The 55,155-nt window shown below is 72.3% G+C and carries 54 protein-coding genes (2 of these 54 running past the window's edge); 28 read left to right on the forward strand and 26 right to left on the reverse strand.

The genetic code is table 11. The annotated features are described in order from the left end of the window. On the forward strand, positions 1-1,079 hold the 3' portion of the coding sequence (locus ACQPW6_RS21000; protein ID WP_433891202.1) for an N-acetylmuramoyl-L-alanine amidase. 733 nt of this gene lie to the left of the window's left edge; 1,079 of the gene's 1,812 nt are visible here — the last part of the coding sequence; its start codon lies off the left edge, out of view; its stop codon occupies positions 1,077-1,079. 105 nt (positions 1,080-1,184) lie between these two features. On the opposite strand, the gene ACQPW6_RS21005 is transcribed toward ACQPW6_RS21000, so the two are convergent. After that, positions 1,185-2,774 carry a flavin monoamine oxidase family protein gene (locus tag ACQPW6_RS21005; RefSeq protein WP_433891203.1) on the reverse strand — a complete coding sequence of 530 codons (1,590 nt, stop codon included), beginning with the start codon at positions 2,772-2,774 and terminating at the stop codon, positions 1,185-1,187. A gap of 561 nt (positions 2,775-3,335) precedes the next feature. Between ACQPW6_RS21005 and ACQPW6_RS21010 the strand changes: the two genes are divergently transcribed. The 3 genes from ACQPW6_RS21010 (at position 3,336) to ACQPW6_RS21020 (ending at position 7,504) form a co-directional block, all read left to right on the forward strand. Further along, complete coding sequence (locus ACQPW6_RS21010; protein WP_433891204.1) at positions 3,336-6,494, forward strand: discoidin domain-containing protein; 3,159 nt, start codon at positions 3,336-3,338, stop codon at positions 6,492-6,494. A 294-nt stretch (positions 6,495-6,788) separates the two neighbouring features. Then, positions 6,789-7,175, forward strand: a complete 387-nt coding sequence (locus tag ACQPW6_RS21015; RefSeq protein ID WP_433891205.1) for a type II toxin-antitoxin system RelE/ParE family toxin — start codon at positions 6,789-6,791, stop codon at positions 7,173-7,175. Further along, on the forward strand, positions 7,172-7,504 hold the full coding sequence (locus tag ACQPW6_RS21020; protein ID WP_433891206.1) for a helix-turn-helix domain-containing protein: 333 nt from the start codon (positions 7,172-7,174) through the stop codon (positions 7,502-7,504). Before ACQPW6_RS21015 ends, ACQPW6_RS21020 begins: the two co-directional genes overlap by 4 nt. Positions 7,505-7,609: 105 nt before the next feature. On the opposite strand, the gene ACQPW6_RS21025 is transcribed toward ACQPW6_RS21020, so the two are convergent. Then, positions 7,610-7,825, reverse strand: coding sequence for a DUF397 domain-containing protein (locus ACQPW6_RS21025; RefSeq protein ID WP_433891207.1), 216 nt, complete (start codon positions 7,823-7,825; stop codon positions 7,610-7,612). Then, entirely contained in the window at positions 7,822-8,655 is an 834-nt protein-coding gene (locus ACQPW6_RS21030) for a helix-turn-helix domain-containing protein (RefSeq protein ID WP_433891208.1), read from the reverse strand. The genes ACQPW6_RS21025 and ACQPW6_RS21030 overlap by 4 nt, the downstream gene beginning before the upstream one ends. 171 nt (positions 8,656-8,826) lie before the next feature. On the opposite strand from ACQPW6_RS21030, the gene ACQPW6_RS21035 reads away from it, so the two are divergent. Continuing rightward, a complete protein-coding gene (locus ACQPW6_RS21035; protein WP_433894608.1) occupies positions 8,827-9,219 on the forward strand; it encodes an ATP-binding protein in 393 nt (130 codons plus the stop codon). 74 nt (positions 9,220-9,293) lie between these two features. After that, complete coding sequence (locus ACQPW6_RS21040) at positions 9,294-9,944, forward strand: hypothetical protein (protein ID WP_433891209.1); 651 nt, start codon at positions 9,294-9,296, stop codon at positions 9,942-9,944. A gap of 19 nt (positions 9,945-9,963) precedes the next feature. Here the strand turns inward: ACQPW6_RS21040 and ACQPW6_RS21045 are convergent, their stop codons facing one another. The 3 genes from ACQPW6_RS21045 to ACQPW6_RS21055 form a co-directional block, all read right to left on the reverse strand. Continuing rightward, positions 9,964-11,202: an RNA polymerase sigma factor gene (locus ACQPW6_RS21045; RefSeq protein WP_433891210.1), complete on the reverse strand. Its 1,239-nt coding sequence runs from the start codon at positions 11,200-11,202 to the stop codon at positions 9,964-9,966. A 13-nt stretch (positions 11,203-11,215) separates the two neighbouring features. After that, entirely contained in the window at positions 11,216-11,617 is a 402-nt protein-coding gene (locus ACQPW6_RS21050) for a YciI family protein (protein ID WP_433891211.1), read from the reverse strand. Between the two features lie 228 nt (positions 11,618-11,845). Continuing rightward, a complete protein-coding gene (locus tag ACQPW6_RS21055; protein ID WP_433891212.1) occupies positions 11,846-12,235 on the reverse strand; it encodes a VOC family protein in 390 nt (129 codons plus the stop codon). A gap of 23 nt (positions 12,236-12,258) precedes the next feature. Between ACQPW6_RS21055 and ACQPW6_RS21060 the strand changes: the two genes are divergently transcribed. The 6 genes from ACQPW6_RS21060 to ACQPW6_RS21085 all read left to right on the forward strand — a co-directional run bounded on the left by ACQPW6_RS21060 (position 12,259) and on the right by ACQPW6_RS21085 (position 17,206). Further along, positions 12,259-12,801, forward strand: coding sequence for a hypothetical protein (locus ACQPW6_RS21060; RefSeq protein ID WP_433891213.1), 543 nt, complete (start codon positions 12,259-12,261; stop codon positions 12,799-12,801). 157 nt (positions 12,802-12,958) lie between these two features. After that, entirely contained in the window at positions 12,959-13,372 is a 414-nt protein-coding gene (locus ACQPW6_RS21065; protein ID WP_433891214.1) for a hypothetical protein, read from the forward strand. 231 nt (positions 13,373-13,603) lie between these two features. Beyond that, entirely contained in the window at positions 13,604-14,086 is a 483-nt protein-coding gene (locus ACQPW6_RS21070) for a peroxiredoxin family protein (RefSeq protein WP_433891215.1), read from the forward strand. 14 nt (positions 14,087-14,100) lie between these two features. After that, on the forward strand, positions 14,101-14,901 hold the full coding sequence (locus tag ACQPW6_RS21075) for an SDR family NAD(P)-dependent oxidoreductase (protein ID WP_433891216.1): 801 nt from the start codon (positions 14,101-14,103) through the stop codon (positions 14,899-14,901). Between the two features lie 6 nt (positions 14,902-14,907). Then, complete coding sequence (locus ACQPW6_RS21080; protein ID WP_433891217.1) at positions 14,908-15,690, forward strand: RNA polymerase sigma factor; 783 nt, start codon at positions 14,908-14,910, stop codon at positions 15,688-15,690. Between the two features lie 439 nt (positions 15,691-16,129). Continuing rightward, entirely contained in the window at positions 16,130-17,206 is a 1,077-nt protein-coding gene (locus ACQPW6_RS21085) for a LacI family DNA-binding transcriptional regulator (protein WP_433891218.1), read from the forward strand. Here ACQPW6_RS21085 and ACQPW6_RS21090 read toward each other — a convergent pair. From ACQPW6_RS21090 to ACQPW6_RS21105, 4 genes are all read right to left on the reverse strand, one after another. Beyond that, complete coding sequence (locus ACQPW6_RS21090) at positions 17,193-19,376, reverse strand: discoidin domain-containing protein (protein WP_433891219.1); 2,184 nt, start codon at positions 19,374-19,376, stop codon at positions 17,193-17,195. The two genes, ACQPW6_RS21085 and ACQPW6_RS21090, sit on opposite strands and share 14 nt — an antisense overlap. 115 nt (positions 19,377-19,491) lie before the next feature. Next, on the reverse strand, positions 19,492-20,337 hold the full coding sequence (locus ACQPW6_RS21095) for a DUF1996 domain-containing protein (protein ID WP_433891220.1): 846 nt from the start codon (positions 20,335-20,337) through the stop codon (positions 19,492-19,494). A gap of 389 nt (positions 20,338-20,726) precedes the next feature. Further along, on the reverse strand, positions 20,727-21,551 hold the full coding sequence (locus ACQPW6_RS21100; protein WP_433891221.1) for a hypothetical protein: 825 nt from the start codon (positions 21,549-21,551) through the stop codon (positions 20,727-20,729). Positions 21,552-21,746: 195 nt separating this feature from the next. Beyond that, entirely contained in the window at positions 21,747-22,895 is a 1,149-nt protein-coding gene (locus ACQPW6_RS21105; RefSeq protein ID WP_433891222.1) for a lactonase family protein, read from the reverse strand. A gap of 282 nt (positions 22,896-23,177) precedes the next feature. Here ACQPW6_RS21105 and ACQPW6_RS21110 point away from each other — a divergent pair, with 282 nt between their 5' ends. Continuing rightward, on the forward strand, positions 23,178-23,822 hold the full coding sequence (locus tag ACQPW6_RS21110) for a dihydrofolate reductase family protein (RefSeq protein WP_433891223.1): 645 nt from the start codon (positions 23,178-23,180) through the stop codon (positions 23,820-23,822). Positions 23,823-23,860: 38 nt separating this feature from the next. On the opposite strand, the gene ACQPW6_RS21115 is transcribed toward ACQPW6_RS21110, so the two are convergent. Further along, positions 23,861-24,364 (reverse strand): hypothetical protein, encoded by a 504-nt coding sequence (locus tag ACQPW6_RS21115; protein WP_433891224.1) that lies wholly within the window; start codon positions 24,362-24,364, stop codon positions 23,861-23,863. A 224-nt stretch (positions 24,365-24,588) separates the two neighbouring features. On the opposite strand from ACQPW6_RS21115, the gene ACQPW6_RS21120 reads away from it, so the two are divergent. Next, positions 24,589-25,209 carry a dihydrofolate reductase family protein gene (locus ACQPW6_RS21120; protein WP_433891225.1) on the forward strand — a complete coding sequence of 207 codons (621 nt, stop codon included), beginning with the start codon at positions 24,589-24,591 and terminating at the stop codon, positions 25,207-25,209. Positions 25,210-25,279: 70 nt separating this feature from the next. Further along, positions 25,280-25,840 (forward strand): pyridoxamine 5'-phosphate oxidase family protein, encoded by a 561-nt coding sequence (locus ACQPW6_RS21125; protein WP_433891226.1) that lies wholly within the window; start codon positions 25,280-25,282, stop codon positions 25,838-25,840. Positions 25,841-25,899: 59 nt separating this feature from the next. On the opposite strand, the gene ACQPW6_RS21130 is transcribed toward ACQPW6_RS21125, so the two are convergent. Further along, positions 25,900-26,364, reverse strand: coding sequence for an NUDIX domain-containing protein (locus ACQPW6_RS21130; RefSeq protein WP_433891227.1), 465 nt, complete (start codon positions 26,362-26,364; stop codon positions 25,900-25,902). Positions 26,365-26,455: 91 nt separating this feature from the next. On the opposite strand from ACQPW6_RS21130, the gene ACQPW6_RS21135 reads away from it, so the two are divergent. Next, the gene (locus tag ACQPW6_RS21135) at positions 26,456-27,433 is read left to right on the forward strand and encodes a helix-turn-helix domain-containing protein (RefSeq protein WP_433891228.1); all 978 of its coding nucleotides are present in this window, start codon (positions 26,456-26,458) and stop codon (positions 27,431-27,433) included. On the opposite strand, the gene ACQPW6_RS21140 is transcribed toward ACQPW6_RS21135, so the two are convergent. Next, positions 27,359-28,624, reverse strand: coding sequence for an MFS transporter (locus ACQPW6_RS21140; RefSeq protein WP_433891229.1), 1,266 nt, complete (start codon positions 28,622-28,624; stop codon positions 27,359-27,361). The two genes, ACQPW6_RS21135 and ACQPW6_RS21140, sit on opposite strands and share 75 nt — an antisense overlap. 295 nt (positions 28,625-28,919) lie before the next feature. Between ACQPW6_RS21140 and ACQPW6_RS21145 the strand changes: the two genes are divergently transcribed. Continuing rightward, the gene (locus ACQPW6_RS21145; protein WP_433894609.1) at positions 28,920-30,119 is read left to right on the forward strand and encodes a lactonase family protein; all 1,200 of its coding nucleotides are present in this window, start codon (positions 28,920-28,922) and stop codon (positions 30,117-30,119) included. 29 nt (positions 30,120-30,148) lie between these two features. Here the strand turns inward: ACQPW6_RS21145 and ACQPW6_RS21150 are convergent, their stop codons facing one another. Further along, positions 30,149-31,501, reverse strand: coding sequence for a UDP-N-acetylmuramoyl-tripeptide--D-alanyl-D-alanine ligase (locus ACQPW6_RS21150; protein ID WP_433891230.1), 1,353 nt, complete (start codon positions 31,499-31,501; stop codon positions 30,149-30,151). 206 nt (positions 31,502-31,707) lie between these two features. On the opposite strand from ACQPW6_RS21150, the gene ACQPW6_RS21155 reads away from it, so the two are divergent. From ACQPW6_RS21155 to ACQPW6_RS21170, 4 genes are read left to right on the forward strand one after another with little or no spacing between them, the layout of a single operon-like run. Continuing rightward, complete coding sequence (locus tag ACQPW6_RS21155) at positions 31,708-32,721, forward strand: D-isomer specific 2-hydroxyacid dehydrogenase family protein (RefSeq protein WP_433894610.1); 1,014 nt, start codon at positions 31,708-31,710, stop codon at positions 32,719-32,721. After that, the gene (gene vanA, locus ACQPW6_RS21160; RefSeq protein ID WP_433891231.1) at positions 32,714-33,754 is read left to right on the forward strand and encodes a D-alanine--(R)-lactate ligase; all 1,041 of its coding nucleotides are present in this window, start codon (positions 32,714-32,716) and stop codon (positions 33,752-33,754) included. The genes ACQPW6_RS21155 and vanA overlap by 8 nt, the downstream gene beginning before the upstream one ends. Next, on the forward strand, positions 33,751-34,359 hold the full coding sequence (vanX, locus tag ACQPW6_RS21165; protein ID WP_433891232.1) for a D-Ala-D-Ala dipeptidase VanX: 609 nt from the start codon (positions 33,751-33,753) through the stop codon (positions 34,357-34,359). Before vanA ends, vanX begins: the two co-directional genes overlap by 4 nt. Beyond that, a complete protein-coding gene (locus ACQPW6_RS21170) occupies positions 34,359-35,405 on the forward strand; it encodes an endonuclease/exonuclease/phosphatase family protein (protein WP_433891233.1) in 1,047 nt (348 codons plus the stop codon). The genes vanX and ACQPW6_RS21170 overlap by 1 nt, the downstream gene beginning before the upstream one ends. A gap of 89 nt (positions 35,406-35,494) precedes the next feature. Here the strand turns inward: ACQPW6_RS21170 and ACQPW6_RS21175 are convergent, their stop codons facing one another. Together ACQPW6_RS21175 and ACQPW6_RS21180 are read right to left on the reverse strand one after the other, a co-directional pair. Further along, positions 35,495-36,592 (reverse strand): sensor histidine kinase, encoded by a 1,098-nt coding sequence (locus ACQPW6_RS21175; RefSeq protein WP_433891234.1) that lies wholly within the window; start codon positions 36,590-36,592, stop codon positions 35,495-35,497. Next, the gene (locus ACQPW6_RS21180) at positions 36,567-37,322 is read right to left on the reverse strand and encodes a response regulator transcription factor (protein ID WP_433891235.1); all 756 of its coding nucleotides are present in this window, start codon (positions 37,320-37,322) and stop codon (positions 36,567-36,569) included. The genes ACQPW6_RS21175 and ACQPW6_RS21180 overlap by 26 nt, the downstream gene beginning before the upstream one ends. A gap of 88 nt (positions 37,323-37,410) precedes the next feature. Between ACQPW6_RS21180 and ACQPW6_RS21185 the strand changes: the two genes are divergently transcribed. Further along, positions 37,411-38,658 (forward strand): lipid II:glycine glycyltransferase FemX, encoded by a 1,248-nt coding sequence (locus tag ACQPW6_RS21185; RefSeq protein WP_433891236.1) that lies wholly within the window; start codon positions 37,411-37,413, stop codon positions 38,656-38,658. Positions 38,659-38,690: 32 nt separating this feature from the next. Here ACQPW6_RS21185 and ACQPW6_RS21190 read toward each other — a convergent pair whose 3' ends face one another. After that, the gene (locus ACQPW6_RS21190) at positions 38,691-39,305 is read right to left on the reverse strand and encodes a TetR/AcrR family transcriptional regulator (protein ID WP_433891237.1); all 615 of its coding nucleotides are present in this window, start codon (positions 39,303-39,305) and stop codon (positions 38,691-38,693) included. 216 nt (positions 39,306-39,521) lie between these two features. On the opposite strand from ACQPW6_RS21190, the gene ACQPW6_RS21195 reads away from it, so the two are divergent. After that, on the forward strand, positions 39,522-40,547 hold the full coding sequence (locus tag ACQPW6_RS21195; RefSeq protein WP_433891238.1) for an aldo/keto reductase: 1,026 nt from the start codon (positions 39,522-39,524) through the stop codon (positions 40,545-40,547). A gap of 19 nt (positions 40,548-40,566) precedes the next feature. On the opposite strand, the gene ACQPW6_RS21200 is transcribed toward ACQPW6_RS21195, so the two are convergent. The 6 genes from ACQPW6_RS21200 to ACQPW6_RS21225 all read right to left on the reverse strand — a co-directional run bounded on the left by ACQPW6_RS21200 (position 40,567) and on the right by ACQPW6_RS21225 (position 47,322). Then, entirely contained in the window at positions 40,567-41,493 is a 927-nt protein-coding gene (locus ACQPW6_RS21200) for a hypothetical protein (protein ID WP_433891239.1), read from the reverse strand. A 210-nt stretch (positions 41,494-41,703) separates the two neighbouring features. Continuing rightward, complete coding sequence (locus tag ACQPW6_RS21205) at positions 41,704-42,330, reverse strand: LuxR C-terminal-related transcriptional regulator (protein ID WP_433891240.1); 627 nt, start codon at positions 42,328-42,330, stop codon at positions 41,704-41,706. 127 nt (positions 42,331-42,457) lie between these two features. Further along, a complete protein-coding gene (locus ACQPW6_RS21210; protein WP_433891241.1) occupies positions 42,458-43,933 on the reverse strand; it encodes a hypothetical protein in 1,476 nt (491 codons plus the stop codon). Between the two features lie 61 nt (positions 43,934-43,994). Continuing rightward, the gene (locus ACQPW6_RS21215) at positions 43,995-44,816 is read right to left on the reverse strand and encodes a hypothetical protein (protein WP_433891242.1); all 822 of its coding nucleotides are present in this window, start codon (positions 44,814-44,816) and stop codon (positions 43,995-43,997) included. 276 nt (positions 44,817-45,092) lie between these two features. Further along, positions 45,093-46,142, reverse strand: coding sequence for a hypothetical protein (locus tag ACQPW6_RS21220; protein ID WP_433891243.1), 1,050 nt, complete (start codon positions 46,140-46,142; stop codon positions 45,093-45,095). Between the two features lie 160 nt (positions 46,143-46,302). Continuing rightward, complete coding sequence (locus ACQPW6_RS21225; protein ID WP_433891244.1) at positions 46,303-47,322, reverse strand: aldo/keto reductase; 1,020 nt, start codon at positions 47,320-47,322, stop codon at positions 46,303-46,305. 183 nt (positions 47,323-47,505) lie between these two features. Between ACQPW6_RS21225 and ACQPW6_RS21230 the strand changes: the two genes are divergently transcribed. From ACQPW6_RS21230 to ACQPW6_RS21250, 5 genes are all read left to right on the forward strand, one after another. Further along, positions 47,506-48,171, forward strand: coding sequence for a Type 1 glutamine amidotransferase-like domain-containing protein (locus tag ACQPW6_RS21230; protein ID WP_433891245.1), 666 nt, complete (start codon positions 47,506-47,508; stop codon positions 48,169-48,171). 200 nt (positions 48,172-48,371) lie between these two features. Next, positions 48,372-49,391: a metal ABC transporter solute-binding protein, Zn/Mn family gene (locus ACQPW6_RS21235; protein ID WP_433891246.1), complete on the forward strand. Its 1,020-nt coding sequence runs from the start codon at positions 48,372-48,374 to the stop codon at positions 49,389-49,391. Next, positions 49,388-50,284, forward strand: a complete 897-nt coding sequence (locus tag ACQPW6_RS21240; protein ID WP_433891247.1) for a metal ABC transporter ATP-binding protein — start codon at positions 49,388-49,390, stop codon at positions 50,282-50,284. Before ACQPW6_RS21235 ends, ACQPW6_RS21240 begins: the two co-directional genes overlap by 4 nt. 5 nt (positions 50,285-50,289) lie before the next feature. Further along, the gene (locus ACQPW6_RS21245; RefSeq protein ID WP_433891248.1) at positions 50,290-51,216 is read left to right on the forward strand and encodes a metal ABC transporter permease; all 927 of its coding nucleotides are present in this window, start codon (positions 50,290-50,292) and stop codon (positions 51,214-51,216) included. Next, the gene (locus ACQPW6_RS21250; RefSeq protein WP_433891249.1) at positions 51,213-52,175 is read left to right on the forward strand and encodes a metal ABC transporter permease; all 963 of its coding nucleotides are present in this window, start codon (positions 51,213-51,215) and stop codon (positions 52,173-52,175) included. Before ACQPW6_RS21245 ends, ACQPW6_RS21250 begins: the two co-directional genes overlap by 4 nt. 147 nt (positions 52,176-52,322) lie before the next feature. Here the strand turns inward: ACQPW6_RS21250 and ACQPW6_RS21255 are convergent, their stop codons facing one another. The 3 genes from ACQPW6_RS21255 to ACQPW6_RS21265 form a co-directional block, all read right to left on the reverse strand. Continuing rightward, positions 52,323-53,291, reverse strand: coding sequence for an SGNH/GDSL hydrolase family protein (locus tag ACQPW6_RS21255; RefSeq protein ID WP_433891250.1), 969 nt, complete (start codon positions 53,289-53,291; stop codon positions 52,323-52,325). Between the two features lie 201 nt (positions 53,292-53,492). Next, positions 53,493-53,789, reverse strand: coding sequence for a putative quinol monooxygenase (locus ACQPW6_RS21260; RefSeq protein ID WP_433891251.1), 297 nt, complete (start codon positions 53,787-53,789; stop codon positions 53,493-53,495). Between the two features lie 107 nt (positions 53,790-53,896). Beyond that, on the reverse strand, positions 53,897-55,155 hold the end of the coding sequence (locus ACQPW6_RS21265; protein WP_433891252.1) for an AAA family ATPase. Its footprint extends 1,981 nt past the window's final position; only the last 1,259 of its 3,240 coding nucleotides appear in the window; its start codon lies off the right edge, out of view; the stop codon is at positions 53,897-53,899.

The following is a 55,155-nucleotide window of genomic DNA, read 5'->3' on the forward strand; positions in this document are numbered from 1 at the left end:
ACCAGTCCGCCATCGACACCTTCCAGACCCCCGGGGGACTCACCGCCGCGAACTACGTGATGCGGGCCTCGGACGGCGCGCTGACCCAGTCGGTGGCCGCCAAGGACCTGGCCTTCCACGCCGGCAACTACGGCTTCAACATGCACTCGATCGGCATCGAGCACGAGGGCTACGCGGCGCACGGCGCCACCTGGTACACCCAGGCGCAGTACGAGAACACCGCCGTGCTGGTCAAGTACCTCGCGAAGAAGTACCACATCAAGCTCGACCGCGAGCACATCATCGGCCACGACAACGTGCCGGGGCCGGTCGACTCGCTGGTCGCCGGCATGCACTGGGACCCGGGACCGTACTGGGACTGGAACCTGTTCATGGCCATGGTGGGCGCGCCGACCGACCACGGCGGGCACGGCGTCGGCCCGGTCGGCACCGCCGTGACGATCGCACCGGCCTTCCGGTCCAACGAGCAGACGGTGAACGTCTGTCCGGCCGACGACCCGACCGGCGCGACCCCGGCCTGCACCGACCAGACGCAGCCGTCGAACTTCCTCTACGTGCGCACCGCGCCCAGCGCCACCGCGCCGCTGGCGAACGACCCGTACGTCCACACCGACGGCTCGCCCGGCACGGACGAGATCAACGACTGGAGCGCCACGGTCTCTTCGGGCCAGCAGTTCGTGGTGGCCGGCCGGCAGGGCGACTGGACGGCGATCTGGTTCGGTGGCCAGAAGGTGTGGTTCGACAACCCGTACGGGAGGAACACGGTACGGGCGCAGCACGTGAAGATCCTCACGACCGCGGGCGCGAGCGCGCCGGTGTTCGGTGAGGCGTACCCGGACGCGTCCGAGTACCCCGCGGGCCTCGCGCCCGACGTGGCACCGCCGTTGAGCAAGTACGCCTTCCCGGCGGGCCAGGAGTACGTGGCGACCGCGGCACCGGCCCACCGGGACGACTTCTACCCGGCCAACGGCACGACCCGCCCCACGGAGACGTACATCCAGGGCGCGGGAACGGTCTACACGATCCAGTACAACCACCGGGTCGCACTGGTCAACACGGCCGATGTGACGTGCAGTTGATGCCTCACGCGTAGCCCTATGGCCCCGCCCCGCGCCGGTTCGTCCGGCGCGGGGCGGGGCGCTTTCGTCGGGGTGTCTTCGCCGGGGTGTCCTCGGCGCGGGGACTCAGGCCAGGACGCGCTGGTGCAGCGCCGTCACCGCGTTGCGCGCCGAGGTGAAGGCGCCGTGCTGCCACGCGTCCATGTAGCTCAACCAGTCCCCGGCGAAGTAGACATGGCCGGTGGGCTGGGTGAGCGGCTTGTACCTCGGGTCGTCCGGGCCGCCGGGGGTGCTGTGCCAGGCGGCCTCCTGGTAGGGGAACTGCCGCCAGTGGTGCGAGAACGAAGTGGCCAGCTCCGTACGGTACTTGGGGCCGTAGATCTTCACGCCGGCCGCCACCGCGCGGGCCTCCCGCTGCGCCGGGGTGAGCGGGGCGTACGAGTCGGCGTTGGAACCGGTGTTGTAGTAGCCGATCAGCAGGCCCCGTTCGTCGTGGTAGCCGTGCGAGGGGTGCCAGATGTGCGTGACGTCGAGGTCGGTCTCGGTGATGCCGCCGTATATCCGGTAGTCGGTCTCCCACCAGCGGGACCGGTACTCCAGGCCGATCTTCGCCGCCGACGACGGCTTGATCGCCTCCAGCGCGGTCTGCACGCCCGAGCCGAGGTTGTGCGGGACCTTCGCCAGGATGTTGGGCGGCATCGCGGACACGCAGAAGTCCGCGTCGATGCTGCGCGGACGGCCGTCGCGGTTGTAGGCGACCGTGACCCCGTGCGCGGTGTCGGTGATCCGGGTGACGGCGCTGCCGTACTGGATGCGGTGCCCGCCGATCGCGCGGGCCAGCGCGTACGGTATCCGGTCCATGCCGCCGACCGGCTGGAACATCAGCATGGCCTGGTCGAACTCGAACTCGAAGGCGAAGTAGCGGCCCACGCCGGAGGCGAAGACGTCCGACGCCGACGGCACATCGCCCGCCACCACCCCCGGCTGGCCCGCCGCGCCCGGCCACTGGGTGTAGCCGCGGCGGGTGCTGCCCGTGTAGTCGTAGGACTTGCCGAGGTCGCCGTAGTCCTTCAGGAACTCCATCAGGCGTTCCTTGTCGGCGGCCGTCAACTGCTGGTCCAGCGCGCCCTGGTCGGTGAGCTTGGCCAGCATCTCGGTGGTGTAGCCGAACACGTCCGCCTTCGCCGCGCGGTAGCGCACCGGGGCGGTCATGCCGGCTGACTCGTTGTAGAGGAAGGTGTCCGCGTTGACGTTGGTGAACACCTCGATGGGGACGCCCAGTTCACGGCAGTAGTCGAGAGTGACCATCCACTGCGCGAGCCGGGCCGGCCCGGCGTTCATGTACTGCCCGGCCGAGAACCGGGCGGTCTGCTTCGTGCCGTTCAGATCGGTGGTCGTGGTGCCGCCGCGGACGGTGAAGTTGCGGCCGCCCGGGCGGCCTTGGGCTTCGAGGATCGTGCAGTCGTAGCCGGCCTTGCCGAGTTCGTAGGCGGTGGCGAGCCCGGCGATGCCGCCGCCGAGGATGACGACCTTGGCGGCGCCGCGTCCGGAGAGCGTGAAGTCGCCCTCGCGTGGCGCCCGATAGCTCGCCGCTTCTCTGGTGGCCGCTTCGGCGCTCTGGGTCAGGCCGAGCGCCCCCATGGTGGCGAGCACGGCGCCGGCTCCGCCGGTGGCACCCACTGCCTGCAGGAACGCGCGTCGGTTGAACTGGGTCATGGTGATGTCCCCTTTCCTTCACTGGCCGCAGGGGACTCTGGCAGGGGGGTGTTACGTGGGGGGCTTGTGCGTGTGTCGCACAGGTAAGTCGGCGCGCACCGCTGCTTTGGGGGTGGGGGGGTTCTGTTTTGGCCCGGGTGCGGGGCCGGGCGTCCGGCTACGACCCGGCCCGGGTGGGTGGTGAGGTTCGTTTCCCCGGCTCGGCGCCGTGCCTGCCGTTTTTCCCACCGCCCCGCCCGTGCGGGTGCGTCCTTGGGTGCACGTTTTCTGGTGGGTGGGGTCGGGGCCGGTCCGTGGCACCTCCTCGGATTTCCTCCGTGCGGGCTTCGTTTTCGGGTGCACCCCGGTCTGTCGGAAATCCTGCGGGGGCACCCCGGCCCGTCCCCTCCCGGGTCCGGACGGCGGCTTCACGGCCGCTGGGGGTGATCGGTGGGGGTGCGCGTTCGCGGTCCCCCATCGCGGGGATGCGGGGCTCGGGGGTTGACGGGGCGGGTTCGTCGACCAAGAATGAACGCGGCTCTGACAACGTTGTCGAGCGGCGAACCCAGGAGGCGCATCCGCGTGAACCACCACCCGGCCGAGCTGAGCAGGCGGCGATTCGCCCAACTGACGGGCCTGTCCGTGGCGTTGGCCGCGACCTCGTCCCTCGGGGCCACGTCGGCCATGGCCGACGACCGGCCGGGGGCCGCGCAGCACACCGCCCCCGATGACGTCGCCGCCGCGTACTATCAGGCGCTGCTGACTCATACCCGCTGGTCGGAGACCCAGTGGGACGCGGCCAAGGGCCACTACACGGCCACTGACTTCGGCTTCGCGGTCGTCCTCGGCAACGCGCTGCTGCTCACCCGTGGGACGTACGACGCGGAGCAGACGGGTATCGACGAGGCGACGCTGCTGTCCCACACCCTGGACTCGATCAAGCACTTCGCCGCCTCCAACCGCCTCACCGGCGGCACCGAGTGGGGCCGCACCCTGTTCTTCGACACCACCTTCCAGCTGTACTTCGTGCTCGCCGCCCGGCTGCTGTGGGACCGGCTCGACAGCGCGACGCAGGCGAACGTGGACACGATCGTCCGCGCGCAGGCGGAGTTCACCACCGGTCTGGGTACGGGTGACGACCCCGCGTCGGCCGGGTGGACGCCGCACGGTCTGACCGGCGGGTTCGTCGGGGACACGAAGCTGGAGGAGATGGGCGTCTACGCGCAGTCGCTGGCGCCGGGTCTGGCCTGGGCGTCCGACAGCGCAACGTACCCGCAGTGGCGGGACGCCTTCGGCCGCTGGAGCCGCAACGAGACCGGGCTGCCGGCCGCGGACCGTGCCAACCCGGCCCTGGTGGACGGCGTCGCGATCAGCGACAACACGGCGCAGAACCTCTACGACACGTTCATCGTCGAGAACCACGGCTCGTTCGGCCCGCACTACCAGTCCGAGCTGTGGCGTACGTCGGGGCGCAACTCCGCGCACTTCATCACCGCCGGGCGGCCGATGCCCGAGGTGCTGACGCATCAGCCCAACGGCGGACTGCTGTGGGACTCCATCCTGATGGTGATGAGCGACGCGGGTGAGCCGCTGATGCCGATGGTGGACGACCGCGAGCACCTGTACGGGCGCGATGTCATCCCGCTGGCGTTCCTCGCCCAGGTGATGGGGGACCGGGCCGCGGCCCGCGCCGAGGTCGCGCTCTCCGAGCGCCTTGCCGCGTACCAGGCGTATCCGCCGGTCAACCGGCTGACGAAGTTCTCCGGTGAGCCGAAGTACGAGCCGGAGGCCCGCGCCGAGGTCGCGATCAGCTACCTGCTGCACGAGTGGCGGGCCGCGCAGGGCCGGCCCGTACGGCCGCTCACGGACCGGGAGTTGTTCCAACAGGCGAGCGGCGTACGGGACTTCGGCACCGGGCCGGGGCTCGTCGCGCACCAGTCGCCGGCGGCGTGGGCGGCGGCCGTCAGCAAGCCCGGCTTCGTGAAGTTCGGTTGGCAGCCCGCGCACGACGACTGGCTGTTCGCGCTCGGCGGGCCCACGCCGATGTTCCTGCCCGCGACGGCCGGCACCCCGGCGGCCCGTTCGGCGGTCACGTACAGCGCGCTGCGGGACGGATTCGACGGCACCGCCACGCTGTTCACGCTGGCCGCCGGTTTCGCCGGGTTCAACACGCTGCCGAGCGGTGACGTCGTCTACGCCACGAGTGGTACGGCGGCCGGTGAGGGCCACCTTGAGGTGCACAACTTCACCATGCCCGGGATCGCCGGTCTCGACGGCGGCCGTACGTACACGGCGGCGGAGGGGTCAACGACCGTTGCCGCGGCGGACAGTGGGACCGCCTCGGCGCCCGCCGCCACCGGGCGCACCGACGACATCACGTTCGCCAAGGCCACCTACAGCCAGCTGCGGATGCAGGGCATCACCCCGGACCCCAAGTACGGCTACTCGCTGTACGCGATCGAGATCCGCGACGGCGCGGACGGGTCGGACCTCGCGCAGGGCGCCACCGCGACCGCCTCGTCCGCCGACACCGGCAAGGGCGCGGCGCTGGCCGTGGACGGCGACCTCAGCACCCGGTGGGCCGTGGCCGTCGGCGACCGGGCGCGGGCGGACAGCTGGATCACCGTCGACCTCGGCCAGCCGGAGGAGTTCGACCGCGTCACCCTGCGGTGGGAGGCAGCGGCGGGCCGGGCGTACTCCGTGCAGGGCTCGACCGACGGCAAGTCCTGGACGGACCTCGCGCGCTACCCGCACGCCGACCTCAGCAGCACCGGCGGGTGGCTGTCGGTGGACGGCCGGGCCGGCCTGGTCGTCCGCGGGGCGAAGAACCCGCTGGCCGTTTACGGCGACACGGTCATCCTGTCGGACGGTCCTGCTGAGGGCGTAGTCGTGGAGGGGTACGTCAACGGGGCTACGGCTGCGGTGAAGGCGGCGGCCGGGCGGCAGGCGCCCACGTCCGCGCACCCCGACGTGCGCGCGAGCGTCGCGGGCGGCCACCTCAGCCTGTTCAACCTGTCGGCCGCTGCCGTGAGCACCACGGTGTCCGTGCCGCAGGACACCCGGGCGGTGCGGCTGTACGCGGGCACCCAGACGGTGACGGCGGCCGGTACCTCCTACGCCGTTGAACTCCCTGCCGCGCAGGCCCGGTTGGCGGCGTCGCGCTTCGTCCTGCGCCCGGTGGGCGGCGGACGCGTCCCGGCCGGACTGCGGGCCGAGGTGGTGGACGGTGCCACGCTCCGGCTGACCGGCCCGTCCTGCCTGCTGACGGTCATCCCGTCGGACGACGGCCGCGAGACGTACGTCAGCGTGCGCCGCGGCCGTACCGCCGAGGTGCACGTGCCGGGTGCCACCGCCTACCCGCTGGCCGACCTGGCGCTCGGCCGCATCACCTTCCCGGCGGTGCCGCTGCCGCCCGGCATGTCCGACCCGGCGGCGGCGGTCGACGGCGACCCGTACACGTCCTGGACCCCGGGCACGGACGGCCGCATGGTCGTCGACCTGGGCGCGCCGACCCCGATCAGCGAGGTTCGGCTGGCCTGGACGCGCGGCCATGTCCCGGCGGCGGAGGCGGAGTTGAGCACGGACGGCCTGACCTACACCTCGGCGGCCACCTTCCGTCCTGGCCACGGCGGAGGTTCAACGGTCGCGGCGAAGGCGACGGCGCGGTATGTGGCGGTGCGGGTGCGGGGGCGGCGCAGCAGCGACGCCCGAGTCACCTCCGTCTCGGTCCTCCCGGCCTGACCCTGCGGGGGCGCCGGCGGCTCCGGCCGCCGCCGCCCCCGCTTTTCCGCTGGCGGGGGTCTGACCCCCTGGCCCGGGCCCGGCGTGGGGTGGCGCCGGTGGCGGTCTACCCGGCCTGGCGGCCCCTGGTGGTCGGTCCCGGAGGCTTCCGGGGTGCGGCCCCGGTGCACGTCGATCGCGGCACGATCGCCGAGGAAGTGTCCGCGAACTGCGGCCCGCCCGTCCTACAGCTGGCGCGGGGCACCCTGGCGCCGTCGCTTGCCCATATACTTGGCTATCTATACAGTTAACTGTATGAGTGGCGGCTGGGAGATCGAGATCGAACCGGAAGTCCGGCATTGGCTGGACAACCTGCCTGACCGTGACTATCTCGTAGCCGAGCATGCGGCTGAACGTCTGCTTGAAGCACCGACCACCCTGTCCGAACCGTACGCGCGACACCTGGGCGAGGGCTTACGCGAACTCCGATTCAGCCTGGGCCATGACGGCAACGCCGTCCGTCTGACCTACTGGCTCGCCCCTGATCGCCGGATCGTGCTGCTGACCGTGTTCCGAAAGACGCGGATGCGGGAGGATGCGGAAGTGGACCGCGCCAAGCAGGCCAGGAAACTCTGTGAGGCTGAGCGCCACACAGCTCACGATGAATTCACTCGGGATATCACGAAGGGAGAGGATCTGTGAACCACGCCCAGTGGAAGCTCACCCGCGAGCGGAAGGCCGCGGAAGGCCACACCGGGTCTCCCGAGGTGGAATCGATGCGCACCGAGATTCGCATGGCCTTCGACCTGGGACAAGCGGTGTACAACCGGCGGACCGAACTGGGTATCTCCCAGACCGAGCTCGCCAGGCGAGCCGGCATGACACAACCCCAGGTGTCGAAACTCGAACTCGGCGGCACCGTTCCCACCCTTCCGCTGCTCGCCCGGCTCGCCGAGGCACTCGACGCGTCACTCAACATCGCTCTCGACGCCGGCACTTCCACTGTCGCTTTCATCGCGCACGCCGCGTGAACCGAGGCCCCCGATGCCCCCGATCTACCGGGCGTCCGCGTCGGGGCCACCCACAAGGCGGCCCCGCCACCCATGTTGGGTGGCGGGGCCGTTGGGGGTTGGTGGTCAGACCGGGAAGTGGCCGGCTTTAACGTCCGCGACGAACGAAGCCCAGGCATCGGAGGCGAAGGCGAGAGCGGGGCCGTGCGGGTCCTTGCTGTCGCGGACCGGGACGACGTCGGCGAGGCCGTCGGCGACCTCGATGCACTCGCCGCCCTGACCGTTGCTGTAAGTGCTCTTCCGCCACGCGAGCGGCGCCGTTTCAACGGGGTTCAATGTCATCCCTCATACTCTTTCAGGTACCGGTGCAGCAGAGACGCGCTCTCCCCGCTGTCAAGGGCCTTCGAACGGGCGATGTCCAGCAGCGTCGTCAGCTCCAGCACATCGGCCGGGGCATCCACGGACACTCCCGACGCGAACGACTCGACGTACGCGAATGTCAGGCCGTCGCGAAGGGTCAGCAGGCTCAAACTACCCCCAAGCAGCGGGTGGACTCCACGCGCAAAGGGAAGTACCTGCACCTGCACTGCGCTGTTGGTCTCGGCGGTGTTCAGGATCTGGCGGATCTGCTCCGCCATGACGGCCGGGCCCCCGACAGGTCGCCGCAGCGCCGCCTCGTCCATGATCGCCCAATAGAGCGGCGGCGTAGCCGAGTCGAGCACGGCACGGCGGTGGCTGCGCGTGCCCACTCTCAGGGCGACCTTTTCGCTGTCCTTGCCGGGCATCGACTCGCGGAACAGCGCAGAGGTATAGGCCTCGGTCTGTAAGAGGCCAGGGACAACACTGCTGTTGAACGTCTGGATGCGCGCCGCGCGCCTCTCTTCATCCAGCACACGACGACCCCACGTTGGGACTTCCGCCGCCATCGCGACGACCAGCAACTCGGCGATCAGCCCGTCAGTGCCGTGGAAGTCGTCCAAGGCGTCGGCCAGCGCTGGCGACGGAACCTGTTCCCCCCGCTCCACACGGCTCAGATACGTGTGCGGGTAGCCCAACTTCTCAGCGAGCGCGCGCAGCGAGAGGCCCGATCTGGACCGAGCCCGCGCGACTCGACTGGCCAGCATCCCTGCTGGTGTAGCGGGCATCGCGTCAGCTTCCGGCTCAAGTTCCATGCCGCTTCGTCCCTCTCAAAGGCTTGTCCACTCAGGGTATTTGGTTACACGCGCTCCGTGTACCTCTCTTCGTTTTTTGGCGATGGTTGTTCACGAGGGGACACCCCGGCGGACGAAAGCAGGGCGACAGTGAACACGACACCCCACACCCCGGCCCCGGCGGTATTGATCATGCCGCCACGCGTAATTACGCACTGGCCGTGCGCCGCTTCGTCCATTTCGCGGGCGCGGCATGATCTCAGGGCCGTCATGGGTGACTGGGGGCTGTCCGAACTCGCCGACGCCGCCGAGCTCGTGCTCAGTGAACTCCTCACCAACGCTGTCCGGCACGCCGCTGCGCGGACCCGCGAGGTCGGGACCAGGTACGAACGCGACGGCACGGGCGGGGTGCGCCTTGAGGTGTCGGACGGCAGCCCCGTCGCACCCCAGCTGCGCACCGCCGGCCCGGACGCCGAAAACGGGCGCGGGCTCGGGCTCGTGGACGCCTTGACCGGGGGGCGGTGGGGCGTCGTGAGGGATCCGCGCGGCGGCGGGAAAACCGTCTGGGCCCGAATTCCCGGCTAGAAGGAACCCGCAACAAATACGGCTCGACGAAACGAACGGCGGATCCCAACCGCCACCTGAGAAAGGAAAGCCTGATGTCCACGACCGGGGCACGGCCGCCACAACTGACCTGGGGCGCCAAGAAATTGCCCGTTCCGTTCGCCGCCGCGTGGAGTGGTGAGGAACCGGATATCAGCCGGTTGATCGCGAGGCCGTTCGGGGCGGGGCTCGCGTACAGCGATGAGCGGCCCGAAGACCGCGACGAGCGCGGGGTGTTGTGGGCGCGGATTGCGTCGGCGCCGGGGTCGGGGCGGCCGGTGTTCGAGGCGATGCATTCGGTACGGCAGCGGGAGGCGTTGCTGCACCGGTTGTGCCAGGTCTGCGGGAAGCCGGCCGAACGCACCGAACAGGGCTGGCTGTTCCTGTCGCAGTTCACCCGACTGACGCGAGCGATGGGGGATTCGGCGAACCAGGGCTTCACCTCCAAGCCGCCGATCTGCCCGCCGTGCGCCCGGCTGGCCGTCCGGTTGTGCCCGCACCTGACCGACCCCGTCTGCGTCCGCAGCGCCAACCCCCGGGTCTGGGGGGTGTCCGGCGGGTTCTACGTTCCCAACCACGACGCGAAAGCCGTCCCCTACCCCGCCGACGAGAACCTCCCCTACCGCCACCGCCCCGACCTGGAGAAGTGGTTCCTCGCCTCCCAACTCATCGTCCACCTCACCAAATGCACACCCGCCACGCTGTAGCTCCCGTAGCTCCCGTAGGTCAGCCGAGGCGGGCCGCGCGGGCGCGGAGGTAGCGCTGTTCGGGGAGGCTCAGGGTCTTGGCGGCGGCTGACTCGTAGGCGGCCCGGGCGGCCTCCGGGTCGCCGGCGCGTTCCAGGAAGTGGGCGCGGACCGCGTCCAGGCGGTGGCCGGTGGTCAACTCTGGTGCGAGCGCGTCGAGTTCGGCCAGGCCGGCCTCCGGTCCGTGGACCATGGCGACGGCCACGGCGCGGTTGAGGCGTTCGACGGGGTTGGGGACGAGATGGACGAGGACGTCGTAGAGGCCGAGGATCTCGGGCCAGTCGGTGCTGTCGGGCGAGTCCGCCTCGTCGTGGACGGCGGCGATCGCGGCCCTCAACTGGTACGCGCCTGGGCGGCGTTGGGACAGGGCTCGGGTCACCAGGGCCACGCCCTCGTCGATCGCCGCCTTGTCCCACAGCCCGCGGTCCTGCTCGTCGAGGGGGATCAGTTCGCCGGCCGCCCCGGTCCGCGCGGCGCGGCGGGCGTCGGTGAGGAGCATCAGGGCGAGCAGGCCGGCGACCTCGCAGTCGTCGGGCAGCAGCCGGTGCACGGTGCGGGCCAACCGGATGGCCTCGCGCGCGAGTTCGGCCCGCTGGAGGGCGGCTCCTGAGGTGGCCGTGTAGCCCTCGTTGAAGATCAGGTAGAGCGTGTGGAGGACGGCGGGCAGCCGCTCTTCCCAGTGATCGGGGCGGCCGAACCGCGTGCCCTTCACCCGCTGCTTGGCCCGGCTGATCCGTTGGGCCATCGTCGCTTCCGGCACCAGGTGCGCGCGGGCGATCTCGGCCGTCGTCAGACCGCCGACGGCCCGCAGCGTCAGTGCGATCTGGGCGGGCGGGGGCAGATCCGGGTGGCAGCAGAGGAAGAGCAGGGTCAGCGTGTCGTCCTCGGAGGGCGCACGGTCGGGCCCGGGCGCATCGGGCCCGGGCGGCGGCGCGGTGAAGGCGTCGCGCGGGGTGAGCGCCGCCGCCTTCTCCTCGCGCAGCCGCCGCGCCTGATCACTGCGCAGCGCGTCCGTGAGCCGCCGCGAGGCGACCTTGATCAGCCAGCCACGCGGGTTGTCCGGAGTTCCCGACTCGGGCCACTGCCCTGCCGCTGCCAGCAGCGCCTCCTGGACGGCGTCCTCGGCGGCGTCGAAATGCCCGTACCGGCGGACGAGCGCGCCGAGGACCTGCGGCGCGTGCAGCCGCAGCAGGTCCTCGACCTCGCTCGTACGTCGCAACGATCTCCCCTGCTCACATCTCGCCGAGCGGCCTGATGACGACGGGGTAGGTGTTCGCGCCCTCGGGAAGGGGGCACCGGGTGACCCGCGCGGCGATCTCCGTGACCCGCTCCAGGCTCTCGCACTCCAGGAGCCAGTAGCCGGCGATCACTTCCTTGGTCTCGCCGTACGGGCCGTCGGTGATCAGCGGCCTGCCGTCCGCGCCGGCGCTGACCAGGCGGGTCCTGGCGGGCTCGGCCAGCCCCTGGGCGTCGATGAGCTCGCCGCTCTCGGCGAGGTCGTTGTTGATCGCCCCCATGTGCTCGAACATCACCTGCATGTCCTTGTCGCTCCAGACCGGGAGGCCGGCGGTGGGCTTGCCCGCCTGGGTCTCGTAGTCCGCCTGCGTGCCCTGCACCATCACCAGGTACTTCATGATTCCGCTCCTTCGGCTCGGGCCGCCCGTGGTGGGCGGCTCTCACAGGGGACGTCGGAGCCGGCCCGCGCTTCTCTACAGGTTCGCGGAAGTTTTTTCCGGCCCGCGGGAAGAGCGGGGTTCCAGCCCGGGCCTGGACGCTGATCACTGGCCGTGTCCTCAGGATATTGCCGCCCGGCCCGGCCCGACAGGCGACCGACGCGCCCGCGGCGGCCGGCCTGCGCCCGGCTACCCGCTGGCCGGGAACAGGCAGAACTCGTTGCCCTCCGGGTCGGCGAGGACGGTGTGGTCGTCGTGGCGGGCGGCGATCGAGGCGCCGAGGGCGGTGAGGCGCCGGGTCTCGGCGTCCAGGTCGGCCGCGCGCAGGTCCAGGTGCACGCGGTTCTTGACCCGCTTGGCCTCGGGCACGAGCTGGAACCACAGCCGCGGCCCGCCTCCGGCCGGCTCGACCAGCACCGTCGGATCGTCCTCGGGCCCGTCGACCCCGAGCCCGCGCAGGCGGTCGAGTTCCGCCTCGTCGTACGGCGCGACCCCGTACCCGTCGAGCGCGGCCGCCCAGAACCGGGCGGCGGCAGCGGGGTGCGCGGAGTCGAAGACGATGTCATGGAGGCGGGCCATCCGCCGGAGCTTAGGCTGCTGGGGTGACGGGTCAAGGGGCAGGTTGGGATCCACTGACGGCGCTTCCCGAGGGCGAGCCGGGGAAGTCCTTCGGCGGCCGGTGGGAGGACCGCCTCTGGCAGAACGTCCCCGGGCCGTTCTACACCGGAATGGCCGACAACTGCTGGACCGGCCGGGAGTACGCACCGCGGCACGTGCTCTACGGCGGCGAGCACCTCGGTGAGTACGTCTACCGCCAGCCGGCGACTCCCGCCGACGTCCACCGTGTGGTGGCCGCGGCTCGGGACGATCCGTACGGCGGATACGCGTGCGACGGCGACACCTGGTGGACCCCGGGCTCCGTCCGCGACTGGTGGCGGGACCGCGGGCGGGTCACGGAGGAGTTGGCGACGCTGCTGCCGGGTTGGTCCGCCAGCGAGAATCCCGAGGAGACGGAGGCGGCCGAAGGGCTGCGGGACTATGCCGCCTACATCGCCGGCGACCTGGCGACCGACCTGCGCCGGTACCTCTTCCGCCTTGAGGAGGGCCGGTATCCGGGGGCCTTCGCGACGCTGCCCGACCTCTGACCCCTCTCCCAGCTTGTGAACCCGACGCTGGGCACGCTGGCTGAGGTTGCGGCTGCCCTGGGCATGCGGATCACCCTTGAGCCGCTTCCGGCGAGCGAGCGGGAGGCCGCGGCGAATTGGTGTCGTCCTCGGGTCGCTCGGCTGGGAGGGTGGGCCTATGAGCGCTCTGGGTGGGACGCGCATTCCGCCGGGCCGGGTGGAAGTGGCGGCATGCTGGCATGCCCTCGCGGAGGGGGAGGCGACCCGTGAGGAGGCGCATGCGTGGGCGGTGCCATGGGTGGAGGGCGAAGGGGCGCTCGCTGACTTCGAGGACCCGCTGGTCGTGACGGCCCTGCAGTACCTGCACGGGTTCGACCTTTGCCAGGATCCGGCACGTCCCGGTTCCCTCTGGCACGGCGCGGCCGGTGACGGTGAGTGGTACCACTCGCTCGATGCCATCGTCGGCGGTCTCGCCCGGTGGCAGGAGAACTGCGCTCTTTACGATGCCGATCCGCAGGGCTGGGTCCGCACGGTGACTGAGCGGGCCAGGGCGTTCATCCGGGCCGAGAAGCTGAAACGCGGACTCAGTTGACGGCTCGGGAGCCCGCGCGGGCGGGCGGGACGTCATCGCTTCGTAAGAACAGGCCCGGGTGGCCCGTGGTGCGGTGAAGGGGCTGGTCAGGGGGCTTGGGCGGGGGCCTGGGCGGGGGAGTCGGGTGGTTGACAGGGGGTGGGGTGGGGGGTGTTATTGGAGTGATCTCTCCAGAATGGGGAGGGGGTGCCGGGACGAGTTCCGGTGGTCGTGTGGAATGGGAGTGCGCTCATGGTTCTGCTCAAGCCCGGTGAACTGTTTCCCGCGTTGGAGGTCTCTCCGGTCGGGGCGGAGGCGATCCGGCTGCCCGAGGCGCTGGCCGGGGGGTACGGGGTGGTGCTCTTCTATCGCGGGTCCTGGTGCCCGTACTGCAACGCCCAACTGCGGGCGTTCCAGCGGGCGCAGGAGAGCCTTGCGCAGGCCGGGGCGAGCGTCGTCGCCGTCTCCGTGGACGACGAGGCCACCACCAAAGCGCTGGTCGACAAGCTGCACCTGGAGTATCCGGTCGGACACAGCGCCGACGCGCGGGAGTTCGCCGAGGCCACCGGCGCGTTCGTCAACGACGAGCCGACGTATCTGCAGTCCACCGGGTTCGTCCTCGACCCCGACGGGCGGGTCGTCGTCAGCGTCTACTCCAGCGGGGCCATCGGCCGGCTCGTGCCCGAGGACGTGGTCGGGCTGATCACGTACCTCCGCTCGCACGGCGACAAGTGAGCGGGGAGCAGGCGGTGTTGGACGATCACCCGCTCGCCGGGCGGACCGCGCTCGTCACCGGCGCCGGGCGCGGGATCGGCCGGGCGACCGCCCTCGCGCTGGCCGGGGCCGGCGCCGATCTCGTGCTGCTCGCGCGCTCCGCGGACCAACTCGCCGCGGTCGCCGGGGAGATCAGGGATCTCGGGAGGACCGCTCACCCGATCCGCGCCGACCTCGAAGACCCACGAGGTGTCAGGAGCGCGGGAGATGAGGTGCTCGACGTGTCGGGCGGCGTCGACATCCTGGTCAACAACGCTGCCCGGGTGGCCCCGTTGGGCGGCACCGCGCGCCTGGACCAGGACGACATCCTCGACGCGCTGGTGCTCAACGTCCTGTCCGCCGTCGCCCTGACCTCCGCGCTGCTGCCGGTGATGGTGCGGCGGGGGTGGGGGCGGATCGTGAACGTGTCCAGCGGGATCGTCGCGCGGCCGGAGGGGATGGTCGGCGGCAACGTCTATGTGACGACGAAGGCGGCGCTCGAGGCGCACACCGTCAATCTGGCCGCCGAGCTCGACGGCACCGGGGTCACCGCCAACGTCTACCGGCCGGGCACGGTCGACACCGCGATGCAGGAGTGGATCCGCGATCAGGATCCTGAGCGGATCGGCGAGGCGCTGCACCAGCGGTTCGTCAGCTCGCACGCCGAGGGGCGGTTGATCACGCCGGAACGGTCGGCGGCCGTGCTGCTGGAGCGGCTGCTCGGGGACGGGACCGGCCGGATCTGGGACGTGGCGGCGGCGCCCGGGGCCACCGGGGATCCGGCGCGGTCGCGGTAGCCGGGGATGGCCGGCTCCGAAGTCGCGCAGAGACGCTCGGCGTACGGTGACGCCTCCGGCGCGGGCCTGGACGTCCGTGCAACTCCCGCTGTGGACGGGGGCGTTCGGGACGCCGGGCCCGGCGCGGGGCGGGACGTTCGGGACGTCCCCGGCGCCGGCCGGGTCCGGCTCGATCCGGACTCGGCCCGCTGGGTGCGGGCCCTCGAATCCGAGGGCGAGGTCTACGAGGACGCCTGCGCCCGTCTGCACGCGCTGCTGCTGCGGATCGCCCGCTCCGAGATCGCCCGGCGGGCCGGCGGCCACCACGTCACCGGTCCTGAACTGGACGACCTCGCCCATCAGGCCGCCGCGGACGCCCTGTTGGCGATCGTCCGGAAGGTCGGACGGTTCCGCGGCGAGAGCAAGTTCACCACGTGGGCGTTCACCTTCGTGGTGTTCGAGGTCTCGGGGAAACTGGGCCGGCACTTCTGGCGCACGCCTGGCGTCGCGTTCGACGCCGACGACTGGGACCGGCTCCCCGACCGGCTCGGCCCGGACCCGGCCGCCGAGACCGAGGCACGCGAACTGCTCGACGGCCTCCGCGCGGCCGTCGCCGACACCCTCACCGAGCACCAGCGGCGTGTCTTCATGGCGCTGGTGGTGAGCGGGGTGCCGCTTGACGCCCTGGTGGACCGCCTCGGCACGAACCGCAACGCGGTCTACAAGACGATGTTCGACGCCCGCCGCAAGCTGCGCGACCGGCTGGTCGCCACGGGGCATCTGGACGCGCAGGCAGCGAGGCCCGCGTGACCCGCAGCCGTGCGGGGCGGGGCGAGTGTTGCCGCGAGCGGCAGCCGCGCCGGGCTTCGCCGCCACGACTGGGCGGCGATCTGCCGCCAGGCCCGCACCACACCGGCCGGGATCACAGGACCGGTCTGAAGCCGGGTTTCGAGGAACGAGTCCAGCAGCGTGAAGCGCGCGTCCCAGCCCACCGACTCCGGTTCTGCCCGAAGTGCTGCGTGATGTTCTTCTACGGCTACCCGGACAACGGCTTCTGTCCGGCCGGCGGCGCGCCCAGCGCCCAGCGCTTCAACTTCGTCCGCACGCGTAGTCACCCGGGCGGCCCGCGCTGCGGCGCGCGGGACGTCCTCCCGGGCGAGGCGGCCCGGCGAAAACACCTTTCCTATTCCGCGTCCGGATCATCATTGTATCGCGGGCGATTTCAAGGACGGAAGTGTGAACAGAGGGGTTGCCGTCTATTGCCGTGTCGTGGATTCTTGCACGCATGGACAGTCACGACGACGTGGAACGTCCTCGGCGCGTCACGATCAACGACATAGCGGCTGCCACCGGGTTCGCCTCGTCGACCGTGTCCCGCGCGCTGTCGAGGCCGGGCCGGGTCAACCCGGTCACGCGCCGGCGCATCGAGGCAGTGGCACGGGAAATGTCCTACGTGCCGAACACCCAGGCCGGCGCGCATACTCCGGGCCGCACCGAAACCATCGCGGTGATGGTCTCCGACGTGACCAATCCGTTCTATTTCGACTTGATCAGGGGTACGCAGCACCAGCTCAAAGCGGCCGGCTATGCGAATCTGCTGCTCGACAGCGAGAATTCCGGAGAACTCGAGTCGCACATGCTGTCCAAGGTCCGCCGGTCGATCGACGGGGCGATCCTGACCGCCTCGCGGTTATCCGGCCGGCTGCTCGCGACACTTGACGCCGATCTGCCGCTGGTGGCGATCAACCGCCGGGTCCACGGCGTCCAGAGCGTCGTGATCGACTCACCGTCCGGGGTGCGGCAGGCGGCCGAGCACCTGATCTCGCTCGGACACCGCGAGATCGTCTATCTGTCAGGACCGGAGAACTCCTGGGCCAACGAGGCACGATGGCGCTCGCTGTCCACGGTGGCCGGACAGCACGGGCTGTCGGCCCGCCGGCTGGGGCCCTTCCCCGCCGACCGGATGTCCGGCTCCGCCGCCGCCGACGCGCTGATCAACACCGGTGCCACGGCCTGCATCACCTTCAACGACCTGCTCGCCATCAACATGCTGGCCCGCCTGGACGAGCGTGGTGTCGGCGTGCCCCGGGAGATCAGCATCGTCGGCTGCGACGACATCTTCGGGTCGGACTTCTGCCATCCCTCGCTCACCACGCTCACCGCCCCGGGCGAGCAGGTCGGCCGGGTCGCGGTGTCGATGCTGCTGGCACGCCTTGAGAACGGCGCGTCGGCAACACGGCGGTCCGCCGTGCTGCCGACGCATCTGACGGTGCGCGAGTCGACCGGACCCGCACCGCGCCAGGGGTGCTCGACTAGGGGTAGTTGACGACGTGCACCGGTGAGACGGTGGTACCGGTCGACGCTCCGGTGTCGTTGATCACGTGGTTGATGGAGCCCTTGCCGAGCGAGATCGTCAGGATGTCGTGGAACGCCACGCCCGGTCTGTCCGGGGCCTCGAAGCCGCGGTCGGCCACGATGCCCGGATCGGCGGTGAACAGGCAGTAACTGCCCATTCCCCAGCCCTGGTGCGAGGTGACGGAGTCGGCCACCTTGTAGGCCGCGTACCCGTTCCCGTCGGATCGCCAGGCGGCCTGGCTCGGCGGGTCATAGGGCATCTCGTTCTGGAAGAAGACCGTGCGGCCGTTCTGCCCGTTCCACAGCACCTCGTACTTCTCGAAGTGCTCCACGAACAGCCCGTACGCGGAGACGTCGGAGCCGTTGACGATCAGCCCGGTGTCGGAGGGGTTGACCGTCCAGCCGACGCCGCTGCCGTGGTCGGCGCGCCAGGCCCAGGTGTCGTCGATGATGGTGTCGGCGCTGTTGACGACCATCGCCGTGGTGACCTTGCCGGGGCCGGCGCCGCCGACCCGGAAGAACACGTCCTGCACGGTGGTCGGGTCCGCGGCGTGCCGGGTGGTCGCGCCGGCCGGACCGACCTGGAGCAGGCTGGGCGAGTTGACCGGGCCCGCGTCGAACAGCAGCCCGCCGAGCCTGACTCCGTCGACGTCGGCGACGTTCATCGCGCTGACGCCGTTGTCGGGAATCAGCGTCGGGTAGCCGATGCCCAGCACGACGGTGTCGGGCCGGGTGACGTTCAGGGTCTGGCTCAGGTGGTAGACGCCCGGCGTGAACAGCAGGTTCTCGCCGCAGGCCAGGGCGTTGTTGAGGGTCGCGGCCGAGTCGGCGGGACGGGCGACGTAGAACTGGGTCAGCGGCACCGAGGTGCCCGGGGTCGAACCGCCCGACCAGGTCGTCCCTGAGGCGTTGGTGCGCAGGCTCGGCACGAACACGCTGAGACTGCTGCCGTTGAGGTAGAGGTAGGGCTTGTCCCGGATCACCGGAGTGGTCGCCAGCGTCGTGTTGGGCGGGTCGGGGAACGTGTTGGCCGGGGCGCCCTTCACACCGGAGAAGACCATGTTCCACACGCTGTTGCCCCAGCTGCCGATCTGGCTGTCGCGGGTGAACCACTGCTGCTGGGAGTAAGGGCTTACCTTGCCGTCGATCCTGCTGTCGGCGATGTAGCCGCCGCTGGCCCATCCGTAGCCGTTGGGCGCCAGGTTGAGGTCGCCGCGGATGTGCACCCGGCGCATCGGTGCGCCCTGCGCGACCGCCCACCGGTCGGAGGTGTTGCTCGGGACGATGGACAGGTTCTCGATCGAGCGCCAGAAGTTCTGTGTCGCGTTGCCCTGCATCCAGCCGGCGTCGACCGTCACGTCACCGTTGATGGTGACGTCGTCCGGGTTGCGGCCCAGGCCCATCACGGAGGTGTAGAACCCGGTGTTGGCGTTGATGCCGCTGTAGGTGCCGGGCTTGAACATCACCGCGTACCGGTAGCTGCCGAACTGGGCGGTCTCGGTCTGGGCGAAGATCGCGTCCAGCTTGCTCTGGATCGACGCCTTGGACATCGACGGGTCGAACGTGACGACGTTCGGGCCGAGGTCCTGGGCGACCGGCGCGGGGGCCTGGCAACCGGTGCCGCCCCCTCCCCCGACGCCGCCGTGGACGGTCAGCTCCTTGATGGAGTAGCCGTAGCCGGTGGCCCGTTGGGTGCCGTAGACGCGCAGGTAGCGACCGGTGCCGGAGACGTCGAGGGTCTGCACGCCGCCGGTGCCCGCGGTCGTGGAGTAGAGCGTGCTCCAGGTGGTCGCGTCGTCGGAGACCTGGAGTTGGAACGCCTTGGCGTACGAGGTCTGCCAGTTGATGACCACCTGGCAGATCGAACTGCCGGAGCCGAGGTCGACCTGGAGCCACTGCGGGTCGCTGGACCGGCTCGACCAGCGCGAGTCCGGGTCGCCGTCGACGGCCTTGGCCGGCAGATAGCCGTTGCCCTGGACGGAGGAGGCGGTCGCGGGCCGGTCGAGGGCGGTGTTGGTCGCGGTGTCGCAGCCGGCCGCGGCGGCGGGGGTGCCGCTGATGCCGGCCACCAGACCGACGGCGGCCAGCACCATGGCGGTCAGCCAGGCCACCAGCCGGCGGCGTAAGGGTGGGATGCGCATGGGGGGGTACCTCCCTGGCGGGGGGACGAGAGCCGCCGCGGCAGGCGGCGGCCTTCTGCGGAGGCGGCGCCCGCGGGTGCGGGCACCGCCGGCGAGGGGCTTTCGGGGCCGGGGCCTACGGCTTCTTCGGGTCCACGCCGTAGCCGTTGCACTGGCGTCCGCCGTGGATGCAGTAGTCGACGAGGTACGCCTGCCGGGCGGGGTCCCAGCCGTTCATGAAGTCGTAGTGGAACGTGTAGGCGGGACCGGAGGCGAGCGTCAGCCCGGCGGTGTTCCCGTTGTGCATCGGGTACGGGATCTTGGTCTCCAGCATCGGCAGCGGCACCGGGTGGTCGGCCGGGCAGACCCCCTTGACCGGGTACGCCATGTACGACTTGTGGTCGGCGGAGTCCAGGTGCACGCCGTCCCAGCAGCTCGGGGCCTGCAGCCGGACGACGAGCGAGGAGCCGTCCGGACAGGAGGCCGGGAAGGTCGCGCCGGTGTAGCCCGGGCACTTCCAGTTGCCGGCGAAGGCCGCCGGGTCCATGTTGCGGGCATCACCGACGAGGAGCTTGAAGCCGGCCGGGAACGGCTGCACCGTGCGGTAGTCCTTGACGCCGGACTTGTAGTAGACGACCGGCTTGTCCGGTGTCAGGGCGACGCCGTCCTGAAACAGCGTCGGGAACCAGTAGCCGGACGCGTCGAGCGAATCCTCGCAGGAGGTGGCGCCGCCGACCAGGGACTGCGGCGTGGAGGAGGCGTTCGTCGCCGGGTTGCCGATGAAGGTGTGGTTGTGCGACGCCCCGGCCTGACCGGGGAAGACGATCGGGTCGTCGCTGAGCATGTGGTTGACGGTGCAGTCCGCGTGCATCTCCTGGTACGCGGCGTGTGGCGGGTCGTCGGCGGCGTGCGCGATCTGCACGCCGACGAGCGTGGCGAGGGCGGCCGCGGCGGCCGCGAGCGCACGTAAGCGAATGCTCATGTCTCCTCCTGGGCGATCCGGTGAGTGCCGGTTCACGGGTGGGAAACCGGACTGTAATCCGGCGTTTTGGCGGGGGAAAGCGCTTGCCAAAAATTGCCATCCCCCCGCCTGAACGACACCCCCGAGCATCCGGCGAGCGCCCCCAGCCGCACCCCGAGCCCGACCCGCCGTTCCTACCTGGAGGCGGTTGAGTAGGAGCACGGATCAGCCGGGCGGCCCCTTCCGTGAGACTCGCTCCAACGACAAGGGAGGGACATCATGAGCAAGGACACCGCCCGCGGCCCGGGCCGTTTCTTCGCCCTGCACTGTTCAGCCATGACCGGAGTGTGTCCGCGAATACCGGGTCGAACCGTTGCGGCGCCGGGCGGCGGGAGCAGCCGCCCCGCTGGTCACCGCGCGTCCGCGGAGACGTTCAGCGAGCCCGACGTGACGGCCAGGGAGACGCGGTGGCCGGAGGCGGGGTTGCGGGGGACGGTGACCTGCGTGCTGGCGGAGGAGGCCGCCGTGGTGACGGCGTATCCGTCCGGGGAACCGGGCAGGTGCGCGGTGACCGAGGCCGAGGTCTCGTGCAGGTCGAAGTCGTCGGGCGGGGCCCCGAAGGAGAGGTCGGCGCTGCCGGAGACGAGGGTGAAGTGGGCCTCACCGGGCCGCAGGTCGCTCGCGGTGAGCTGCACCGAGGACGCGTCGACGGTGATGTCGCCGCCCAGTCCGGCCAGCACCGTCTGCCCGGAGGTCTGGCGCAGCCGGAGTCCGGTGTGCACGGGTACGGTCAGCGCCAGGTCGCCGGCGCACGGCACCTGGGTGCCGTTCTCGTCGTCACAGGTCACGGCGAGCGCGTCGTGACCTGTGACGGTGTCGTGGACGGCGGTCCCGTGCAGGCTCACCGCGTCGCCGTCCGAGCGGTGGAAGCTGCCGGTGACACCGCGGGCGTGCGGGTCGGCGGTGACCTGCACGTTGCCGGAGACCCCGTCGAGGGCGACAAGTGCGGTGTCGGCGGCGTGGAAATCGTACGTCCCCGCCGTCGTCCTCCGGTCGTCCGAAGGCGCCGGATGCCGATCCAACGGGGGCCCGGAGCCGTGATGGCTGCTGCTGTTGCCGGTGAGCACCAGCAGCAGCACCACGACCGCGGCGACGGCGAGCACCGCGAGCAGCAGCGGGCCCGATATCCGCCGGCCGCCGGGCCCGGGTGCCTCCGGGGCATGGCCGGGCGGCAACCGGCCGGGCGGTTGCGGGGGTTGCGGGGGCGCGTCAGGTCGTGAGGCAGTGGCTGCCGCCGGCGATCGAGACGGCTTCGGGGGCGGTTCGGCCGGATCCATGCCCGTCGTCTGCCCCGCACCGGGCGTTGATCACCTCCGCACCGGCCCGCACGATCTCGTCTCCGGCGCCGCCGGTCGCCCCCGTCCTCGATCTCAGAGCGCGACGATCCCCTCGCCACCCGTCGCGTCCGGTACCGTCACCGATCCGGCCGCCGTCAGTGAACCGTCGGCGTTCACTCGGAAGGCGTCCACTCCGCCCGTCGCTCCTGTCTGGACGTAGAGGAACGCGCGGTCGGACGACACGGCCGCGTCGACCGTTCCGGCGCCCGTCGGCGTGTTGCCGAGGACGCGCGGCGAGGCGGCCGTTCCGGTGTGCAGGGCGGTCAGGGAGGCGCTGCCGGCGTTGGAGGCGTAGAGGGTGGCGCCGTCGCGGACGATCCAGCAGGTTGCCGCCTGGGCGGTCGCGACCTCGGAGAGTTTGGTCAGGCGGCCGTCCCGGGCTACCTGGTAGGTCGCCACCGCGTTGGGGCCGGCCTCGGTGACCGCGAGGCGGCCGGCCGCGTCGAAGGTGAAGCCGAAGGGCACGGCGTCGGGGGCCGGGGTGACCACGGGCCGGGTGGAGAGGCCGAGCAGGCCGACCTGGAACACCTCGATGCTCTGGCCCGCCGCCTTCGTCGTGACGACCAGCTTGCCGCCGTCGGGGGTGAACCCGATCTGCCCCGGCGTGTGGGTGAACTGCGGCGCCGTCGCCGTGTCCAGGCCGAGCGCGCGGTGCCAGGACGGCACCTTCACCAGCAGGCCGCCGACGTTGACGTAACCCTGCACCGACCCGCCGTCCAAGGCGTTGAGTACGTAGACCAGGCCGCCGTGCACGGCCACGCTCACCGGGAAGTTCCCGCCGGACGACACGACCTGGCGCTTTATCAGCCGGTCGCCGCGGACGTCGAAGACGGTGACGGTGTCGCTGCCGGCGTTGACCGCGTACAGCTGCTGGTGCGCCTTGTCGTACGTCAGCGAGCCCTGCGAGGCCAGGTCGTCCACGGCGGCGCCGTCCAGCTTGCCGCCGCGGCCGCCGGTCGCGTAGACGCCCTGTTGGTCGAGCGAACCGTCCGCGGCGCGGCTGTAGGCCACGACGGTGTTCCCGGCGACCCGGTCGCTCTGCACGAAGACCGGCGCGCCCGATCCCCCCGCGTGCCGTGCGTGCGCCGGCTGCGCCGAGGCCGATCCGGCGAAGACGGCGACCGACGCGGCGGCGATGACGGCGGCGCCCGCGATCCGGAGGGTCCTGATGTCGTATCCCATGGGTCTACCTCACTGACGTGCGGCGGCTGTCCCGACCGCCTGCGGCTGATCCGGGGCCCCGACGGCCCCGTCACGGGATCTGCCGCGCCGGCGGCCCTCCGCCTTACCGCCGCGGGGGCCGTCCGGGCCGGTTGACATCACCCGGTAAGAATTGGCCCCGTTTCCGGCAGGGCCCCGGCCGCCGCTCCGGCCGCCCCCCGGCGATGAGTTTTCCGCCGCCCCCCGGTCTACCCGCTGAACCGAACGACGACCGCCACACGACCACCTCACCGGGAGCACACCATGGGCCTCATCCACATCGAAATGTTCGCGACCCTCGACCTCGTCGGCCAGGCCCCCGGCGGCCCCGACGAGGACCCGCAGGGCTTCCCGTTCGGCGGCTGGCAGGCCCCGCTCATGGACGAGGTCGGCGGCGCGCAGGCCGTCGCCGCCTACGCGGACACCGACGCGCTGCTGCTCGGCCGCCGCACGTACGACATCTTCGCCGCCTACTGGCCGCACCAGAAAGGCGGCCTGGACAACGAGATCGCCACGATCTTCAACAGCGTCCCGAAGTACGTGGCCTCCCGCGGCAAGCCCGACCTGTCCTGGGACGGGTCAAGCCAGCTGGGCCCGGACCTCGCCGCGGCGGTGCGCGAGATCCGGGACCGGCACGAGCACATCAAGGTCGTCGGCAGCCTTGACCTGGTGCAGACCCTGCTGCGCGAGAAGCTCTTCGACCGCCTCGACCTCTGGGTGCACCCGATCGTCCTCGGCGTCGGGAAGAAGGTGTTCGACGGCGGCGCCGTGCCCACGAACCTCACGCTCCTCGAACCGCCGGCGTCCGGCCCGCGCGGGACCGTCTACCTGCGGTACGGGCTCGCCGAGGGCGTACCCGTGACGGGGGACATGACCGCGCCCGACCGCGGTGTCGGCAGCGGAGAGTGAAGCCGCGAGGAGCGCGGCTCCGGGAAGCCGACGAGAGCTCAGGCGCCGACGTTCACGTACGTGACCTTCACGAACGAGGTACGGGCCGTCGCACTGGTCGGGGCCGGGACGAACGCGACCTGGCCGGTGCCGAAGCAGGGCAGGTTGAGCGTCGTCGGGATGGCCGCCCTGACGACGGTGTAGCGCAGGGTGACGGGCACGGCCGAGGACGAGGTGACGCCGAATCCGACCTCGATGCGGTCGGCGGACTCACCGGTGTAGCCGGTCAGCGAGCTCGTCGGCGGGACGACGGGCATGACGTCCACGGTCTGCCCCGCGAGCGGGTGGCCGGTCTCGCCGGGCGTCACAGGACCGAAGCAGCCCACCTTGATCGCCGCGTCCACGGAGACCCCGTTGACCTGGCCGACGAACAGCTGGTGCGGGCCGATCGGCGCCGGGTCGACCACGGCGGCGGACGCGGACGGCAGGCCCACCGCCCCGCCGGCCAGCGCGAGTGCGGCGATCGTGCCGAACATCGTCGTACGGGCGTATCTGCTGCGCATGTCATCCTCCATAGCCGGCTGACCCCGGCCAGCGGTGGGCCGGGGCTTGGGGGGAGCGAGCTGTGCGAGAGCAGCAGAAGCGTAGCGGCGGGGCCGTCGAACGGACCGGCGCGTTCCGGCCGCTTTGAGCGCGGGACGGGTGCTGCGGATGGGGTGCGAGGTGCGCTGCTCAACGGGCCGCACCGGAACGGTACGTACATGGGACGAGATGTCGAGGAGACGCAATGAGCACGGTGATCATGCACAACGTGGTGTCGCTGGACGGCTTCATCGCCGACCGGAACGACGAGGTCGGGCCGCTGCACGAGTGGTACTTCAGCGGGGACACCCCGATCGTCCCGGGCGAGGCTGACGCGGACGGGAGCTTCGACCACTCGGGCGAGGGCCACGGCTTCAGGGTCTCCCGCGCCTCGGCCGCGTACGTCCGGACGACGTGGGAGTCGGTCGGCACGATCGTGATGGGCCGCACGCTGTTCGACCTGGTGAACGGGTGGGAGGGCGATCCGCCCACCGGCGACCACGTGGTCGTGGTGTCGCACCGGCCCAAGCCCGAGGGCTGGCACCCCGAGGCGTCGTACCACTTCGTGGCGGACGTCGCGGCCGCGATCGACAAGGCGAAGGAACTGGCCGGGGACCGGGTTGTCGCCGTGAACGCGGGCGACGTCGGCGGCCAGATCCTCGCGGCCGGCCTGGTGGACGAGGTGGCGATGGACGTGGTGCCGGTGGTGTTCGGCTCGGGCAAGCGCTACTTCGGGGATATCGACGGGCAGTTGCTGCTGGAGGATCCGCACGTGGTGATCCAGGGCGAGCGGGTGCTGCACCTGCGGTTCAAGGTCCGCCGCTAGACCGGGGCCGCCGGCCCCCGAGCAGCGAAGGAGTGCACGCGATGACGCATGAGCACAAGGAGTGCACGCGATGACGCATGACGAGGAACCGGCGGTCCAGCCCATGGCGCACGACGACGATCCGGCCGTCCACCAGGCCATGCCGTACGACGCCGATCTGGCCGCCCACGCGCGGGCCGTCGTCGATGGCAACCTCTACCTGACCCTGGGCACCGTCGGCCCGGACGGCAGCCCGTGGACCTCGCCCGTCTACTTCGCCCCGGCCGGCGACCGGGAGTTCTGCTGGCTGTCCGCCGCCGACGCCCGGCACTCCCGCAACCTCGCCGAGCGCCCGCAGGTGAGCATCGTCGTCTTCGACTCCACCGTCGCGCCGTACCACGGGCGCGCGGTGTACGCGGTCGGCGAGGCCCGCGAGGTGTCGGACGCCGAGGTCGACCAGGCGCTGGCGTCGTATCCGCGGCCCGGCGGCGCGGGCGTCACGCCGTTCACGCGGGAGGAGGTCACGGGGGCGTCCCCGTACCGCCTCTACCGGGCGACGGCGTCGCAGCTGTGGGTGCTGTGCCCGCGCGACCCCGGGCAGCCCTGCCCGGCGCACGGCCTCGCCACGGACCACAGGACGCTGATTCCCTGATCCCGCCGGCCCGATGATCCCGCCGCGAGCGGCGGACCGAGCGGACCGGGGCCAACGCGTCAGAGCTGCTGCGCGAGGCGGTCGAGGAACGCGGCCTGCGCTTTGACGAGGGCTTCGCGGGCCGCGTCCAGGGTGAACCAGGCGACCCGGTCGAGCTCAGGGAACTCGGCGGTGCGGCCCGAGCGCGGCGGCCACTCCATCGTGAACGTGCCCGGCACCACGTCCGCCGGGTCGAGGTCGGCCTCCAGCGCCCACACCGTCACGTGCTTGCCGCCCGACTGCACGACCTCGCCGAGCGGCAGCGGCGTCCCCTCCGGGGCGGCCAGCCCCAGCTCCTCGCGGAACTCGCGGCGGGCCGCGTCCCACGGCTGCTCGTCGTCCCCGTACTCGCCTTTCGGCACCGACCACGCGCCCGCGTCCTTGCGGGCCCAGAACGGCCCGCCCATGTGGCCGAGCAGCACCTCGGCCCCGGCGGCGGTACGGCGGAAGAGGAGCAGGCCCGCGCTGCGTCTGATGTCAGCCATGGGGCCAGTGTCGGTGCGCGGACCGGGTGACGGCGAGCACCCGCCGGGCGCGTGGCGGAATAGCGCGCGCGGCGCGAGCGCTAGCCCGTTCATGACGGTGGCGGAATGGGCGGCCGCGCCCGGCAGTGGTGTGGTCGGCATGCCGACGTGGGACATGGTGGCCGTACGGAAGCGCCGGCTGGCGCCCATGGAGCAGCTCGACGGGGCGGACGGCGCGATCTGGGCGCTGCTCCTGGACGGCGACGCGCGCCTGGAGACGGCGGCGGGCGTCGAGCGGCTGCACGCGGGCGACGCCTTCCACGTGGACGCCAGAACCGCCTACCGGCTCGTCGCCCTGACCCGGGCCGAGGTGACGGTCGGCACCCTGCGCGCGGTCCCGCCGCTGCCGAGCCCCCTGGTGGCCCGCGACTTCGCGCACAGCAACCGCGGCATCGTCGAACTGGTCCGGATCTGCCCGCTCGACCCGACGCGCGAGCAGCCCCTTTTCGCCGCGAGCTACGCCGGCCTGATCCAGGCGGCGATGGTGCAGGCGGTCGAGGACGCGGCGGGGTGGCCCTCCGGGCGGGGGGACGGCCTGAGGTTCGAGGCGGAGCAGGAGCCGGACGGGCGGCCGGGACCCGAGGCCCGGTTCGGGGCGGCGCCCGGTTCGGCCGGGCAGCCGGGGTCCGACGGGCGGTTCGACGTGGCGCCCGACCCGCAGCTCACCGCTCTCGTGTCCGTTCTCGACGCTCACCCCGGGCGGCCGTGGACCGTCGAGAGCATGGCTCGTGTCGCCCACCTGTCCCGGTCATCGCTCGGCGAGCGGTTTCGGCGTGAGCTCGGGCGGAGTCCCGCGCAGGTGCTGCGGGAGGTGCGGATGCGGCATGCGCGTGAGCTGCTTGCGTCGACCGATCGGGCCGTCGAGCAGATCGGGTTCAGCGTCGGGTACGGGTCGGCCGCCGCGTTCAGCCGGGCGTTCTCCGCTCATCATGGGAGCTCGCCGCAGGCGTGGCGGTCAGCGCCGGGAGCCGGTGTGCAGGGTCGCGAAGCCGACGCTTCCGGCGAGTGCGGCGACGGTTCCGACGAGTAGCGCGGCCCGCACGCCGCCGCCGTCGACCACGGCCCCGCCGATCGCCGAACCAGCCGTGATCGCCACCTGGAACGCCGTCACCTGCAACGACAGCGCCGACTCCACCCTCTTCGGCTCGGCCCGGGTCACCCACAGCTGGGAGGCGACCGGCACCATGTTGAAGCCGAAGCCCCAGACCACGATCGCCACGGTCGCGGCGGCCAGCCCGGGTGCCGTGGCCAGCGCCAGCAGGCTCGCGCCGAGCAGCGCGGGCGCGGTGACCACGGCGATCCCGAGCCGCCGGGAGAGCGCGCCGGCCGCGAGGTTGCCGGCCAGCCCGCCGACGCCCCAGCCGAGCAGCAGCCAGACCGTACCGCCGTCGGTGACCCGTTCGATCGCCAGCCGGATGTAGGGGTACGCGGCGAAGTTGCCGAACGCCACCAGCGCGATGCAGCCGGCCCCGGCCATCAGCCGCCGGTTGGCGAGCGCCTGCCGGAGCATGCCGAGCCCCGACCCCGGCTGGGCGGGCACCGGTGGCAGCGTCGCCGCCACCGCGAACACCCCGAGCAGGCTCAGGCCCGCCGCCGCCCAGAACACCGGCCGCCAGCCGACGGCGTCACCGAGCACGGACGACAGCGGCACGCCGATGATGGTGGCCGCGCTCACGCCCAGCGCCAGGCTGGTCGACACGATGTGGTCGCGCCCCGGCACCGCGTGCGTGCCCGCGCCGAGCGCGAACGACCAGAAGCCCGCGATGGCGACGCCCAGCAGCAGCCGTCCCACCAGCAGCAGCGGGAAGTTCGGGGTCAGCGCGACCACCACGTTGGAGACGACGGCGGCGGCGAGCAGGGAGATCAGGACGGTCCTGCGGTCGGTGCGCGGGAGCAGCACGGCGATCGTGGGCGCGGTGACGGCGCCGGCGATGGCCGTCACCGCGACGGCGAGCCCGGCCGTACCCTCGCTGACGCCGACGTCCGACGCCATCGCCGGGAGCACGCTCGCCGGCAGGAACTCGCTGCCCACCAGGGTCGCGATGCCCAGGGTGAGCGCGGCGACAGGCGCCCAGGAAACGGCCCCGGGCGCGGCCCCGGGCGCGGCGGCCCCGGTCTCGGCGGAGGCGTCCGTTGCGGCCCCGGCACCGTCCACCGACGGCCGGTCCGCGCCCGCGGGCACCTCGCACTCCGGACTGCTCACATAGCCCTCAAAGGTCATGCGCCCAGTCTCATGCGCATGCCACGCATCGACTTGACCGTTCCGCCGCTCCCCTTGATCCCGACGCCGGACCCTCCGCGTACGGGGGCGTGCGAGGGCCGTTCGGCGGGGTGGCCGACACCGCAAGGGGGACGAGCGCCTGTCGGTCGCGGGCCCGCCCCGGGGCGGACCGGATGCTGAGGCCGGACCGGCCCGCGTCGAAGCGGGCAGGCCCGTGTGTCTCCCTCGCTCGCACCCTCCTCCACCTCAGCTCGCACCCTCCTCCACCCCAAGGGGAACGATGAAGCCCGTGTCCATGTCCACGGCGGTCCGCGCGTCCGCCGCCACCGTGCTGGCCGCCGCCCTCGCCGCGTTCGCCGCGCCCGGCACCTCCGCCTCCGCCGCCGCCCCGCGCGGCGGCGACGCGCACCAGGGCCCGGTGTTCGTCCAGACGGACAACACCGCGGGCAACGCGATCGTCGCCTACCGCCGTGCCGCCGACGGCTCCCTCCACCGGCAGGGCACCTTCCCGACCGGCGGCAAGGGCGGCATGCTCAGCGGCTCGGTCGTCGACCACCTCGCCTCGCAGGGCTCCCTCACCTACGACTGCGACCACCACCTGCTCTTCGCGGTCAACGCCGGCAGCAACACGCTCACCGTCTTCTCCGTCGAGGGCGACCGGCTGCGCCGCGAGCAGGTCGTGTCCTCCGGCGGGACCTTCCCGGTCAGCGTCACCGTCCACAAGGACCGGGTCTACGTGCTCAACGCCCGCAAGGGCGGGTCCGTGCAGGGCTACCGGATCGCCGCCGGCCGGAAGTCGGAGCGGGTGGCCGCCGGCCGGAAGTCGGAGCGGATCGCCGCCGGCCGCACGCTGGAGCCGGTGGCCGGCTGGAACCGGCAGCTGCACCTCGACACCGCGACCGCGCCGGAGTTCACCCACACCCCCGGCCAGGTGTCCCTCACCCCTGACGGCTCGCAGCTGATCGTCAGCACGAAGGCCGGCGGCAGCAGCGTCGCCGTCTTCGCAGTGAGCCGGTCGGGCGAGCTGTCCGCCCGTCCGGTCGTGAACAAGCAGACGGGCTCGGTCCCGTTCGGCTTCACCTTCGACGCGCACGGCCGGCTGGTCGTCACCGACGCGGGCGCCAACGCGGTGATGACGTTCGCGGTCCGCAAGGACGGCCGCACCGTCAAGCTCGACAACGCGCCGACCGGCCAGCAGGCCACCTGCTGGATCGTCCGGGCCGGCGACCGCTTCTACGCCTCCAACGCCGGCAGCAACACCCTCTCCGGCTTCCACCAGACCCGCCGCCCGGCCCTCCAGCCGCTCGGCACCACGGCGACCGGCGCCGGCACCGTCGACTCCGCGGTCACCCCCGACGCGCACTTCCTGTACGTCCAGACCGGCGGCACGGGAGCCGTCGACGCCTTCCGCGTGCAGCGGGACGGCTCGCTGACCAGGACCGGCACCGTCACCGTCCCGAACGCGGCCGGCGGCGAGGGCATCGTCGCCCTCTGACCCCAGCGCAGCCCCTCGGCTTCCGGGCGCTACGCCAGGGCGGCGGCGACCTCGTCCAGGCGGGCGCCGCGGGAGGCTTTGACGAGGACCGTGTCGTCCGAGGTGAGGTGGGTGCGGAGCCAGTCGGCGGCTGCCTCGTTGTCGGGCAGCGGCACCGCGCGGTCGCCCGCGCCGTCCGCGATCGGGCGGGCCGCCGCGCCGACCGTGGCCACCAGGTCGGCGCGGGCGGCGGCGTACGCGCCGATCGCGCGGTGCTCGGCCGCGCTCTCGGCGCCGAGTTCGAGCATCGCGCCGAGGACGGCGATCCGGCGGCCGCCCGCGGGCACGGCCAGCGCTCGGAGGGCGTCCAGGGCGGCGCGGGTCGAGTCGGGGTTGGCGTTGTAGGAGTCGTTGAGGAGGGTCGCGCCGCAGGCGAGAGCGCGCCTTTCGAGGCGCCACTTCGACAGCGCGACGGTGGCCAGGGCAGCCGCCACGGCGTCGAGCGGGACCCCGGCCGCGAGGGCCGCCGCTGCGGCGGCCGACGCGTTGAGCGCCTGGTGGGCGCCCACCAGCGGCAGGGTGACGGGGGCCGAGGCGTCGGCGGTGCGCAGCGTGAAGGACGGCCGGCCGAGGGCGTCGAGCGCCAGGTCGAGTACCCGGACGTCGGCGTGCGCCGCCCGGCCGAAGGTCAGCACGGGGCCCTCGGCGAACGAGCGCATGGCGACGACGCGCGGGTCGTCGGCGTTGAGGATCGCGGTGCCGCCCGGCGCCAGGCCCCGGACCAGCTCGCCCTTGGCCTCGGCGATGGCCTCGCGGGAGCCGAACTCGCCCAGGTGGGCCTGGCCGACGTTGAGCACGACGGCGGTGTCGGGCGCGACCAGGCCGGTGAGCGCGGCGATGTCACCGATGTGCCGGGCGCCCATCTCCAGGACCAGGAACCGGGTGGCGGCGTCCGCGCGCAGCATGGTGAGCGGCACCCCGAGCTCGTTGTTGAGCGAGCCGAGCGTGGCGGTCGTCGGCGCGGCGGCCGAGAGCACCGCCGCGAGCAGGTCCTTGGTGCTGGTCTTGCCCTGCGAGCCGGTCAGCCCGACGACGGTCAGCCCGTCGCGCAGCCGGGCCACCACGTGGGCGGCGAGCGCCTGCACGGCGGCCCGGGCATCGTCGACGACGACGGTGGGCAGCGCCGTGGCCCTGGTGCCGAGTGCGGCCACCGCACCGGACCGGCCGGCCCGGCCCGCGTAGTCGTGGCCGTCGGTGTGCTCGCCGGCGAAGGCGACGAAGAGGCCGCCGGGCTCGGCCAGCCGGCTGTCGAGCACGGCCGGCGCGGTCACGGTCACGGTGCCGTCGCCCTCGACCGTCCCGCCGACGATCGTGGCGATCTCCGCGACGCCGAGCGGGATCATTCGCCGAGCCCGGCGGGCGGGAGCGGGTCGGCGGGGCCGCGTTCACTGGAGGTCACGCCTCCAGTGAAGGGAGCCCGGTATATCGCCGGTGTATGAAAAACCGCATACGCGGTGGCAACACCCAGGTCTCTTGAATTCGACAGGTGACCTCCAGCGAACCAGCACGAACAGCGGACCGCCGCACCCGGTCCCCGGGCGCGTCCTCGGTGCTCGTCCCGACCACCGGAATCACCGTGTACGCGTGCGGGCCGGACGAGGCCGGGCTCTTTCGGGCGATGGCGCCGCGCTTCGGCGTGACGCCGACCCTCACGGAAGCCGCGGTGTCGGAATCCACCGCGGAACTGGCACGCGGAAACCGCTGCGTCAGCGTCGGTCACAAAACGCGGATCAGCAATCCGACCCTTCGCGCGCTGAGCCGGGTCGGCGTGGCCTATATCTCCACCAGGAGCGTCGGGTACAACCACATCGACGTGGAATACGCGGCGGGCGTCGGCATCACGGTCGGGAACGTCGCCTATTCGCCGGACAGCGTGGCCGACTACACGTTGATGCTGATGCTCATGGCGGTCCGGCAGGCGAAAGCCATGGTCCGACGGGTGGACGCCCATGACTACCGGCTGAGCGATGTGCGCGGGCGGGAGTTGCGGGATCTGACCGTCGGGGTGGTGGGGACCGGGCGGATCGGGACGGCGGTGCTCGACCGGCTGCGGGGGTTCGGCTGCCGCGTGCTGGCCTGCGACAACCGGCCCAAGGCCGTTGCCGCCACCGCCGTCGCCACCGCCGTCGCCGTCGCCGTCGCCGAATACGTGCCGCTCGGCGAACTGCTGCGGCTGAGCGACATCGTCACGCTGCACACCCCGCTCACCGCGCAGACGCACCACCTCCTGAACCGCGGGCGGATCGCGCGGATGAAGCCCGGCGCGTTCGTCGTCAACACCGGGCGCGGCGCGCTCATCGACACCGGCGCTCTCGTATCGGCCCTGGAAAGCGGCGAGTTGGGCGGCGCGGCGCTGGACGTCCTCGAAGGCGAGGAGGGGATCTTCTACGCCGACCGCCGGCACGGCTCCGTCGCGAGCAAGAACCTGCTGCGGTTGCAGGAGATGCCCAACGTGCTGATCAGCCCGCACACCGCTTACTACACGGATCACGCCTTGCGCGACACCGTCGCGAACTCCCTCATCAACTGCCTTGAATTCGAAAGCGGGGACCACCATGGCTAGGCTGAAGGTCGGCATCATTTTCGGCGGCTGTTCCGAGGAACACCCCATCTCCGTCAAGTCCGCGCAGGAAGTCGCGCGGAATCTCGACACCGAGAAGTACGAGCCGTTCTACCTCGGGATCACCAAGAGCGGCACGTGGAACCTGTGCGACGGCCCCGACCCGGCCTGGGAGCAGGGCAGTTGCCGTCCTGCCGTGCTGTCGCCGGACAGCGGCACCCGCGGGCTGCTGGTCCTGGAGCAGGGCCGGTACGGGACGATCGGCCTGGACGTCGTCCTGCCCGTCCTGCACGGCAAGTGCGGCGAGGACGGCGCGATCCAGGGCCTGCTGGAGCTGTCCGGCATCCCGTACGTGGGCTGTGACGTGCCGAGTTCGGCGCTCTGCATCGACAAGTCCCTTGCCTACGTGGTCGCGAGGAGCGCGGGAATCGGCACGCCGGAGTTCTGGATCCTCGGGCCGGACGAGAAGCCCGACCCGGGCCTGTTCAGCTATCCGGTCTTCGTGAAGCCGGCCCGTTCCGGGTCGTCCTTCGGCGTGAGCAAGGTGGCCGGCGAGGAGGAGCTGCACAGCGCCGTGGAGGACGCCCGGCGGTACGACGCGAAGGTGCTGATCGAGGCGGCCGTCGCCGGCAGCGAGGTCGGGTGCGCGATCCTCGGGAACGGCTCCGACCTGACGGTGGGCGAGGTGGACCGGATCGCCCTCTCGCACGGCTTCTTCCGGATCCACCAGGAGGACGAGCCCGAGACCGGCTCGGAGAACTCCACGCCGATCGTTCCCGCCGACATTCCGCCGCAGGTGCGGGCCCGAGTCCAGGAGACGGCGAAAGCGGTGTACCGCGCGCTGGGTTGCGGCGGGCTCGCGCGGGTGGACCTGTTCCTCAAGGACGACGGGGAGGTCGTACTCAACGAGGTCAACACGCTGCCCGGGCTGACCTCCTACAGCCGCTACCCGAGGATGATGGCCGCCGCCGGGCTGCCGTTCGCCGAGGTGATCGACCGCGCGGTGGCGCTGGCACTGGCGGGGAAGAACCGATGAACGACGGCTTCCTCTTCGTGGACGAGTCCGTGCCCGGCATACGCTGGGACGCCAAGTACGCCACCTGGGACAACTTCACCGGCAAACCGGTCGACGGCTATCTGGCCAACCGGATCATCGGCACCCGCGCGCTGTGCGAGGCGCTGCAAACAGCCCGGGAGAAGGCCGAGACCCTCGGCCTCGGCCTGCTCCTCTGGGACGGCTACCGCCCGCAGCGCGCGGTGGACTGCTTCCTGCGCTGGGCGGAGCAGCCCGAGGACGGCCTGACCAAGCCCCGGCACTACCCGAACATCGACCGGGCCGAGATGTTCGAACAGGGCTATGTGGCCGCCAAGTCGGGCCACAGCCGGGGCAGCACCGTCGACCTGACGCTCTACCACCTGGACTCCGGCGAACTGGCCCCCATGGGCGGCGGCCACGACCTGATGGACGCGCTCTCGCACCACGGAGCGGCCGGCCTCACGCGCACCGAGGCGGCGAACCGCCGGCACCTGCGCTTCCTCATGGAGGCCAGCGGATTCAGCGCCTACGACTGCGAGTGGTGGCACTACACCTTGAACGACGAGCCCTACCCGGACACCTACTTCGATTTCCCGGTCAGCTGATGAGCCTCAAGACGACCCACTTCGCCATCGGCCACGAAACCAACGCCGGAACGGGCCCCGAACACCACCCCGGAATCTGGCGCGCCCGCCTCCGCCGCGCGATCGACGCCGACTCCCGCCCCGGCCCCTGGAAGCGCGGCCGGCTGCTCGCCGCGCTCGCCCTGCTGCTCGGCCTCCTCATGCTGCTGCACGCGCGGATCCCGAACCGGATCGGGAACCTCGGCAGCCTGGCCGAGACGTTCCTGCCGTGGTTCGGCCTGCTCATCCCGTTGCTGCTGGCCGGCGCGCTGCTGCGCCGCTCGGCCGCCGCCGCGCTCGCGCTGCTGCTGCCCGCCGTCGTGTGGCTGAACCTGTTCGGCGGGCTGCTCAGCGACAAGTCGCACCCGGGCGGCGACCTCACCGTCGTCAGCCAGAACGTCAACGCCGCCAACCCCGACCCGGCCGGCACCGCCCGCGACCTGGTCGCCGCCGGGGCCGACGTACTGGCGCTGGAGGAACTGCCGGCGCAGGCGGTCGGCACGTACGAGAGCGCGCTGGCGGCGGCGTACCCGTACCACACGGTGCAGGGCACGGTCGGGCTGTGGAGCAAGCTCCCGCTGTCGCAGACCCGGGTGGTCGACGTCGAGATCGGCTACGGGCCCCGGGCGCTGCGCACCACCGTGCAGACGAAGCGCGGGCCGCTCGCGGTGTACGTGGCCCACCTCGGATCCGTACGGGTCAACCCCGGCGCGGGCTTCTCGACCGGCCAGCGGAACGCCGGCGCGGCGGCGCTCGGCGCGGCCGTCGCCGCCGAGCCGAACCAGCGGGTGGTGCTGCTCGGCGACCTCAACGGCAGCATGGGCGACCGGGCGTTCTCCGGCCTCAGCTCGCAGATGCGCTCGGCGCAGGACGTGGCGGGGGACGGCTTCGGCTTCAGCTGGCCGGCGAAGTTCCCGGTGGCCCGGATCGACCAGATCCTGGTGCGCGGGATGAAGCCGCAGAACGCGTCGGTGCTGCCGGACACGGGCAGCGACCACCTGCCGGTGGCCGCGGGCCTCGACTGGTGAACGCGCACCGATCAGCCGGGACCCGGCACGTCAGGCCGGCCGGCGTCACGCGGTCAGCGCCGGGGCGGCCCGGGAACGTCGAGGCGCGGTCAGAGCCCGGAAGCCGCCGCCAGCTCCACGGTGATCAGCATCCCGCCGTCCGCGCGCGGGTCGAGGGTGAGCCGCCCGTCGTGCGCCTGCGTGATCGTCTTGACGATCGCAAGCCCAAGCCCGACCCCCGCGTGGTCGGTGTGCACGCGTTCGGTGCCGCGCTGGAACGGCTCGGTGAGCGTCGCGACCAGTCGCGGGGGCAGCTGCTCGCCGGTGTTCTCGACGGTGAGCCGTACGCTCTTCGGGCCGACGGCGGTGTGCACCCACACCGTGCCGCCCTCGGGCAGGTTGTGCACGATCGCGTTGTGCACGAGGTTCGTGGTCAGTTGCAGCAGCAGCGCCTGCGACCCGGCCGTGGCGGCGATCTCGCCGCTCGTCTCGATGCTGACGCCGTGCTTCTCGGCGAGCGGGAGCAGCGTCTCGGTGGCCTCCTCGGCCAGCAGGGACAGGTCGACGGGCTCCCGGCTGAAGGACCGCTGGTCGGCGCGGCTGAGCACGAGCAGCGCCTCGGTGAGGTCGATCGCCCGGGTGTTGACGGCGTGCAGCCGGTCGATGAGCTCGTCGGTGTCGCGGTACGGGTCGGTGCGGGCCACGTCGAGCAGCGTCTTGGAGATCGCCAGCGGCGTGCGCAGTTCGTGTGAGGCGTTGGCGGCGAATCGGCGCTGCTCGGCGACGTGCGTCTCCAGCCGGGCGAGCATCGTGTCGAACGCGTCGCCGAGCTCGCGCAGCTCGTCGTTGCGGCCCGGCAGGTGGATCCGGTGGGAGAGCGAGCCGCCGGCCGCCATCCGGGCGGCGGCCGTGATGCGGGTCAGCGGCGCGAGCATCCGGCCGGCCAGGATCCAGCCGCCGACCAGCCCGAAGACCAGCAGGAACAGCATGGTGGCGACCGCCGTCGGGGCGAAGGCGCGCACCACGGCGTCGGACTGTGTCGTGCGCACCAGCCCCGAGTGCGGCGGCCCGAGGTGCCCCAGGATGAACACGCCCAGGGTGGCGAGCAGCAGGACCCCGGCGAGCATGAGGAAGCCGGCGTAGCTGAGGGTGAGCTTGAGCCGGACGCTCAGGCCGGGGACCCTACCCGTGGTCTCCATCGTCGCCATGGTCGCCTCCCGCCTGTCCGGCCGCCGGCTCGCCGGCCGCTGGCTCGGCCGCCGTCTGTCCGGCTGCCGGCTGCGCGTCGATCCGGTAGCCGACGCCCGGCACGGTGGCGATGATCCACGGTTCGCCGAGCCGCTTGCGCAGCGCCGAGACAGTGATGCGGACGGCGTTGGTGAACGGGTCGGCGTTCTCGTCCCAGGCGTGTTCGAGGAGTTCCTCGGCGCTGACCACACCGCCCTCCGCGGCCACCAGCACTTCGAGGACGGCGAACTGCTTCCTGGTCAGCGCCACATAGCGGCCGTCCCGGTAGACCTCCCTGCGGAACGGGTCCAGCCGCAGACCCGCGATCTCCCGCACCGGCGGCCTGCTGTGCGCGCGCCTGCGGTCCAGCGCCCGCAGCCGGAGGACGAGTTCCCTGAGCTCGAACGGCTTCGTGAGGTAGTCGTCGGCGCCGAGTTCGAAGCCGGACGCCTTGTCGTCCAGGCGGTCGGCCGCGGTGAGCATGAGGATCGGCATCCCGCTGCCGGAGGCGACGATGCTTTTCGCGATCTCGTCACCGGAAGGGCCGGGGACATCGCGGTCGAGTACGGCGATGTCGTAGTCGTTGATCCGCAGCAGTTCCAGCGCGGTGTCGCCGTCACCGGCGATATCGGCGGCGATCGCCTCCAGGCGCAGCCCGTCGCGGACGGCCTCCGCCAGAAAGGGCTCGTCCTCGACGATCAGCACACGCATGGTGCCAATGCTACGAGTCGCCGCATATCGTCGGCATATCCAAAACCGCATACGTGCCGGCAACACCGCAGGTGTTTTGACTGGGGGCATGTCCTCCCGCGAACCGGCACGACCAGAAGCAGCGCGACCCGCAGCACCGGCACGACTCGCATCGGTACGGACGGCGGCGCTGACCGTCGGACCGATCAGTGCCGCCGAGCACCTGGCGTTCGTCCGGACCCGGCGGTCGGTGAGCTTCCTTCAGACGCCGGGGTGGGGCGGGGTCAAGACCGAGTGGCGCAGCGAGTCGCTCGGCTGGTTCGACGGGCGGCGGCTGGTCGGCGCCGGGCTCGTCCTGCACCGCCCGGTGCCGCGGTTCGAGCGCTTCACGCTGGCGTACCTGCCGCAGGGCCCGGACATCGACTGGACCGGCGAGATCGCCCGCTGGCTGGACCCGCTGGCGGCGCACCTCAAGGCGGCCGGCGCGTTCGCGATCCGGCTCGGGCCGCCGGTGCGGACGAACAGCTGGAGCGCGGCCCAGGTCAAGGAGGGCATCGCCGACCCGGGCGCCGGGCGGCTCACCGACCTGCCCGACCAGCACCCCGACCCGGTCGGCGCCCGGGTGACCGGCCGGCTGCGGGACGCCGGCTGGCTGCCGCAGAGCCCGGAGAACGGCTTCGGGGCCGGCCAGCCGCAGTTCACGTACGAGCTCCCGCTGGCCGGCCGCACCGAGGACGACGTGCTCGGCGGCATGAACCAGCTGTGGCGGCGCAACATCAAGAAGGCGGCGAAGGAGGGCGTCGAGGTCACGGTCGTCGGCGGGGGAGGGGCCGGGGTCGCCTCCGCGTCCACCACCGGCGCCGGGGCCGCGATCGGCGACGACCTGAAAGCGTTCCACGACCTCTACGTGCACACCGCCGAGCGCGACCGCTTCACGCCCCGGCCGCCGCACTACTTCACCACCATGTTCGCGGCGATGAGCGCCGAGGACCCCGGGCGGATCAGCCTCTACCTGGCCCGCCACCAGGGCGACCTGGTCGCGGCCACGATCATGGTCCGGGTCGGCGCCCACGCCTGGTACCTGTACGGCGCCTCCTCCACCGAGAAGCGCGAGGTGCGCGGCTCCAACGCCTGCCAGTGGGCGATGATCCGCGACGCGCTGGCGGCCGGCTGCGACGTCTACGACCTGCGCGGCATCACCCCGACGCTGGACGCGGACGATCCGCACGTCGGCCTGATCCAGTTCAAGGTCGGCACCGGCGGGCGGGCGGTCAGGTACGCGGGCGAGTGGGACCTCCCGCTGCGCTCGTCGATCTACCGCGCCTTCGCGCTCTACATGCGGCGCCGCGGTCAGTGAAGCCCGCAGGCCGCCGGGCCCGCCGCGTGCGGTCAGCGCGGTTGGCGCAGGCCCGCGACGAGGAGCGCGACCAGCCGGCGGGCGTCGTAACGCGTGTCGCTGTCGGCGCCAATGCACAGGTTTCCGATGCCGCGCATGAGCTGGTAGGCGTCCAGGTCGGAGTGGATCTCGCCGGCGGCGGTGGCGCCGTCCAGGAGCAGGGTGCAGACCGGCAGCAGCCGGTCGAGGAAGTACGCGTGCAGCGTCTCGAAGGCCGCGTTGTCGGACTGGAGGACGGCGGCGAGGCCGTGCTTCGTGACCAGGAAGTCGACGAACAGGTTGAGCCACTGCTCCAGGGCGGCGTACGGGCTCGGGCTGCTCGCGAGCAGGGCCGGGCCGGCCTCGGCGCAGGCCTCCACCTGGTGCCGGTAGACGGCGATGATGAGGTCCGCGCGGGTCGGGAAGTGCCGGTAGATCGTGGCCGTGCCGACGCCGGCCTCGGCGGCGATGTCGCGCACCGGCGCTTCGACGCCTGACGTGACGAAGACCGCGGCGGCGGCGTCGAGCAGGGCCTCCTTGTTGCGCCGGGCGTCGGCGCGTTTGGGCGGGGCCGGGTGGCCCGCGTCCTGCCCCGTGTCCGCCGCCGTGTCCGGGTCGCCGTCTTTCACCGCGCCGTTCCCTTCGTTGCCGTTGCCGTTGCCGCTGCCGTTCCTGTGACGTGCCGCGGGCACCCCTGCCCGAGCCGTGCTTGCTAAACGGGACACTGTTCCGTATCGTCAAACGGGACAGGGTTCCGTTTGCTCATGATGCCAGAGCAGGAGCCGGCGGCCAAGCCGTGACCGACCGCCACCACCACGCTTCACCCGCACTGGAGGACCGCGATCATGCAGTACCGCACCTTGGGCCGCACCGGCGTACAGGTCAGCTCCCTCGCGCTCGGCGCGATGAACTTCGGCACGCTGGGCCGCACCACCCAGGACGACGTCACCGCGATCGTCGACGCCGCCCTCGAAAGCGGCGTCAACCTCATCGACACCGCCGACGTCTACAGCGGCGGCGAGTCCGAGGAGATGGTCGGCAAGGCCCTCGCGGGCCGCCGCGACGACATCGTGCTGGCCACGAAGGCGGGCCTGCCGATGGGCGAGGATCGCAACCACCAGGGCGCCTCGCGCCGGTGGCTGGTCACCGAACTGGAGAGCAGCCTGCGCCGGCTCGGCGTCGACCACGTCGACCTCTACCAGATCCACCGCTGGGACCCGGCCACCAGCGACGAGGAGACGCTGTCGGTGCTGACCGACCTCCAACGGGCCGGAAAGATCCGCTACTTCGGCTCCTCGACGTTCCCCGCCTACCGCATCGTGCAGGCCCAGTCGGCCGCCCGCGAACACCACCTGGGCCGCTACACCACCGAGCAGCCCGCCTACTCGATCCTCCAGCGCGGGATCGAGAGCCACGTGCTGCCCGTGGTCGAGCAGTACGGGCTCGGCGTCCTGGCGTGGAGCCCGCTGGCCTCGGGCTGGTTGTCGGGCGCGGTCCGGGCCGGCCAGGACGTCACCACCAGCCGTTCCGCGTTCATGCCGCAGCTCTTCGACACCTCGGTCCCCGCCAACCGGGCCAAGCTCGACGCCGTCGAGCAGCTGGCCGAGGTGGCCGACGGCGCCGGGCTGACCATGATCCAGCTCGCGCTCGGCTTCGTGACCGCCCATCCCGCCGTGACCAGCGCGCTCATCGGCCCCCGCACGCTGGACCACCTGCACTCGCAGCTCGCCGCCTCCGACACCGTGCTCCCCTCCGACGTACTCGACGCGATCGACGCGATCGTCGCTCCCGGCACCGACCTGGCCGCCCACGAGAAGCACGACACCCCGCCCGCGCTCCTCGACTCCGCACTGCGGCGCCGCGCTGCTTGAGCGCGGCGCCGCCGGGCGGTCAGACGCGGTTCGGCCCGTAGTACGTGCTGATCCAGGCGTCACCGGAGGAGTCGACCGCGACCGTGGTCGCCTGCTGCCTGACGACGCCGAAGAGGTAGGTGCGGGCGGAGCCGTTCTGCGCCAGGGCGCTGGTGACCTTGTTCGGCACGGTGGCGATGACGTTGTCCCGGGTGTCCTTGAGGTACGCGGCGACCAGGTTCTCCACGCCGGCCTGGTCGGTGGGGATCTGCGGGTTGCCGCGCAGGGTGTGCTTGAGGGCGTGCCCGACCAGGGCGTTGCCGGTGCCGAAGTTGAGCCGGGCCCCCTCGGCGTGCGCGGCCAGGGCGAATTCCGCCTGGTGCGTCCTCCAGTCGGCCTCGGCGCCCAGCCGGATCCGCCCCGCCGCCACGGCGGCGGGCGAGCCGATCGCCAGGGCGTACAGCGCGTCCACCCGCCCCGGGTACGTGTGCGGGTCGTAGGGCTTGCCGAAGCTGGCCGCCGCGGCCAGGAAGAACGCGTGCAGCTGGGTGAAGTCGCCCACCGTGGGCGCGTGTTGGCGGTCGGCGAACGCCGTCGCCGCGGCCGCGACCACCGGGTTCTCGCTGCCGGGCTGGGATCTCGCGGTGTCGTTGTACCGCAGCAGCGCGACCTGCTCGTCCAGCGTGGTGAAGCGGTTGGCGGCCAGCCCGAGCGCGGTGCGCACCGCCGGCACCTCCGCCAGGTGGCTGTCCAGGGTCACCCGCCAGTCGCGGATCGCGGTGATGAACGTGCCGTCGGTGGCGGTGACCAGGTCCGGCAGGCTGCCGGCGATCCGGACCGAGTCCAGGAACGCGGGGTGCGCGCGGAAGGCCGCTTTGTTCGTCCCCGTGACCGTCCACACGGGATTGCCCTCCGCGAACACGGCTTTCTGGTCGCGGAGTTCCTGCTTGAGCTCGTCCCACGGCATGGGTGTGTCCCCCCTCGGTGGAGTCCGCCCGCCTCAACTGCCGCCGGAACTCTCCCCGGTCCGGACGGCGACGAACGGTCGCCAATCGGCGCGTCGCCACCCTTTCGCGGCAAATCCGGCGTGCCAACCCCACGGGAGGGGGAGCGCGGGAGCAGAGGGAGCGCCGGCACGTGCGTAGGCCGCGCCCGACTCCCTACGCCCGCGCGCCAGTCAGCGGGGGGAGGGCAGCGGGGTGTGCGGATCACCCAGGACGCGGGCACGCGGCGGCCAGGCGGCCGGGTCGAGGACGCCGGTGACGTAGGCGCGGGCGACGAGCGCGGCGCGGCTGCGGGCGGCGAACTTACGGCGCAGCCGGTCGATGTGGTAGTCGAGCCCCTGCCGGGACAGGTGCAGTTCGCGGCCCAGTTCGACGTTGGTCAGGCCGAGTGCCAGGCCCTCGACGATCCGGGACTCGGCGGCGGTCAGGGACGGGTGGTCCGGCGCGCCGGCGTGCTGCACCGGGGTCGGCACCAGCGGGAACAGGCAGCAGATCAGGTCACCGCCGGGCGCCCCGGCCGGCCAGGTCACCGCGCGCACCGGCACCCGGCGGCCGTCGGCGCGGCGCACCACCGCGATCGCGTCGGCGTAGCCGTCCGGGCGGGCGGCCCGGCGGGTGGCGAGCAGCGTGCAGGCATCCGGCGGCAGCAGGTGGTGCAGGGCCACCCCCGCCAGGCTCTCGGCGGGACGGCCGGTCAGCCGGGCGGTGGCGGGGTTGGCGTCCCGGACGAATCCCGCGGCGTCGGTGACCACGGTCGGCGTCCAGCCCCGGTCGAACAGCGCGAAAGTGGTATCGATCATGTTTTTTTGGTGCTTCCGGGTGGTGGGGATCAACCCTGCTCCGGCCCGGATTCACCGCGCGGGTCGACGGAGTGCACACGATCGGAGTAATCGGCCCGGGCGGCCGCCTCCTGGGATGCCCCGGCGGTCAGTCGTCGATGCGGCGGTGCAGGGCGGTGGCGTACGGGGCGAGGCGGCGGAGCAGGGCGTGGCCGATGCGGTCGGCCTCGTCGCGTTCGAGGAGCGCGGAGACCTCGCTGCGGAGGTCGGGGGGCAGGTCGTGCGCGACCCACCGGCGGACGGCGCAGCGCAGCCAGTCGCGTTGCAGCAGGTCGGCCGGATCGTCGTCCGGCGTCGTCGCCGTTGCCGCCTGGACGATGGCGGCCGGATCGCCGAGCCCGCCCGGGCCGCCGGCCGAGGAGAGCAGTCGGCGGCCGAGCACGACGGTCGCCGTCCCGCCGGACGGCCGCAGCCGCCGCGCGATCGCGTACCGCTCGGCCGACGTCAACATCCGCCCGAGCCGCTGCGTTTCGGCCTCCACCCTGGCCAAGTACGCGGTGCGCGCCTGCCGCTCCCCCCGCGTGAGCGGGTCCTCAGCGCGAGCGGCGGCACTCCAGGCCGCCCGCAGCCGCGCTTTGAGCAGCGCGGGCCAGACGTCGTAGCGCTGCCAGTCGATCCGGCGGACGGCTTGGAAGACCTCCCAGAGGATCTCCCCGTGCACGGCATCCCGATCGGCCCCGGGAGGCAGCCGGGCGGCCTGATGCGCGGCGGTCCGCAGGGCCCAGGGCCAGAGGGCTTCGAGGAGTTGGTCGTTGACGGAGCGGGTGGGAGGGGTGGTGGGGCCCGACGGGGTAGGGGCGGTGTGGTCGCGGGCGGTGGGCGCGCCGGGGCCGGCGGGGGCCGTGAGGTCGCGGCCGGTGTGCTCGGGTGTGGCGGCCGCGTCGGGGTCGGCGGGTGCGGCGGGGTTCGCCGGGCCGGGCCGGTCGTGGCCGGTGGGCTCGGCCGCGTCGGGGTCGGCGGGTGTGTCGGAGTCCTGCATGCCTGTCCGGTCGAGGCTGGCGTGGTCGCGCGTGGTGGGTGCGCCGGGGTCGGCGGGTGCGGCGGGGTTCGCCGGGCCGGGCCGGTCGTGGCCGGTGTGCTGGCGTGCGCTGGGTGCGTCGGGGCACGCCAGGCACGTCCGGTCGTCGCCGGCGTGGTCGCGCGCGGTGGTCGCGCCCGAGTCGGCCGGTGCGTCGGGGTCCGCCATGCCCGTTCGGGCACGTGCGGCGAGGTCGGGCGGGGTGCCGGGGGGCGTCCGGTCGTGGCCCGGGAGTGCGCACGTGCCGGAGGCGTCAAGTTCGGCGCCGCCTGCCCGCAGGGCGCGTTCGGCCAGGGCTCGTAGTTCCGTCGCGACCCACACCGGGTCGAAGGGGTCGGCGGTCCGCTTTCCGGCGCGGGGGCGGGACGGTCGGCGGAACTCGGGGGTGCCGGGCGCGGCGGCGACGTCGGTCGCCGGGTGCTCGCGGCCCGTTCCGTAGGCCGCCGGGTACGGTCCGCGCGGCGCTTCGTCGGAGCGCTCGTGGCCGCCGCGTACGTCCGGCCGGCCCTGCGTGCCATGGGTGCCGTATGGGCTCCGCACTGCCATGGAGGCCTCCCCTTTTCGCGGGTCGTGATCGTGGTGAGTGTGCGTGCCGGCCGCGCGCGGGCTATCCGGTCGGGACGACCAGCGCCCGCGTCAGCCCGTTCAGCGGCACGGGGGTGACGTCCTGGTCCTGCCACGACCAGCCGGCGTCGATGTCGTAACCCAGCTCGACCCGGCCGCTCGCGCCGACATCGGCAAGCACCGTCGGGCCCGGCAGATGCCGTACCGCCGTCCCGGCCGCAAGCGGCAACGCGGTGAAGGCCAGGGCGACTTGGGGCAGCGGGGTGAAGAAGACGAACGCCCCGCCGTGCAGCGGGAAGCAGCAGTACGGCGCCGGGGCGTCCGGGCCGACCGGGGCGTGCTCGGCCGCTCCGCAGACCATCGGGGCGGACGCGGTGCTCCGCGCGGTGACGTAACGCGGGTCGCCTGGAAGCGGGTTGATGCTCGTCAGGGCGTTGGCGCCGACGTCGAGGACCCGGCCGAGCCCGACCGGCCGCATGTCCCGCGCCCCGCCGGGCGAACCGTCGGCCGTCCGGCTGGTGGCGGCGTAACCGTACGGTTCCGCAGGCCAGTTGAGGCTGGTCGCCGTGGCGTACCCGGTGGTCGTGGCCCAGACGAGCGGCACCCCGTCCGCCGTGTCGCAGCGCACCGCGTGCATCAGGCAGAGCCGGAAGCCGCCGGCGGCGAGTGCGCTGACGGTGGCCGGGGGGAGGGTCAGGGTGAGGGTGTACGAGCGGGGGGTGGTGTAGGGGGTGGGCACAACGGCGGTCCGCGCGGTGGCTGGCGGGCGGGTGGTGAGGGTGGTCCCGTTCCCGCGGATGGTGGCTGCCCCGTTCCCGCGAACGGTGCTCGCGGCGCCGGCGGCTCCGGTGGTCGACGCGGTCACCTCCCCACCGGGAGCGCCCACCGCCGCGTCAGCGCGAGTTGCGTTCGCCGCCCCCCGGCGTGCCGGGGCGAGGGCCGCCGCCGGGCCGGTGCGTGGCGCCGCTGCCGTCCGCTCCATGTCGCCTCCCCGTCGGCCTCACTCCACCTCGCCGGCTCCCGCGTCCGGCGGCCCCGGCCTCGCTATGTCCGAGGGCCCCCGCCCCGTCCGCGGTTCCCGGGCGCGCGTGGCGGCACGGCCGGGAACCGCGGACGGACACTCCATCGGTCAGACGTCCCGTCAGAGATCGTCGGCCCGCTGGATCTTGGCGAAGTCGTACGGGTTGTCCGGCGAGCCGGGCACGTACGTGCACCGGACCTGCCAGATCTCGGAGGTGTTGTCGGTGTTGCGGTAGGTGGCCAGGTAGGTCTCGCCCCTCGTCACCGGGTCCGAGTTGGACGCGGCCGGGACCAGCTTGCAGGCGAGCGAGCGGGCGTCGGTGTAGCCGCCGTCGGGCGACGACGCGATCATGTTGAGCGGCTTGTACCACTTCGAGGGCGACGGGGTCCAGATGCCGACGGACAGCACGGGGTCGGTGGCGAACGCCGACGCCGGGCTGTCCGCGCTGTCGGCGCTCGGCACGATCAGCGTCTGCACGAACTGGTCCGCCGGGATGTCGGAGGCGACGTTCCCGTTCCAGGACCAGCCCTTGTTCACGTCGTACGCGAGCGTGGCCGAGTTCTGCAGCGTGAGGTCGACCAGGACGGCCGGGCCGATGGAGCTCTCGATGACCATGCCCTGCTGGAGCGGCGCGGCCGCGAAGACCAGCGCCACCTTCTGCAGCGGGATCATCAGGTCGAGGTTCTTGCCGTACAGCGGGAACGCGCAGATCGGGGCCGGCTCGGTGCTGCCGGGACCGGGCTGCGCCAGGCCGGTGGTGAACGCGGTCGTGGTGAGGTTGCGGGACGTGATGCCCTGCGGCGTGCCGCCGTTGCTGACGGACACCAGGGCGTTCGCGGCCACGTCCAGGTACTGGCCGAGGTTGATCTGCGCGGTGTCGCTGCCCAGGAAGTTGACGCCGTTGCGGATCTCCTGCGTCGAGGCGTAGGCGTAGTACTGCTCGGTCCAGTTGACCTTCGTCAGCGCCGAGTAGCGGCTGGTGGCGGACCAGACGGTCGGCTTGCCGCCGCCGACCGCGCTCTGCACCGCCTTGAACATGAAGAGCTGGTAGCGGCCGTCGGCCAGCGCCTTGACGGTCGCCGGGGTCATGGTGATGTCGAGGCTGTACGGGCTGCCGGTGACGTTGACGTACGGCTGCGGGGCGTCGGACCCCGAGGTGGTGTCGGTCACGGTGCCCACCTCCTTCGGTGCGGGCCGGACCGTTGATCGGTCCGGCGTCACCCGTTCCAGTAGGCACCGGCCACCTGGCCCGGCAGCGCCGCGCGCGTGTCCCGCATATGCCGCTGTCGAAACCAGGCAAACGCCAGAAGCCGGCGGTGGGCGCGGGCGGTCAGCGGCGTCCGTCGACCCGAGCGGAGACCTCGCCGAAGACCCAGGGGCTGGTCTGGTCGATGAAGTCGGTGGGGAAGCCGGCGCTGAAGTCCACTGCCGCGTCGAGGCGTTGGACCGCCTCTGCGGGGAGGGTGAGGTCGACGGCGCCGAGGTTGTCCTTGAGCTGCTCGACGCTTCGGGCGCCGAGGATCGGGTGCACGGCGCGGGACCGGGCGCGGGTCCAGGCGATGGCGACCTGCGAGGCGGTGGCGCCCAGTTCGTCGGCGATCTCCTGGACGGCGCGGGCGGCGGCCAGTTCGCGTTCGCCGAGCGAGTCCGGGGCGACCCGGGAGGGCCCGGCGGGGCCGCCGGCCCGGGTGAACTTGCCGGACAGTATCCCGCCGGCCAGCGGCCCCCAGCTCGCCACGCTCATCCCGAACTCCTCGGCCATGGGCAGCAGTTCGCGCTCGATGTCCCGGTTGAGCAGGTTGTACGGGACCTGGAGGCCCGCGAACGGCGTCCAACCGCGCCACTCGGCAAGGGTGTTGGCCCGGGAGACGACCCACGCGGGGGCGTCGGAGATGCCCACGTAGAGGATCTTCCCGGCCCGGACGGCGTCGTCCAGCGCCCGCATGGTCTCCTCGACCGGCGTGTGCCGGTCCCAGAGATGGACCCAGTAGAGGTCGATGTAGTCGGTGCGCAGCCGCCGCAGGCTCGTCTCCAGCGACTGGTTGAGGTTCTTGCGGTGGTTGCCGGCCGCGTTCGGATCGCTGCCGTCCCGCGAGACGGTGTACTTGGTGGCCAGCACGAACCGCTCGCGCCGCCCTTCGAGCAGCTCCCCGAGGATGGTCTCGCTCTCCCCGCCCCGGTAGTTGACCGCGGTGTCGACCACATTCCCCCCGGCGTCGGCATAAGCGTCCAGCATCCTCCGGCACTCTTCCGCCGGCGCCCCCACACCGCCCTGCTCCCCGAAGGTCATCCCCCCGAGAAACACCTCCGAGACCCGCAACCCGGTCCGCCCCAACAGCCGATAACGCACAGCGCTCTCTCCCTCCGCCCAACCCGCCACGACGGCCTGATCGTCGGCCCGGAACCCCCGCGCTGTCCAAGAACCCTCGCGATAGCCGACGGCTATGACCGCCCGCCGTCCTCCCGACGCGGGGGAGCGGGGCCGTGTTCGTACACTTGTGCGAATCAAGGGTGGGTGGTTGACTGCGGCGGCATGGAGCTTCTTCTGACTTCCGCCGGCGTCAAGAACGCGAGCATTCGCGGCGCCCTGGTCGACATGCTGGGCAAGCCGGTGTCCGAGGCGAGCGCGCTGTGCGTTCCCACTGCCGTGCACGCCATGGCCGGTGGTGCCGCCATGGCGCGGCGGGTGATCGACGGGAGCGCGGGCACTCCGCTGTGCGAGCTGGGGTGGAAGAGCCTGGGGGTGCTGGAGCTGACCGCGCTGCCGAGCATCGACGAGGAGCTGTGGGTGCCGGCGGTCCGGGAGGCGGACGCGCTGCTGGTCGCCGGCGGCGATCCGCTGTACCTGTCGTACTGGATGCGGCAGTCCGGGCTGGCGGACCTGCTGCCGTCGCTCAGCGACGCGGTGTACGTGGGCGTGAGCGCCGGGAGCATGGTGATGGCGCCCAGCATCGGCGAGTACTTCGTGGGCTGGCAGCAGCCGGACGGCGGCGACGGCACCCTGGGCGTGGTCGACTTCGCGATCTTCCCGCACCTGGACCACCCGTCCCTGCCGCACAACACGATGGCCGACGCGGTCAGGTGGGCCGCCGAGATGCCGGTACCCGCGTACGCGATCGACGACGAGACCGCCTTCAGGGTGTCCGACGGCACGGTCGAGGTCATCTCCGAGGGGCACTGGAAGCTGCTCTCCTCCTGACGCCGGACTTGGCGGCCGGGGCCTTTCGGCCGGGGCACGGCGGTCGGCGGCCGGCGGGCGGGGGAGTCACGGGATGGTAATGATTTTCATATCTCACGGATTCGGGATGGTTTTGAAAGTCGTTTCCATTTAGCGTGGCCCTCGTCCGGATGCGCCGGCGACCGCCTGTGCGGCCGGCCCGATCGAGGAGTTCCCGCGTCATGAAGGCTGTCCCGTCCCGTCCCCACCGCCACCGGCCGTTCCGGTTCGCCGCCCTCGGGGGCGCCGCCGCTCTCGCCGCGGCGTCGCTCGCCGCGTGCTCCACCTCGTCGGACTCCGGTTCCGGGTCCGGCTCCGACACGTCCACGTCCGGGAGCGCCGCGTCCGCCGGGGCGGCCGGCTCGCCCGCGAAGGGGAGCGGGACCACGATCCAGGTGGTGGCCGCGGAGAACTTCTGGGGCAGCATCGCGTCCCAGCTCGGCGGCGGCCACGTCAAGGTCACCAGCATCATCAACAACCCCGACGCCGACCCGCACGACTACGAGCCGACCGCCTCCGACGCCCGCACGGTCGCGGGCGCGACGTACACGATCGTCAACGGGATCGGCTACGACGCCTGGGCGGACAAGCTGCTGTCCGCCAACCCCGCCGCCGGCCGTACCGACCTCAAGGTCGGCGACCTCGTCGGGATCAAGCCGGGCGGCAACCCGCACCGCTGGTACTCGCCCGCGAACGTCCACCAGGTCACCGAGCAGATCACCGCCGACTACAAGAAGATCGACCCGGCCGACGCCGCCGACTTCGACAAGCTCAAGAACACCTTCGAGACCCAGACCCTGGCGACCTACAATTCCCTGATAACGGGCATCAAGTCGACCTACGCGGGCACCCCGATCGGCGCCTCCGAGTCGATCGTCAGCCCGCTCGCCGACGGCCTCGGGCTGAAGATGCTCACCCCGTACTCGTTCCTCAGCGCGATCAGCGAGGGCACCGACCCGAACGCGCACGACAAGGCCGAGATCGACCGGCAGATCACCGGCAAGCAGATCAAGGTCTACGTCTACAACAGCCAGAACGCGACGCCCGACGTACAGCAGCAGGTCAAGGCCGCCAAGGCCGCGGGCATCCCGGTGGCGACGGTGACCGAGACCCTCACGCCGGCCGGGGCCTCGTTCCAGGACTGGCAGGTGCGCCAACTCCGGGGCATCCAGCAGGCGTTGGCCAAGGCCACCGGAAAATGACCGCCGTCGCGTGCGACCCGCTGATCACCCTGCACGACGCCTCCGTGCGGGTCGGCGGCCGGACGCTGTGGGCCGGGGTCGAACTGGCAGTCGGCGCGGGGGAGTTCGTGGCCGTCCTCGGGCCGAACGGCGTCGGCAAGTCCACGTTGGTGAAGATGCTGCTCGGGGTGCTGCCGGCCGCGACCGGCGAGGTGCGGGTGCTCGGCGCCGAACCGGGCAGGTCCGGGCACCGGGTGGGCTATCTGCCGCAGCGCCGCAGCTTCGACGCGTCGCTGCGGATGCGCGGCACCGACATCGTCCGCCTCGGCTGGGACGGGGACCGCTGGGGCATCCCCGTCCCGCGGGTGGGGAGGGGCAGGGCGGTGGGCGGGCGCAGGGCCGCGGATCAACGCATCGCGGACGTCATCGAGTTGGTGGGCGCCGCCGCGTACGCGAACCGGCCGATCGGGCAGTGCTCGGGCGGTGAGCAGCAGCGGCTGCTGATCGCCCAGGCGCTGGTGCGGCGGCCCGAACTACTGCTGCTGGACGAGCCGTTGGACAGCCTCGACCTGCCCAACCAGGCTGCGGTCGCCGCGCTCATCGGCCGGATCTGCCGGGAGGAGGGGGTCACGGTGGTGATGGTCGCGCACGACGTCAACCCGATCCTGTCCCGGCTCGACCGGGTGGTCTACCTCGCCGAGGGCGGCGCCGTCTCCGGCACCCCCGCCGAGGTGATCACCGGGCCGATCCTCTCCCGGCTGTACGGCACGCCGGTCGAGGTGCTGCACACCTCCGACGGGCGGCTGGTCGTGGTCGGCCAGCCCGAGGCCCCGGCGCGGCACGCGGACCGGCACGCGGACCGCCGCGCAGACCGCCGCGCAGACCCCCGTGCGGCGACCGGGAGCGCACGGTGACCGGCGTGAACGCCGTGACCACGATCGCGGCCGGCGGCTACCCGCCCTGGTCCTGGAACCTGCCGGCCGACCTGCGCGACATGTGGGCGTACCCGTTCATGGTCAACGCCTTCCGCGCGGGCACGATCGTGGCGGTCACCGCCGGCGTGATGGGCTGGTTCATGGTGCTGCGGCGGCAGAGCTTCGCCGGGCACACCCTGGCCGTCGTCGGCTTCCCGGGCGCAGCCGGAGCCGTCCTGATCGGAGTGAGCGCCGGTTACGGCTACTTCGCCTTCTGTGTGGCCGCCGCCCTCGTCATCGCGGCGATACCGCGCGGGGGAGCGGACGGCGGCGTGGCGGAGTCCGCGCTGACCGGCACCGTCCAGGCGTTCCTGCTGGCCTGCGGGTTCCTGTTCACCGCGCTCTACAAGGGGCTGCTCGGCGGGGTGACGTCGCTGCTGTTCGGCAGCTTCCTCGGCATCACCACCGGCCAGGTGCGGGTGCTGCTCGCGGTCGCGGCCGGCGCGCTCGCCGTACTCGCCGCCATCGGGCGGCCGTTGCTCTTCGCCTCGGTGGACCCGGACGTGGCCGCCGCACGCGGAGTGCCGACCCGGCTGCTGTCCACGGCCTTCCTGGTGCTGCTGGGGGTGGCCGCGGCCGAGACCAGCCAGATCACCGGCACGCTGCTGGTGTTCGCCCTGCTGGTGATGCCCGCCGCCACCGCGCAGGCGCTCACCGCCCGGCCCGCGCTGAGCCTGCTGCTGTCGGTGGCCGTCGCCGTGGCCGTGACCTGGCTGGGCCTGACCGTCGCCTACTACTCCCCTTATCCGATCGGGTTCTGGGTGAGCAGCTTCGCGTTCGGCGGCTACGTGGCGGCCCGGCTCGGCCGGCTGGCCGCCGACCGGCGGCCCGGTACCGTACGGCACCCGGTTCCCGCAGGAGGTCCGGCATGAGCCCCGCCGTGATCCAGAGCATGCGACACGGCACGGGTCACGCCACGGGCCCCGGCCTGGGCCACGGCACCGGCCCCGCCTGGATGTCCGCCCCGCCCGACACCGTTCTCGCCGCGCACAGTTGGGGCGCCGCTCTCACCCACCCGTTCTTCCAGCACGCCCTGCTCGCCGGTACGGCCGTCGCCGCCGCGTCCGGCCTGACCGGCTACTTCCTGGTGCTGCGCGCCCAGGTCTTCACTGGCGACGCCCTCAGCCACGTCGCCTTCACCGGCGCGCTGGCGGCGCTCGCCTACGGCGTCGACCCGCGGATCGGCCTGTACGCGGCCACCGTCGTCGTCGCCGTCCTGCTGGGCACGCTCGGCAAGCGGGGCCGGGCCGACGACGTGGCCATCGGCAGCGTCTTCTCCTGGGCGCTCGGCCTCGGCGTCTTCTTCCTCACCGTGTACACCACCTCCCGCAGCGCGGGGAACGGCGGCGCCGGCGTCAACGTCCTGTTCGGCTCGATCTTCGGCCTGTCCGCCGGACAGGCGCTGACCGCCGCCCTGGTGGGGGCCGGGATCTGCGCCGCGGTGCTGGCCGTCGCCCGGCCGCTGCTGTTCGCCACCGTGGACGAGGCGGTGGCCGCGGCAAGGGGCGTGCCCGTACGGCTGCTGGGCTTCGCCTTCCTGGCGATCACCGGCACCTGCGCCGCCGAGGCCACCCAGGCGGTCGGCTCCCTGCTGATCCTCGGGCTGCTCGCCGCCCCCGCGGGCGCCGCCCAGCGCCTGACGGCCCGCCCGTACCGGGCGCTCGCGCTGTCCGCCGGCCTGGCCGTCGCGGAGATGTGGACCGGCCTCGGCCTCAGCTACGCGATCCCGAAGATGCCGCCGAGCTTCGCGATCCTGGCCACCGCGACGGCCGTCTACGCGGTGACGTACCTGCCGCGGATCAGCAGGCGCCGCCCGGCGGCGGCGACCTGACGTGGACGACCTCGGGCTCCGCGAACCCGACCCCGTACGCCTCGGCCGGCCGGCCGGCCGGAGACGGCGCGGGCCGCCCCCGGCTGTGCCGCCGGAGACGGCTCGCGGTCGCGAGGGCGGTCCCGCACCTCGGGGTGTGGGGCAGTCCTACGGCGCGATGGCGTTCAGGATCGCCGATGCGACGTGGTCGGCGGCGTTGCGGTGGCCCTGGGCGTTGGGGTGGACGAGGGCCGGCCGGTTGTTGCTGTCGAGGATGCCCTCGACCCATTTGCCGGTGTCGCAGACGCTGTGGTTCCGGGAGGAGTCGTAGAGGTTGACGAAGCTGCTGGCGGCGTGCGCGTCGGCGGACTTCTCGATGGCGGTGTTGAGCGGCTCAAGGACGTCGGAGCGCAGCCAGTCCAGGTCGCCCGGGGTGATCGACAGGAACTGCTGCGGGTTGTTGCGGGTGCACTTGGAGGTGTCGGCGGGGATGATCGTGGGGTAGCCGACGGCCAGGATCTTGGCGTCCGCGGCCCTCTCGTGGAGCTTGGCGAGCATCTGGCCGTACTGCTTGGTCACGGTGGCCAGCCGGCCGGGGATGGTCGCGGCCAGCTCGTCCTTGCAGGGCGTACCGGCCCCGTCGCCCTCCAGACCCAGCTGCAGGCACTTGGTGAGGATCTGGTCGAAGCCGAGGGTGTTGCCGCCCACGCCGACGGTGATGACGTCGGTGTCGGACTTGACCGCTTCGGACTGCGGCGGCACCGGGAAGAAGGGGTAGTCCGGGTCCTCGGAGACGCCCGGGATGTGGCGGCCGATCGGCTCCTGCGCCTGGTCGGTGACGTCCTTGATCGTGGCGGCGCCGCAGCTGACGTTGGTCAGGTCGATCAGCGAGCCGAAGTCACGGTCGATGACCTGCGGGTAGGACCGGTCGGTGCGCTCGCAGCCGTCCCGCGGGTACTCGAAGACGTCTCCGGCGGCCGGGATGACCCCGGCGGTGTAGGAGTCGCCCAGGGCCACCCACGAGTAGCTCGCCGCGGCGGCCGGGGTCGCACCGGCCAGCTGCACGGGCGCCAGGGCGCCGGCCGCGAGAGCGACGGTCGAGCTCAGCAGCGTCAGGTGCTTGCGGAGACGTGCCACGGATCCTCCAGGTGTACGGCATTGATGACGCTATGACCGTACAGAAATGGTCACTCTCCGTGTTTGACGACTCGCGTAACGTCGCCAATGTTTTCTCGTCGGCCGCACCCGACATCCGGCGCCGGGCCCGTCGGAGCGATGTGCGGCACCGGGCCCGTCGGAGCTGCTTTCCGACGGGCCCGGCGGCGTACGCCTCGGGGACTACTTCGCCGCGATGAGGCCGATCGGCTGGATGTCCGGGGCCTTGGCCAGGAGCGTTCCCGCCACCTCGCCGAGGGCCGCCGCGATGGGACCGGAAAGGTGCGCCTGGCGGCCGTCCTCGGACTCGAAGGTGTCGAAGATGCCGAACCGCTGCTCGTCGATGCGGAACGCGTACCAGGTCACCGTGTCCGGCTCGGCCTCGGCCAGCGCCTGTCCCTGCTCCAGGAATGCGGCCAGCTCGTCCGCCTTGCCCGCCTGGGCCTCCAACTGCACGAGCAGCCCGTACTTCACCGTCATGGGTATGTCCCTCCATCGTGCGCGGCCGCGACCGCGCGGTGACCGTGGGGCGACGCGTCACGCATCGCCCGTGGGTATGACAATGTGCGGCAGGCGGGACGGCGCCCTTACCGTCCGCCTCCCGCCCCATCATCGTCGGAGCCCGGCACCGGGCGGGCCACGACCGGTGATCCCGTCCCGGCCGGATTCCGTTCCGCCGGCGGCTCCAAGTCGTTGAGCAGCGCGGCCAGTTGGCGGCGCGAGGTGATGTGCAGCTTCCGGAAGACCTTGTTGAGGTGGTACTCGACGGTTGACGCGGTGATGAAGAGCCGGGTGGCGATCTCGGCGTTGGTGGAGCCGGCGGCGGCGTGCCCGGCGACCTGCCGCTCCTGCGGGGTCAGGACGTGGTCGGCGTGCGCCGATCCGGTGCGCTTGCGGGAGTGCTCGCCGGTGGCCTGGAGTTCGACGCGGGCTCGTTCGGCGAAGCCCTCCGCGCCCATGGTGGTGAACATGCCGTGGGCGAGGCGGAGTTGGACGCGGGCGTGGGTGCGGCGCTTGCGGCGGCGCAGCCACTCGCCGTAGAGGAGGTGCGTCCGGGCGAGTTCGGTGGCGATGCCGGTGCCGGACAGATGCTCGATCGCCTCCTCGTACAGGGCGCCGGCTTCGCCGGTCGTCCCGGTCCCGTCCTTGCCCTCGTCGGCCAGCAGTGCGCGGCTGCGGGCGAGGACGCCGAGCGCCCACGGGGTGCCGCTGAGGGTGGCCCGTTCGGCGAGCCGGGCGAGCGCGGCCGAGGCGGCCCCGAGGTCACCGGCCCGCACCGCGGCCTCGACCAGGTCGGGCAGCAGCCGGCTGCCCTGCCCCGGTATGTCGTCGCGGAAGCCGCGCAGCGCCCAGCCGAGTGCCTCCTGGTAGCGTCCGGCGCCGAGTTCGAGCACGGTCAGCGCCAGATGCGCGTGGCCGGCCACCACCGCGTAGCCGAGCTGGTCGCCCCACACGCGGATCGCGATGTCCGTCCCCGCCCGGGTCTGCGCCGCGCGGCCCCGCCAGGCCTCCAGCTCCACGCGGTGCGAGGACTCGCGCGGCGGCCCGCCGAGCGCCCGGGAGATCTCGTCGGCCTCCTCGAAGCACGCTTCGGCGCCCTGGAAGCGGCCGGCCCAAAGCTCGGTGTACGCAAGGGTGTTGAGGGTGACGTTGAGCGCGGGCAGCGCTCCCTGCGCACGGCTGGCGGCGGCCTGCCGCTCGACCACCGCCTGGAACCCCCGGTCGTCCCACAGCTCCTCGGCGGCGAGATAGCCGAGCAGCGCGAACGGCATGCCCGTCTCCACCGTCTCCGTGGTGCTCAACGCCTTTACCGCGAGCCGCAGTTCGGGCACCGCCGCCGCGTACC

The sequence above is a fragment of the Streptomyces sp. CA-111067 genome (genome assembly GCF_050956065.1).
Classification (GTDB): domain Bacteria; phylum Actinomycetota; class Actinomycetes; order Streptomycetales; family Streptomycetaceae; genus Actinacidiphila.

Bases quoted from the DNA above. Each gene is read 5' to 3' on its own strand.
- ACQPW6_RS21125 (WP_433891226.1), top strand. From the start codon at position 25,280: ATGACGCATGACGAGGAACCGGCGGTCCAGCCCATGGCGCACGACGAC.
- ACQPW6_RS21260 (WP_433891251.1), bottom strand. From the start codon at position 53,789: ATGACGGTGAAGTACGGGCTGCTCGTGCAGTTGGAGGCCCAGGCGGGC.
- ACQPW6_RS21030 (WP_433891208.1), bottom strand. From the start codon at position 8,655: ATGGAACTTGAGCCGGAAGCTGACGCGATGCCCGCTACACCAGCAGGG.
- ACQPW6_RS21240 (WP_433891247.1), top strand. From the start codon at position 49,388: ATGACCGCCGTCGCGTGCGACCCGCTGATCACCCTGCACGACGCCTCC.
- ACQPW6_RS21025 (WP_433891207.1), bottom strand. From the start codon at position 7,825: ATGACATTGAACCCCGTTGAAACGGCGCCGCTCGCGTGGCGGAAGAGC.
- ACQPW6_RS21205 (WP_433891240.1), bottom strand. From the start codon at position 42,330: ATGATCGATACCACTTTCGCGCTGTTCGACCGGGGCTGGACGCCGACC.
- ACQPW6_RS21170 (WP_433891233.1), top strand. From the start codon at position 34,359: ATGAGCCTCAAGACGACCCACTTCGCCATCGGCCACGAAACCAACGCC.
- ACQPW6_RS21135 (WP_433891228.1), top strand. From the start codon at position 26,456: ATGACGGTGGCGGAATGGGCGGCCGCGCCCGGCAGTGGTGTGGTCGGC.
- ACQPW6_RS21145 (WP_433894609.1), top strand. From the start codon at position 28,920: ATGTCCACGGCGGTCCGCGCGTCCGCCGCCACCGTGCTGGCCGCCGCC.
- ACQPW6_RS21055 (WP_433891212.1), bottom strand. From the start codon at position 12,235: ATGGCCCGCCTCCATGACATCGTCTTCGACTCCGCGCACCCCGCTGCC.
- ACQPW6_RS21250 (WP_433891249.1), top strand. From the start codon at position 51,213: ATGAGCCCCGCCGTGATCCAGAGCATGCGACACGGCACGGGTCACGCC.
- ACQPW6_RS21175 (WP_433891234.1), bottom strand. From the start codon at position 36,592: ATGGCGACGATGGAGACCACGGGTAGGGTCCCCGGCCTGAGCGTCCGG.
- ACQPW6_RS21105 (WP_433891222.1), bottom strand. From the start codon at position 22,895: ATGGGATACGACATCAGGACCCTCCGGATCGCGGGCGCCGCCGTCATC.
- ACQPW6_RS21185 (WP_433891236.1), top strand. From the start codon at position 37,411: ATGTCCTCCCGCGAACCGGCACGACCAGAAGCAGCGCGACCCGCAGCA.
- ACQPW6_RS21070 (WP_433891215.1), top strand. From the start codon at position 13,604: ATGGTTCTGCTCAAGCCCGGTGAACTGTTTCCCGCGTTGGAGGTCTCT.
- ACQPW6_RS21210 (WP_433891241.1), bottom strand. From the start codon at position 43,933: ATGGCAGTGCGGAGCCCATACGGCACCCATGGCACGCAGGGCCGGCCG.
- ACQPW6_RS21110 (WP_433891223.1), top strand. From the start codon at position 23,178: ATGGGCCTCATCCACATCGAAATGTTCGCGACCCTCGACCTCGTCGGC.
- ACQPW6_RS21015 (WP_433891205.1), top strand. From the start codon at position 6,789: ATGAGTGGCGGCTGGGAGATCGAGATCGAACCGGAAGTCCGGCATTGG.
- ACQPW6_RS21035 (WP_433894608.1), top strand. From the start codon at position 8,827: ATGCCGCCACGCGTAATTACGCACTGGCCGTGCGCCGCTTCGTCCATT.
- ACQPW6_RS21180 (WP_433891235.1), bottom strand. From the start codon at position 37,322: ATGCGTGTGCTGATCGTCGAGGACGAGCCCTTTCTGGCGGAGGCCGTC.
- ACQPW6_RS21120 (WP_433891225.1), top strand. From the start codon at position 24,589: ATGAGCACGGTGATCATGCACAACGTGGTGTCGCTGGACGGCTTCATC.
- ACQPW6_RS21230 (WP_433891245.1), top strand. From the start codon at position 47,506: ATGGAGCTTCTTCTGACTTCCGCCGGCGTCAAGAACGCGAGCATTCGC.
- ACQPW6_RS21095 (WP_433891220.1), bottom strand. From the start codon at position 20,337: ATGAGCATTCGCTTACGTGCGCTCGCGGCCGCCGCGGCCGCCCTCGCC.
- ACQPW6_RS21080 (WP_433891217.1), top strand. From the start codon at position 14,908: ATGGCCGGCTCCGAAGTCGCGCAGAGACGCTCGGCGTACGGTGACGCC.
- ACQPW6_RS21065 (WP_433891214.1), top strand. From the start codon at position 12,959: ATGAGCGCTCTGGGTGGGACGCGCATTCCGCCGGGCCGGGTGGAAGTG.
- vanA (WP_433891231.1), top strand. From the start codon at position 32,714: ATGGCTAGGCTGAAGGTCGGCATCATTTTCGGCGGCTGTTCCGAGGAA.
- ACQPW6_RS21200 (WP_433891239.1), bottom strand. From the start codon at position 41,493: ATGCCGTGGGACGAGCTCAAGCAGGAACTCCGCGACCAGAAAGCCGTG.
- ACQPW6_RS21040 (WP_433891209.1), top strand. From the start codon at position 9,294: ATGTCCACGACCGGGGCACGGCCGCCACAACTGACCTGGGGCGCCAAG.
- ACQPW6_RS21005 (WP_433891203.1), bottom strand. From the start codon at position 2,774: ATGACCCAGTTCAACCGACGCGCGTTCCTGCAGGCAGTGGGTGCCACC.
- vanX (WP_433891232.1), top strand. From the start codon at position 33,751: ATGAACGACGGCTTCCTCTTCGTGGACGAGTCCGTGCCCGGCATACGC.
- ACQPW6_RS21130 (WP_433891227.1), bottom strand. From the start codon at position 26,364: ATGGCTGACATCAGACGCAGCGCGGGCCTGCTCCTCTTCCGCCGTACC.
- ACQPW6_RS21090 (WP_433891219.1), bottom strand. From the start codon at position 19,376: ATGCGCATCCCACCCTTACGCCGCCGGCTGGTGGCCTGGCTGACCGCC.
- ACQPW6_RS21050 (WP_433891211.1), bottom strand. From the start codon at position 11,617: ATGAAGTACCTGGTGATGGTGCAGGGCACGCAGGCGGACTACGAGACC.
- ACQPW6_RS21115 (WP_433891224.1), bottom strand. From the start codon at position 24,364: ATGCGCAGCAGATACGCCCGTACGACGATGTTCGGCACGATCGCCGCA.
- ACQPW6_RS21195 (WP_433891238.1), top strand. From the start codon at position 39,522: ATGCAGTACCGCACCTTGGGCCGCACCGGCGTACAGGTCAGCTCCCTC.
- ACQPW6_RS21235 (WP_433891246.1), top strand. From the start codon at position 48,372: ATGAAGGCTGTCCCGTCCCGTCCCCACCGCCACCGGCCGTTCCGGTTC.
- ACQPW6_RS21150 (WP_433891230.1), bottom strand. From the start codon at position 31,501: ATGATCCCGCTCGGCGTCGCGGAGATCGCCACGATCGTCGGCGGGACG.
- ACQPW6_RS21140 (WP_433891229.1), bottom strand. From the start codon at position 28,624: ATGACCTTTGAGGGCTATGTGAGCAGTCCGGAGTGCGAGGTGCCCGCG.